Origin of the sequence: Nocardioides agariphilus, from assembly GCF_015352445.1 — a bacterium.
Classification (GTDB): Bacteria; Actinomycetota; Actinomycetes; order Propionibacteriales; family Nocardioidaceae; genus Nocardioides; species Nocardioides agariphilus.
This window is the reverse complement of the sequence record NZ_JADKPO010000033.1, coordinates 1-50,512: the sequence shown is the minus strand read 5'-3', so window position 1 is coordinate 50,512 and position 50,512 is coordinate 1. Positions and strand designations below refer to the sequence as shown.

51 protein-coding genes and 1 riboswitch are annotated in these 50,512 nt (G+C 70.7%); of the genes, 44 read left to right on the top strand and 7 right to left on the bottom strand.

From position 1 onward, the window contains the following. Positions 1-261 precede the first annotated feature (261 nt). Positions 262-1,638 carry a pyridoxal phosphate-dependent decarboxylase family protein gene (locus tag ISU10_RS19075; RefSeq protein ID WP_194698020.1) on the bottom strand — a complete coding sequence of 459 codons (1,377 nt, stop codon included), beginning with the start codon at positions 1,636-1,638 and terminating at the stop codon, positions 262-264. Between the two features lie 98 nt (positions 1,639-1,736). On the opposite strand from ISU10_RS19075, the gene carA reads away from it, so the two are divergent. The 17 genes from carA (at position 1,737) to rpe (ending at position 19,767) form a co-directional block, all read left to right on the top strand. After that, a complete protein-coding gene (carA, locus tag ISU10_RS19070) occupies positions 1,737-2,876 on the top strand; it encodes a glutamine-hydrolyzing carbamoyl-phosphate synthase small subunit (protein ID WP_194698019.1) in 1,140 nt (379 codons plus the stop codon). Beyond that, a complete protein-coding gene (gene carB / locus ISU10_RS19065; protein ID WP_194698018.1) occupies positions 2,876-6,229 on the top strand; it encodes a carbamoyl-phosphate synthase large subunit in 3,354 nt (1,117 codons plus the stop codon). Before carA ends, carB begins: the two co-directional genes overlap by 1 nt. Further along, a complete protein-coding gene (locus ISU10_RS19060; RefSeq protein ID WP_194698017.1) occupies positions 6,226-7,296 on the top strand; it encodes a quinone-dependent dihydroorotate dehydrogenase in 1,071 nt (356 codons plus the stop codon). Before carB ends, ISU10_RS19060 begins: the two co-directional genes overlap by 4 nt. Continuing rightward, on the top strand, positions 7,293-8,135 hold the full coding sequence (gene pyrF / locus ISU10_RS19055; RefSeq protein WP_194698016.1) for an orotidine-5'-phosphate decarboxylase: 843 nt from the start codon (positions 7,293-7,295) through the stop codon (positions 8,133-8,135). Before ISU10_RS19060 ends, pyrF begins: the two co-directional genes overlap by 4 nt. A gap of 13 nt (positions 8,136-8,148) precedes the next feature. Further along, positions 8,149-8,628, top strand: coding sequence for a hypothetical protein (locus tag ISU10_RS19050; RefSeq protein WP_194698015.1), 480 nt, complete (start codon positions 8,149-8,151; stop codon positions 8,626-8,628). A gap of 133 nt (positions 8,629-8,761) precedes the next feature. After that, positions 8,762-9,082 carry an integration host factor, actinobacterial type gene (mihF, locus tag ISU10_RS19045; protein ID WP_194698014.1) on the top strand — a complete coding sequence of 107 codons (321 nt, stop codon included), beginning with the start codon at positions 8,762-8,764 and terminating at the stop codon, positions 9,080-9,082. A gap of 5 nt (positions 9,083-9,087) precedes the next feature. Continuing rightward, positions 9,088-9,657, top strand: coding sequence for a guanylate kinase (gmk, locus tag ISU10_RS19040; RefSeq protein ID WP_370865698.1), 570 nt, complete (start codon positions 9,088-9,090; stop codon positions 9,655-9,657). A 47-nt stretch (positions 9,658-9,704) separates the two neighbouring features. Continuing rightward, positions 9,705-10,043 carry a DNA-directed RNA polymerase subunit omega gene (rpoZ, locus tag ISU10_RS19035; protein WP_370865696.1) on the top strand — a complete coding sequence of 113 codons (339 nt, stop codon included), beginning with the start codon at positions 9,705-9,707 and terminating at the stop codon, positions 10,041-10,043. 7 nt (positions 10,044-10,050) lie between these two features. After that, complete coding sequence (gene coaBC, locus ISU10_RS19030) at positions 10,051-11,313, top strand: bifunctional phosphopantothenoylcysteine decarboxylase/phosphopantothenate--cysteine ligase CoaBC (RefSeq protein ID WP_194698013.1); 1,263 nt, start codon at positions 10,051-10,053, stop codon at positions 11,311-11,313. Between the two features lie 86 nt (positions 11,314-11,399). Beyond that, a complete protein-coding gene (gene metK / locus ISU10_RS19025) occupies positions 11,400-12,590 on the top strand; it encodes a methionine adenosyltransferase (RefSeq protein ID WP_194698012.1) in 1,191 nt (396 codons plus the stop codon). Between the two features lie 46 nt (positions 12,591-12,636). Beyond that, on the top strand, positions 12,637-14,682 hold the full coding sequence (locus ISU10_RS19020) for a primosomal protein N' (protein ID WP_194698011.1): 2,046 nt from the start codon (positions 12,637-12,639) through the stop codon (positions 14,680-14,682). 10 nt (positions 14,683-14,692) lie between these two features. After that, positions 14,693-15,238: a peptide deformylase gene (gene def, locus ISU10_RS19015; RefSeq protein WP_194698010.1), complete on the top strand. Its 546-nt coding sequence runs from the start codon at positions 14,693-14,695 to the stop codon at positions 15,236-15,238. A gap of 3 nt (positions 15,239-15,241) precedes the next feature. After that, positions 15,242-16,162, top strand: coding sequence for a methionyl-tRNA formyltransferase (fmt, locus tag ISU10_RS19010; RefSeq protein WP_194698009.1), 921 nt, complete (start codon positions 15,242-15,244; stop codon positions 16,160-16,162). 10 nt (positions 16,163-16,172) lie between these two features. Then, the gene (locus tag ISU10_RS19005; RefSeq protein ID WP_194698008.1) at positions 16,173-16,601 is read left to right on the top strand and encodes an MmcQ/YjbR family DNA-binding protein; all 429 of its coding nucleotides are present in this window, start codon (positions 16,173-16,175) and stop codon (positions 16,599-16,601) included. Further along, a complete protein-coding gene (locus ISU10_RS19000; RefSeq protein ID WP_194698007.1) occupies positions 16,591-17,937 on the top strand; it encodes an RsmB/NOP family class I SAM-dependent RNA methyltransferase in 1,347 nt (448 codons plus the stop codon). The genes ISU10_RS19005 and ISU10_RS19000 overlap by 11 nt, the downstream gene beginning before the upstream one ends. Positions 17,938-18,023: 86 nt before the next feature. Further along, entirely contained in the window at positions 18,024-18,986 is a 963-nt protein-coding gene (ligD, locus tag ISU10_RS18995; RefSeq protein ID WP_194698006.1) for a non-homologous end-joining DNA ligase, read from the top strand. A gap of 115 nt (positions 18,987-19,101) precedes the next feature. Continuing rightward, positions 19,102-19,767, top strand: a complete 666-nt coding sequence (gene rpe, locus ISU10_RS18990; RefSeq protein ID WP_194698005.1) for a ribulose-phosphate 3-epimerase — start codon at positions 19,102-19,104, stop codon at positions 19,765-19,767. Between the two features lie 13 nt (positions 19,768-19,780). On the opposite strand, the gene ISU10_RS18985 is transcribed toward rpe, so the two are convergent. After that, the gene (locus ISU10_RS18985; RefSeq protein WP_194698004.1) at positions 19,781-20,731 is read right to left on the bottom strand and encodes a hypothetical protein; all 951 of its coding nucleotides are present in this window, start codon (positions 20,729-20,731) and stop codon (positions 19,781-19,783) included. Positions 20,732-20,889: 158 nt separating this feature from the next. After that, positions 20,890-21,018, top strand: a riboswitch (FMN riboswitch). A 96-nt stretch (positions 21,019-21,114) separates the two neighbouring features. On the opposite strand from ISU10_RS18985, the gene ribD reads away from it, so the two are divergent. From ribD to ISU10_RS18950, 7 genes are read left to right on the top strand one after another with little or no spacing between them, the layout of a single operon-like run. After that, positions 21,115-22,170 carry a bifunctional diaminohydroxyphosphoribosylaminopyrimidine deaminase/5-amino-6-(5-phosphoribosylamino)uracil reductase RibD gene (gene ribD / locus ISU10_RS18980; RefSeq protein WP_228501343.1) on the top strand — a complete coding sequence of 352 codons (1,056 nt, stop codon included), beginning with the start codon at positions 21,115-21,117 and terminating at the stop codon, positions 22,168-22,170. Beyond that, entirely contained in the window at positions 22,170-22,790 is a 621-nt protein-coding gene (locus ISU10_RS18975) for a riboflavin synthase (RefSeq protein ID WP_194698003.1), read from the top strand. The genes ribD and ISU10_RS18975 overlap by 1 nt, the downstream gene beginning before the upstream one ends. Further along, entirely contained in the window at positions 22,787-24,034 is a 1,248-nt protein-coding gene (locus ISU10_RS18970; RefSeq protein WP_194698002.1) for a bifunctional 3,4-dihydroxy-2-butanone-4-phosphate synthase/GTP cyclohydrolase II, read from the top strand. The genes ISU10_RS18975 and ISU10_RS18970 overlap by 4 nt, the downstream gene beginning before the upstream one ends. Position 24,035: 1 nt before the next feature. Further along, positions 24,036-24,524: a 6,7-dimethyl-8-ribityllumazine synthase gene (ribH, locus tag ISU10_RS18965; RefSeq protein ID WP_194698001.1), complete on the top strand. Its 489-nt coding sequence runs from the start codon at positions 24,036-24,038 to the stop codon at positions 24,522-24,524. 34 nt (positions 24,525-24,558) lie between these two features. After that, complete coding sequence (locus ISU10_RS18960; RefSeq protein ID WP_194698000.1) at positions 24,559-24,822, top strand: phosphoribosyl-ATP diphosphatase; 264 nt, start codon at positions 24,559-24,561, stop codon at positions 24,820-24,822. A 10-nt stretch (positions 24,823-24,832) separates the two neighbouring features. After that, a complete protein-coding gene (hisG, locus tag ISU10_RS18955) occupies positions 24,833-25,699 on the top strand; it encodes an ATP phosphoribosyltransferase (protein WP_194697999.1) in 867 nt (288 codons plus the stop codon). A gap of 52 nt (positions 25,700-25,751) precedes the next feature. Beyond that, a complete protein-coding gene (locus ISU10_RS18950) occupies positions 25,752-26,153 on the top strand; it encodes a PH domain-containing protein (protein ID WP_370865690.1) in 402 nt (133 codons plus the stop codon). A 74-nt stretch (positions 26,154-26,227) separates the two neighbouring features. Here the strand turns inward: ISU10_RS18950 and ISU10_RS18945 are convergent, their stop codons facing one another. The 4 genes from ISU10_RS18945 to ISU10_RS18930 form a co-directional block, all read right to left on the bottom strand. Further along, positions 26,228-27,151, bottom strand: a complete 924-nt coding sequence (locus tag ISU10_RS18945; RefSeq protein WP_194697998.1) for an aldose 1-epimerase family protein — start codon at positions 27,149-27,151, stop codon at positions 26,228-26,230. Between the two features lie 57 nt (positions 27,152-27,208). Further along, positions 27,209-27,748, bottom strand: a complete 540-nt coding sequence (gene abmR / locus ISU10_RS18940; protein ID WP_194697997.1) for an ATP-binding transcription factor AbmR — start codon at positions 27,746-27,748, stop codon at positions 27,209-27,211. A 31-nt stretch (positions 27,749-27,779) separates the two neighbouring features. After that, the gene (locus ISU10_RS18935) at positions 27,780-28,184 is read right to left on the bottom strand and encodes a nucleoside/nucleotide kinase family protein (RefSeq protein ID WP_228501341.1); all 405 of its coding nucleotides are present in this window, start codon (positions 28,182-28,184) and stop codon (positions 27,780-27,782) included. Positions 28,185-28,348: 164 nt separating this feature from the next. Next, a complete protein-coding gene (locus ISU10_RS18930; protein ID WP_194697996.1) occupies positions 28,349-28,789 on the bottom strand; it encodes a cellulose synthase in 441 nt (146 codons plus the stop codon). A 182-nt stretch (positions 28,790-28,971) separates the two neighbouring features. On the opposite strand from ISU10_RS18930, the gene ISU10_RS18925 reads away from it, so the two are divergent. The 10 genes from ISU10_RS18925 to pheT all read left to right on the top strand — a co-directional run bounded on the left by ISU10_RS18925 (position 28,972) and on the right by pheT (position 40,052). Beyond that, positions 28,972-29,481 (top strand): SseB family protein, encoded by a 510-nt coding sequence (locus ISU10_RS18925; protein WP_194697995.1) that lies wholly within the window; start codon positions 28,972-28,974, stop codon positions 29,479-29,481. Beyond that, complete coding sequence (gene infC / locus ISU10_RS18920) at positions 29,418-30,464, top strand: translation initiation factor IF-3 (RefSeq protein ID WP_267239193.1); 1,047 nt, start codon at positions 29,418-29,420, stop codon at positions 30,462-30,464. The genes ISU10_RS18925 and infC overlap by 64 nt, the downstream gene beginning before the upstream one ends. 81 nt (positions 30,465-30,545) lie before the next feature. Then, positions 30,546-30,740: a 50S ribosomal protein L35 gene (gene rpmI, locus ISU10_RS18915; RefSeq protein WP_194697994.1), complete on the top strand. Its 195-nt coding sequence runs from the start codon at positions 30,546-30,548 to the stop codon at positions 30,738-30,740. A 43-nt stretch (positions 30,741-30,783) separates the two neighbouring features. Continuing rightward, positions 30,784-31,179, top strand: a complete 396-nt coding sequence (gene rplT / locus ISU10_RS18910; protein WP_194697993.1) for a 50S ribosomal protein L20 — start codon at positions 30,784-30,786, stop codon at positions 31,177-31,179. Then, positions 31,176-31,988, top strand: a complete 813-nt coding sequence (locus tag ISU10_RS18905; RefSeq protein ID WP_194698022.1) for a TrmH family RNA methyltransferase — start codon at positions 31,176-31,178, stop codon at positions 31,986-31,988. Before rplT ends, ISU10_RS18905 begins: the two co-directional genes overlap by 4 nt. A 10-nt stretch (positions 31,989-31,998) precedes the next feature. After that, on the top strand, positions 31,999-33,063 hold the full coding sequence (locus ISU10_RS18900; protein ID WP_194697992.1) for an ATP-binding protein: 1,065 nt from the start codon (positions 31,999-32,001) through the stop codon (positions 33,061-33,063). 63 nt (positions 33,064-33,126) lie between these two features. Next, positions 33,127-33,831: a response regulator transcription factor gene (locus tag ISU10_RS24230; RefSeq protein ID WP_194697991.1), complete on the top strand. Its 705-nt coding sequence runs from the start codon at positions 33,127-33,129 to the stop codon at positions 33,829-33,831. Then, a complete protein-coding gene (locus ISU10_RS18890) occupies positions 33,828-36,422 on the top strand; it encodes a DUF4153 domain-containing protein (RefSeq protein WP_194697990.1) in 2,595 nt (864 codons plus the stop codon). The genes ISU10_RS24230 and ISU10_RS18890 overlap by 4 nt, the downstream gene beginning before the upstream one ends. 42 nt (positions 36,423-36,464) lie before the next feature. After that, complete coding sequence (gene pheS / locus ISU10_RS18885; protein ID WP_194697989.1) at positions 36,465-37,562, top strand: phenylalanine--tRNA ligase subunit alpha; 1,098 nt, start codon at positions 36,465-36,467, stop codon at positions 37,560-37,562. Positions 37,563-37,568: 6 nt separating this feature from the next. After that, on the top strand, positions 37,569-40,052 hold the full coding sequence (gene pheT, locus ISU10_RS18880) for a phenylalanine--tRNA ligase subunit beta (RefSeq protein ID WP_194697988.1): 2,484 nt from the start codon (positions 37,569-37,571) through the stop codon (positions 40,050-40,052). Positions 40,053-40,058: 6 nt separating this feature from the next. Here the strand turns inward: pheT and ISU10_RS18875 are convergent, their stop codons facing one another. Next, positions 40,059-40,853: a maleylpyruvate isomerase N-terminal domain-containing protein gene (locus ISU10_RS18875; RefSeq protein WP_194697987.1), complete on the bottom strand. Its 795-nt coding sequence runs from the start codon at positions 40,851-40,853 to the stop codon at positions 40,059-40,061. Positions 40,854-40,939: 86 nt separating this feature from the next. Here ISU10_RS18875 and argC point away from each other — a divergent pair, with 86 nt between their 5' ends. Genes argC through ISU10_RS18825 form a run of 10 tightly spaced genes read left to right on the top strand, consistent with a single transcriptional unit; the run spans position 40,940 to position 50,235 of the window. Further along, the gene (argC, locus tag ISU10_RS18870; RefSeq protein WP_194697986.1) at positions 40,940-41,953 is read left to right on the top strand and encodes an N-acetyl-gamma-glutamyl-phosphate reductase; all 1,014 of its coding nucleotides are present in this window, start codon (positions 40,940-40,942) and stop codon (positions 41,951-41,953) included. Further along, positions 41,950-43,101 carry a bifunctional glutamate N-acetyltransferase/amino-acid acetyltransferase ArgJ gene (argJ, locus tag ISU10_RS18865; RefSeq protein WP_194697985.1) on the top strand — a complete coding sequence of 384 codons (1,152 nt, stop codon included), beginning with the start codon at positions 41,950-41,952 and terminating at the stop codon, positions 43,099-43,101. The genes argC and argJ overlap by 4 nt, the downstream gene beginning before the upstream one ends. After that, the gene (gene argB, locus ISU10_RS18860; RefSeq protein WP_194697984.1) at positions 43,098-44,021 is read left to right on the top strand and encodes an acetylglutamate kinase; all 924 of its coding nucleotides are present in this window, start codon (positions 43,098-43,100) and stop codon (positions 44,019-44,021) included. Before argJ ends, argB begins: the two co-directional genes overlap by 4 nt. Beyond that, entirely contained in the window at positions 44,018-45,187 is a 1,170-nt protein-coding gene (locus ISU10_RS18855; RefSeq protein WP_194697983.1) for an acetylornithine transaminase, read from the top strand. The genes argB and ISU10_RS18855 overlap by 4 nt, the downstream gene beginning before the upstream one ends. Continuing rightward, the gene (gene argF, locus ISU10_RS18850) at positions 45,184-46,122 is read left to right on the top strand and encodes an ornithine carbamoyltransferase (protein WP_194697982.1); all 939 of its coding nucleotides are present in this window, start codon (positions 45,184-45,186) and stop codon (positions 46,120-46,122) included. The genes ISU10_RS18855 and argF overlap by 4 nt, the downstream gene beginning before the upstream one ends. Further along, positions 46,119-46,661, top strand: coding sequence for an arginine repressor (locus ISU10_RS18845; RefSeq protein WP_194697981.1), 543 nt, complete (start codon positions 46,119-46,121; stop codon positions 46,659-46,661). The genes argF and ISU10_RS18845 overlap by 4 nt, the downstream gene beginning before the upstream one ends. A gap of 2 nt (positions 46,662-46,663) precedes the next feature. Then, positions 46,664-48,097, top strand: a complete 1,434-nt coding sequence (gene argG / locus ISU10_RS18840) for an argininosuccinate synthase (RefSeq protein ID WP_194697980.1) — start codon at positions 46,664-46,666, stop codon at positions 48,095-48,097. Then, positions 48,094-48,252 carry a hypothetical protein gene (locus tag ISU10_RS18835; protein ID WP_194697979.1) on the top strand — a complete coding sequence of 53 codons (159 nt, stop codon included), beginning with the start codon at positions 48,094-48,096 and terminating at the stop codon, positions 48,250-48,252. The genes argG and ISU10_RS18835 overlap by 4 nt, the downstream gene beginning before the upstream one ends. After that, positions 48,249-49,664 carry an argininosuccinate lyase gene (argH, locus tag ISU10_RS18830; protein ID WP_194697978.1) on the top strand — a complete coding sequence of 472 codons (1,416 nt, stop codon included), beginning with the start codon at positions 48,249-48,251 and terminating at the stop codon, positions 49,662-49,664. The genes ISU10_RS18835 and argH overlap by 4 nt, the downstream gene beginning before the upstream one ends. After that, positions 49,648-50,235: a DNA-3-methyladenine glycosylase gene (locus tag ISU10_RS18825; RefSeq protein WP_194698021.1), complete on the top strand. Its 588-nt coding sequence runs from the start codon at positions 49,648-49,650 to the stop codon at positions 50,233-50,235. The genes argH and ISU10_RS18825 overlap by 17 nt, the downstream gene beginning before the upstream one ends. Positions 50,236-50,512: the final 277 nt, after the last annotated feature.

Here is a 50,512-nt window from a genome sequence, read left to right as displayed (position 1 = left end):
GCGTCCCTCCTCAACCGGCGGGGAGTCCAGCGCGCCTGCTCGCCACCGCTGGTTGAGGAAGGCGCGCTGGCGCCTGTCTCGAAACCAGATGAGCGGATCTTCGGCCTGTTCTGCGGTTTCGAGATGGGACTTCGTCCCTCCTCAACCGGCGGGGGAGTCTTCGGCCTGTTCTGCGGTTTCGAGACGGGACTGCGTCCCTCCTCAACCGGCGGGGGAGTCTTCGACCTGTTCTGCGGTTTCGAGACGGGACTTCGTCCCTCCTCAACCAGCGGGGAGTCCAGCGACCACGCGGCGTACGGCGTCGAGGGAGCGCTCGACGTCGGAGTCGGTGGTCGACCAGTTGGACACGGCGCAGCGCTGCACCGCGCGGCCGTGCCACACGGCGGGGGTGACGACACAGGTGCCGTCGGCGAGGATCCGGCGTCCGGCCTCCGAGGTGCGCTCATCGGTGGCCAGCCGGAACATCACCTGGGTGAACACCACGTCGTTGACGACCTCGACCTCCTCGATCGCCTCGAAGCCCTTGGCCAGCGCGGTCGCGTGGGAGCACAGCCGGTCGACCAGGGCGGCGAGCCCGTCGCGCCCGAGACTTCGCAGCGCCGCCCACACGGCGAAGCCGCGAGCCCGGCGGGAGAACTCCGGTGCGCGCGACATCGGGTCGCTGGCATCACCGATGAGGTAGTCGGTCTCGACGCCGAACCCGGCTGCCAGGCTCGCGGGGTCGCGGACGATGGCCAGGCCCGAGTCGTAGGGGACGTTGAGCGTCTTGTGCGCATCGGTGGCCCACGAGTCGGCCTCGGCCATTCCCCGGGTCAGGTGCCGGTACGACGGGCTGGCCGCGGCCCAGAGACCGAACGCGCCGTCCACGTGCACCCACGCATCGTGTCGCCGGCCGAGCGCCACGGCGGAGGCGAAGTCGTCGAACGCCCCGCTGTGGACCTCGCCCGCGCCGAGGCACAGGATCGTCGGGCCCTCGCCGTTGGCGAGGGTCTCCTCGAGCACGGGGATGCAGATGCGGCCCTCGCCGTCGGTCTCGACCTCGATGACGCAGTCCTGGCCGAGGCCCAGGTAGCGGACGGCAAGGTCGACCGTGTCATGGCGGCGACGCCCGACCACCACCCGCACCCTGGGCGCTCCGAACAGGCCGCGCGCACCGACGTCCCAGCCCGCACGGGCCAAGACGGAGTGACGGGCAGCCGACAGGCAGGAGTAGTTGGCCATCATCCCGCCGGTCACGAACCCCACCGCCGACTCGCGGGGCAGGTCGAGGGCCTCGACGATCCAGCGGCCGGACACGACCTCGACGGCGGCCGCCGCAGGCGTCAAGGAGTTCGCGCCCGCGTTCTGGTCCCAGATCCCGGTGAGCAGATCGGCACCGCGTGCGGCGGGCAGCGCGCCCCCGATGACGAACCCGAAGAACCGCGGACCTACGTTGCCCGACAGCCCCGCGTCGGCGGTCGCGGCCAGCTCCTCGATGACGGCGACCGGGTCGGCCCCCTCGTCGGGCAAGGGAGCGTCGAAGGCTGCGAGCATCTGCTCGAACGTCGCTCGCGGCCACACCGGTCGAGCGTCCAGCCCCGCCAGGAACTGCGCCGCCAGCTCGTGTGCGCGAGAGAGCACCCGTCCCGTGTCGTCCATGGCGTGACAGTAGACCGGGTCGGCGCTGGTAAGGTCCGTCGCGATCGACATCCTTTAACGATCCGTCCAGAGAGGCGGAGAAGGAGGTCCGGCAGTAGATGCCTGCCCCTGCCACACCAGCGATGCTCGTCCTCGAGGACGGCCGCACCTTCCGCGGTGACTCCTACGGAGCCCCGGGAGAGACCTTCGGCGAGGCGGTCTTCGCCACCGGCATGTCCGGCTACCAGGAGACTTTGACCGACCCGTCGTACCACCGTCAGGTCGTCGTCATGACCGCCCCTCACATCGGCAACACCGGCATGAACGACGAGGACCCGGAGTCCTCGAGGATCTGGGTCGCCGGATATGTCGTCCGCGACCCCGCTCGCCGGCCGTCGTCCTGGCGGTCGCAGCGGTCGCTCGACGACGCACTGCGCGACCAGGGCGTGGTCGGCATCAGCGGCATCGACACCCGCGCGCTGACCCGCCACCTGCGCGAGCGGGGTGCCATGCGGGTCGGGATCTCCTCGACCGAGACCTCCGTCGAGGCCCTCCTCGAACGAGTCCGGACGAGCGCCGAGATGTCCGGCGCGAACCTCTCCGACGAGGTGAGCACGAGCCAGGCCTACGTGGTCCCGGCGAGCTCGACCAGCCAGTCGCCACGGTTTCGCGTTGCGGCCCTCGACCTCGGGATCAAGGCCAACACGCCGCGGATGATGGCCGAGCGCGGCATCGAGACCCACGTACTTCCCGCCACCGCGACCCTCGACGACGTGCTGGCCACGCACCCCGACGGGTTGTTCTTCTCCAACGGCCCCGGTGACCCGGCCGCGACCACTGGCCAGATCGAGGTGCTGCAGGGCGCCCTCGAGCGCGGCCTTCCGTACTTCGGCATCTGCTTCGGCAACCAGCTCTTCGGCCGCGCGCTCGGGTTCGGGACCTACAAGCTGACCTACGGCCACCGCGGCATCAACCAGCCGGTCATGGACCGCACCACCGGCAAGGTCGAGGTCACCGCGCACAACCACGGCTTCGCGGTCGACGCGCCGCTGTCGGGCAGCACCGAGACGCCCTACGGCGCGGCCACCGTCTCGCACATCTGCCTCAACGACGACGTGGTCGAGGGCCTCGAGCTGAGGGACGACGCCGGCATGCTCAAGGCCTTCTCGGTCCAGTACCACCCGGAGGCAGCCGCCGGCCCGCACGACGCGGCGTACCTCTTCGACCGCTTCGTCGGCCTGATGGGCGGTGAGCTCTGATGCCGAAGCGCACCGACATCCACAGCGTCCTGGTGATCGGATCCGGTCCGATCGTGATCGGCCAGGCCTGCGAGTTCGACTACTCCGGCACCCAGGCCTGCCGCGTCCTGCGTGCCGAGGGCATCCGGGTGATCCTGGTGAACTCCAACCCGGCCACGATCATGACCGACCCCGAGTTCGCAGACGCGACGTACGTCGAGCCGATCACGCCCGACTTCGTCGAGCAGGTCATCGCCAAGGAGCGTCCCGACGCCCTGCTGGCCACCCTCGGCGGCCAGACCGCGCTCAACTGCGCGGTGGCGCTGGCCGAGCGCGGGATCCTCGAGAAGTACGGCGTGGAGCTGATCGGCGCCTCGATCGAGGCCATCGACCGCGGCGAGAACCGCCAGCAGTTCAAGCAGATCGTCGAGGGTCTCGGCGGTGAGGTCGCGAAGTCCGTCATCTGCCACACGCTGGAGGACTGCCTGGGCGCCGCCGACCAGCTCGGCTACCCGATGGTCGTCCGGCCGAGCTTCACGATGGGCGGCGTCGGGTCCGGGATGGCCTACGACGAGGAGGGACTGCGCCGCATCGCCGGCGCCGGTCTGGCCGCGAGCCCGACCACCGAGGTGCTCCTGGAGGAGTCGATCCTCGGCTGGAAGGAGTACGAGCTCGAGGTCATGCGCGATCGCAAGGACAACGTGGTCATCGTCTGCTCGATCGAGAACCTCGACCCGATGGGCGTGCACACCGGCGACTCGATCACGGTGGCACCGGCGATGACGCTCACCGACCGCGAGTACCAGCACCTGCGCGACCTCTCGATCGGCATCATCCGCGCGGTCGGGGTGGACACCGGCGGCTGCAACATCCAGTTCGCGGTCAACCCGCACGACGGCCGCGTCGTCGTCATCGAGATGAACCCGCGCGTCTCCCGTTCCAGCGCGCTGGCCTCCAAGGCGACCGGGTTCCCGATCGCCAAGATCGCGGCGAAGGTCGCGATCGGCTACACGCTCGACGAGATCCCCAACGACATCACCACCCGACCCGACGGGCAGAGCACACCGGCCAGCTTCGAGCCCACGCTCGACTACGTCGTGGTCAAGGTGCCGCGGTTCGCGTTCGAGAAGTTCCCGGCCGCCGACCCGGTGCTCACCACGCACATGAAGTCCGTCGGCGAGGCGATGGCGATCGGCCGCAACTTCACCGAGGCGCTGCAGAAGGCCCTGCGGTCGTTGGAGAGCAAGGACGCACCGTTCGACTGGCACCAGGAGTGGGTCGAGCTGGACAAGCAGTCGCTGCTCGACAAGGCCCGCGTCCCCCACGACGGCCGCCTCAAGGACGTGATGGACGCCATCCGCGCGGGAGCCACGGCCGAGGAGATCTTCGAGGCGACCGCCATCGACCCGTGGTTCGTCGACCAGCTGGTGCTGATCAACGAGGTGGCCGCCGAGGTCACCGCCGCCCCCGAGCTGACGCCGGAGCTGCTGCGGCTGGCCAAGCGGCACGGCTTCTCCGACCTCCAGATCGGCAAGATCCGCGGGATGACCGCCGACGTCGTGCGCGGCGTGCGCCACGCCCTCGGCATCCGGCCCGTCTACAAGACCGTCGACACCTGCGCGGCCGAGTTCGCCGCGCGCACGCCCTACCACTACTCGTCCTACGACGAGGAGACCGAGGTCGAGCCGCGCACCAAGCCGGCCGTGATCATCCTCGGCAGCGGTCCCAACCGGATCGGTCAGGGCATCGAGTTCGACTACTCGTGCGTGCACGCCTCGCTCGCGCTCAAAGACGTCAAAGGCGGCGCCGGCTCTGTCGATGGCGGCGAGGCCGCCTATGAGACCGTGATGGTCAACTGCAACCCCGAGACCGTCTCGACCGACTACGACACCTCCGACCGCCTGTACTTCGAGCCGCTGACGCTCGAGGACGTGCTCGAGGTCGTCCACGCCGAGCGGCAGGCCGGCCCGATCGCCGGTGTCATCTGCCAGCTGGGCGGCCAGACCCCACTCGGACTGGCGCAGGGTCTCGCCGACGCCGGCGTCCCGATCGTCGGCACCCCGCCCGAGGCGATCCACCTGGCCGAGGAGCGCGGCGCCTTCGGGCGGGTGCTGGCCGAGGCGGGCCTGAACGCGCCCAAGCACGGCATGGCGTCGTCCTACGACGAGGCAGCGACCATCGCGGCCGAGATCGGCTACCCGGTGCTCGTCCGTCCGTCCTACGTCCTCGGTGGTCGCGGCATGGAGATCGTCTACGACGACGAGGCGCTCGAGGGCTACATCGCGCGCGCCACCGCGATCAGCCCCGAGCATCCGGTCCTGGTCGACCGGTTCATCGACGACGCGGTCGAGATCGACGTCGACGCCCTGTTCGACGGGCAGGACCTGTTCCTCGGTGGGGTGATGGAGCACATCGAGGAGGCCGGCATCCACTCCGGCGACTCCGCGTGCGCCCTGCCGCCGATCACTCTGGGCGCGCGTGAGATCGACCGGATCCGCGAGGCCACCGAGGCGATCGCGCGCGGTGTCGGCGTACTCGGGCTGATCAACATCCAGTTCGCGCTGGGCGCCGACGTCCTCTACGTCCTCGAGGCCAACCCACGCGCCAGCCGGACGGTGCCGTTCGTCTCCAAGGCGACCGCCACCCCGCTGGCCAAGGCCGCGGCGCGGATCATGCTCGGCGACTCGATCAAGTCGCTGCGCGACGAGGGGCTGCTGCCCGCCGAGGGCGACGGCGGCACGCTGCCGGCGGACGCACCCATCGCGGTGAAGGAGGCGGTGATGCCGTTCAACCGGTTCCGTCGCCCCGACGGAAAGAGCGTCGACACGGTGCTGGGCCCGGAGATGCGCTCGACGGGGGAGGTGATGGGGCTCGACGCCGACTTCGGGCGTGCGTTCAGCAAGGCGCAGACCGCGGCGTTCGGGTCACTGCCCACCAGCGGCCGCGTCTTCGTCTCGATGGCCAACCGCGACAAGCGGTCGATGATCTTCCCGGTCAAGGTGCTGGCCGACCTGGGGTTCGAGATCCTCGCCACCCAGGGCACCGCCGAGGTGCTGCGCCGCAACGGCGTGCAGGCAAAGGTGGTGCGCAAGCACTTCGACGGGCCGGGACCCAACGGCGAGAAGACCACGGTGCAGCTGATCCAAGACGGGGAGATCGACCTGGTCATCAACACCCCACACGGCTCGTCCGGCGCTGGCGGATCGGTGCGCGTGGACGGCTACGAGATCCGCACGGCGTCCGTCGGGGCTGACATCCCCTGCATCACCACGGTCCAGGGCCTGGGCGCTGCCGTGCAGGGCATCGAGGCGCTGCTGCGCGGCGACATCGGGGTGCGCTCCCTCCAGGACTGGGCGCGCGGATCGGACCGATGACGACCTACGACGCCCTCTTCGACCACGTCCTGACCCGCGTCGACGCCGAGCAGGCCCACCACCTGGGCTTCGCCGGCATCCGGACTGCCCGGCCGGTGACCCGGCTGTTCCCGGGACCAGCGACCCGTCCGGTCAACTCGATGGGGCTGACCTTCCCGTCGGCGCTGGGCCTGGCAGCGGGCTTCGACAAGAACGCTGTCGGCGTCGACGCCCTTGCGGCCCTCGGGTTCGGGCACGTCGAGGTCGGCACCGTGACGGGGGAGGCGCAGCCGGGCAACCCCAAGCCGCGGCTGTTCCGGTTGCCCGCTGACCGGGCGATCGTCAACCGGATGGGCTTCAACAACGACGGGGCCGAGGTCGTTGCGCAACGCCTGGCTGATCGCGCGAAGGGCCGGGGGCGCGGCAGGTCCGACCGACGACAGGTCGTGCTCGGCGTCAACATCGGCAAGACCAAGGTCGTCCCGGAGGACGACGAGGCCGCTGTGCTCGCCGACTACACGAAGTCCGCGAGCCTGCTGGCTCCCTGGGCCGACTACCTCGTGGTCAACGTCTCCTCGCCCAACACTCCGGGACTGCGTAGCCTCCAGGCCGTGGAGCGGCTGGGGCCTCTCCTGGAGGGCGTACGCCGCGTGGCCGACGTACCCCTGCTGGTGAAGATCGCCCCCGACCTCGCCGACGACGACGTGGTCGACGTTGCCCGCCTGGCGCTCGAGCTGCGCCTGGAGGGCCTGATCGCGACCAACACCACGGTCTCGCGAGCCGGACTGCGCACCCCTGCAGCAGAGGTGGAGGCCATCGGCGCGGGGGGCCTGTCCGGCGCGCCCGTGGCCGAGCGCTCGCTGGAGGTGCTGCGCATCCTGCACAAGACCGTGGGCCCCGACCTCGCCCTCGTCTCGGTAGGCGGCATCTCGAGCGCCGATGATGCCCGCGCGCGCCTGGATGCCGGCGCCTCGCTCGTGCAGGCCTACACCGGGTTCGTGTACGGCGGTCCCTGGTGGCCGCGCCGGATCGCCCATGCCCTCGCCCATGTCCCCGCCCCCGCCGACGCCCCAGGAGTCTCGCCATGACCTTCGGATCACGCTTCCACGCCGCCGTGGCAGCCCGCGGCCCTCTCTGCGCCGGCATCGACCCGCATGCCGCCCTGCTGCACGCGTGGGGTCTGCCCGACAGCGTGGAGGGGCTGGAGTCGTTCGCGCTGACCGCCACCGAGGCGCTCGCCGCCGAGTGCGCGGTGGTCAAGCCGCAGTCGGCCTTCTACGAGCGGTTCGGCAGCCGCGGCGTCGCCGTGCTCGAGCGCGTCATCGCGGTAGCCCGCGAGGCTGGAGCCCTGGTCCTGCTCGACGTGAAGCGCGGCGACGTCGGGTCGACCAGTGAGGCCTACGCCGAGGCCTACCTCGACCCGGCCAGCCCGATCGCTGCCGACGCGATCACGGTCAGCCCGTTCCTCGGGTTCGGCTCCCTCGACCCCTTCGTCGATGCGGCTCGCAAGCACGATGCCGGCCTGTTCGTGCTCGCCCGCACCTCCAACAAGGAGGCGCCGGAGGTGCAGGCCGCGCATGTCGACGACGGCCGGACCGTGACCGCCACGATGCTCGACCACCTGCGGCACCTCAACGCCGGTGCCGACCCGCTGGGTTCCTTCGGCGCGGTCGTCGGCGCGACGATCGGCGACACGGGAGAGGACTTCGCGTTCAACGGGCCGATCCTGGCCCCGGGCTACGGCGCCCAGGGCGGCACCACCGCCGAGCTCCCGCGCATCTTCGGAGCTGCCCTGCCCAACGTGCTGCCCAGCTCCTCGCGCGAGCTGCTCCGCGTCGGTCCTTCGGCACCCGCCATGCGCGAGGCCGCTCGGCGCACCAACGACGAGCTGCGCACCCTGTTGTCGAGGACTGCCGGACAGCGGTGAGTGAGGGTTGGTCGTGTCGACGAGAGCCAACACCCACGCACCGCCCTCCCGTCGCAACCAGCACTCACTCACCCCCGCCCTGCTGCTCGTCGTGGCCCTGGCGTCAGCGTGCGGCGGTGCGGATGAGGACTACTGCGGGAGCGTCAAGGAGCACCAGGCCGAGCTCACCGACGTGACGGCATCCGGGGCGCCGTCTGCGCTGCTCGATGCGCTGCCGATCCTTCGCGACCTCTCGACGAGGGCGCCCGACGACATCAGCGACGAGTGGCAGGTCCTCCTCGACCCGTTGGAGCGACTTGACGAGGCGGTGCGAGCCGCCGACGTCGACCCGGCGTCCTACGACCCCCGACACCTGCCGGCGGGACTCACGGACGGCGAGCGACAGCGCATCGAGGACGCCGGGGCCGCGCTGGCAGACCCGGCGGTGGGGGCTGCGTTCGACGGGATCCAGCAGCAGGCCAAGGACGTCTGCCACACGCCTTTGAGCCTCTGAGGAGTGCCGAATCCCGCTCTGCTGTGGGGAATTCGACCTCACGCGGTGCTCCCGCGTTGCTGACCCGTCGCGAACGTGACTAGATTGGCCCGGTTCGTCCGTTCCGTGTGTTGGTCGTCCGAGAAGGTGAGACGTGGCGCTTCCTCCCCTGACCCCCGAGCAGCGACAGGCAGCGCTCGACAAGGCAGCTGCCTCGCGACGGGAGCGGGCCGAGGTGAAGAACCGGCTCAAGAACTCGGGCGCCTCGATCGTGGAGGTCCTCCACGCGGGCCAGCGCAACGAGGTGATCGGCAAGATGCGCGTGGTCGACCTGCTGCAGTCGATGCCGGGCCTGGGCAAGGTGCGCGCCCGCCAGATGATGGAGCGGCTCGGCATCGCCGAGAGCCGGCGCGTGCGCGGCCTGGGCGTCAACCAGGTGGCCGCGCTCGAGCGCGAGTTCGCACCCCACGACTGACGCTGGTGCCCCACTCCCGACTCACCGTCTTGGCCGGACCCACCGCTGTGGGCAAGGGCACCGTCGCGGCCGACGTACGCCTGCACCACCCCGAGATCTGGATCTCCGTCTCGGCGACCACCCGACGACCTCGGCCCGGAGAGCAGCACGGCGTGCACTACCTGTTCGTCTCCGAGGAGGAGTTCGACCGGATGGTCGAGGCCGACGAGCTGCTGGAGTGGGCGGTGGTCCACAAGGCCGCCCGCTACGGCACGCCGCGGGCTCCGGTGGAGGCGGCCCTGGACGAGGGACGCCCCGCTCTGCTCGAGATCGACCTGCAGGGCGCCCGGCAGGTCCGCGAGCGGATGCCCGAGGCGCGGTTCGTCTTCCTGATGCCGCCGTCGTGGGACGAGCTGGTGCGCCGGCTGGTCGGCAGGGGCACCGAGACCGAGGCCGAGCGCGAGCGCCGGCTCGAGACGGCACGCGATGAGCTGGCCGCCGAGTCGGAGTTCGACGCGACGGTCGTCAACCACGAAGTTCACGCTGCTGCCGAGGAGTTGGTAGCCTTGATGTGTTCTGAGGTCGCCGACCACTAGCCAGTGTGGCGAGTGATCTCTTCTCCTAGTTCCAGTGAGGCTCCTGCGTGTCTGCACCCGACATCGCCGCCGAGGGCGTGACCAACCCCTCGATCGACGACCTGCTTACCAAGACCGACAGCAAGTACAAGCTGGTCCTCTACAGCGCCAAGCGCGCCCGCCAGATCAACGCCTACTACTCCCAGCTCGGCGAGGGCCTGCTCGAGTACGTCGGCCCCCTGGTCGACACCCACGTCCAGGAGAAGCCCCTCTCGATCGCCCTGCGTGAGATCAACGAGGACCTGCTCACCTGCGAGGACATCGACCCCTCGGAGCTGGCAGCTGAGGAGCAGGCCCGCACCGCTGCGACGACCCTCGACGACGACTTCGGCGACAGCAACCGCTGAGGTCCGCATGACTACCGTGACGGCCGGGACCCCTGAGGAGGGGTCCCGGCCGCGCCTCGTCCTGGGGGTCTCCGGCGGCATCGCGGCCTACAAGGCGTGCGAGCTGCTGCGCCGGTTCACCGAGTCCGGCCATGACGTCACCGTCGTCCCGACCGCTGCGGCACTGCGGTTCGTGGGCGCCGACACCTGGGCCGCGCTCTCGGGCAAGCCGGTCTCGGCCGAGGTCTGGCACGACGTGCACCAGGTGCCTCACGTGCGGATCGGCCAGTCGGCCGACCTGGTCGTGGTCGCGCCGGCCACTGCCGACCTGCTGGCCAAGGCGGCCCACGGCCTGGCCGACGACCTGCTCACCAACACGCTGCTGACCGCACGCTGCCCCGTCGTGTTCGCTCCAGCGATGCACACCGAGATGTGGGAGCACGCGGCCACGATCGCCAACGTCGCCACCCTGCGCCAGCGTGGTGCGGTCGTGATCGAGCCCGCGGAGGGCCGGCTGACGGGCGATGACTCGGGCAAGGGACGTCTGCCCGACCCGCTGGAGATCTTCGAGATCTGCACCCAGATCCTGGCTCGTGGTGTCGACAGGCTCGACCAGCGATGGGCCGACCTGGCAGGTCGCTCGGTCGTGGTGAGCGCAGGCGGCACCCGCGAGTACCTCGACCCCGTGCGGTTCCTCGGCAACCGCTCCTCCGGGCTCCAGGGATACGCGCTGGCGCGCACGGCCGTGGCCCGCGGAGCCGAGGTCACCTTGGTGGCCGCCAACGTCTCCCTGCCCGATCCCGCCGGGGTCAAGGTCGTGCGCGTCGAGACCACCTCCGAGCTGCGCGACGCCGTGGTCTCCGCGGCTGCGGGCGCTGACGCGGTCGTGATGGCCGCGGCACCTGCCGACTTCCGACCGGTGTCGGCCAGCGACACCAAGCTCAAGAAGGCCGACGACGGCAGCGCTCCCACGATCGAGCTGTCGCAGAATCCCGACATCCTCAAGGAGATCGCCCACGACCGCCTCCGCGAGGGCCAGGTCGTGGTCGGGTTCGCAGCCGAGACCGGCGACGACACCGGCACCGTCCTCGAGCTCGGACGCGCCAAGCTGGCCCGCAAGGGCTGCGACCTGCTGGTGGTCAACGACGTCAGTGGGGGAGCGGTCTTCGGCGCGCCCGACAACCAGGCCGTGATCCTGGGCGCCGACGGTGCGGTGATCGACGTACCCCTCGGCTCCAAGGCGGCTCTGGCCCACGCGATCTGGGACCAAGTGCTGGCCCGGATGCCGTGACCGTCGCCGACCACGGCTAAGGTCTCGTCCGATCATTCCTTGGTCATTTGCTTGGCCAACCGCAGCAGCACAGGAGTAAGCACACCGTGGCCGGACGTCTCTTCACCTCAGAGTCGGTGACCGAGGGTCACCCCGACAAGATCGCCGACCAGATCAGCGACTCGGTTCTTGACGCCATGCTCGAGCAGGACGCCCACAGCCGCGTCGCCGTCGAGACCCTGCTGACGACCGGCCTCGTGGTGGTCGCCGGTGAGGTCACCACGACCGGTTACGTCGACATCAAGCAGAAGGTCCGCGACCGGATCCTCGAGATCGGCTACGACTCCTCCATCAAGGGCTTCGACGGTCACTCGTGCGGGGTGCTGGTGGCGATCGGTGGCCAGTCCGGCGACATCGCCCAGGGCGTCGACAGCGGTCACGAGAGCCGGTCCGGCTCCGTCGACGCGATGGACAAGCAGGGCGCCGGCGACCAGGGCCTGATGTTCGGCTACGCCTGCGACGACACCGACGTCCTGATGCCGCTGCCGATCGTCATCGCCCAGCGCCTCGCCGAGCGTCTGACCGCCGTGCGCAAGGACGGCACCCTCGACTACCTGCTGCCCGACGGCAAGACCCAGGTCACGATCGAGTACGACGCCGACAACCGTCCGGTGCGCGTCGACACGGTCGTCATCTCCTCCCAGCACGCCCACGACGTCGAGCTCGACACTCTCGAGAGCGACGTGAAGAAGCACGTCATCGACCACGTGCTCTCCGACTTCGACCTCCCCTCGGAGGGCTACCGCCTGCTGGTCAACCCGACCGGCCGCTTCGTGGTCGGTGGGCCGATGGGCGACGCGGGCCTGACCGGCCGCAAGATCATCGTCGACACCTACGGCGGCATGGCCCGTCACGGTGGTGGCGCATTCTCCGGCAAGGACCCCTCGAAGGTCGACCGCTCGGCGGCCTACGCCATGCGCTGGGTGGCCAAGAACATCGTGGCCGCCGGCCTGGCCCGACGCTGCGAGGTCCAGGTCGCCTACGCGATCGGCAAGGCCCAGCCGGTGGGTCTGTTCGTCGAGACCTTCGGCACCGGCGCGATCCCGGACGAGGCGATCCAGAAGGCCGTGCTCGAGGTCTTCGACCTGCGTCCGGCGGCCATCATCCAAGACCTCGACCTGTTGCGGCCCATCTACGCCAAGACCGCCGCCTACGGTCACTTCGGCCGCGAGCTGCCCGAGTTCACCTGGGAGCGCACCGACCGCGCCGCCGCTCTGAAGGCCGCCGCCGGCATCTGAGGACGACGGTCCTGCACCGGGGTCGGCCGCTGGTAGACATGCCCGCGTGAGCCAGGACCAGCGCGATGAGCCGGAGGCGCTGCCCGGGCTCCGCGAGGTGGTCAAGGCCTCACGTTCGAGTTCCAAGCGGCGCAGCGCTGCCGCGAGGGCGGCCGCAGAGCCAGCGGCCGTGAACCCTGTCGCGAGGGTGCTGGTCGACGTACCTCTGGCTCACCTCGACCGCACCTTCGACTACCTGGTCCCGGTCTCGATGGCCGAGCAGGCCGTGCCGGGCGCGCGGGTGAGGGTGCGATTCGCGGGCCAGGAGGTCGGCGGCTACCTGTTGTCGAGGCAGGCGACGTCCGATCACGCCGGCCGCCTGACGCCGTTGCGACGCGTCGTCAGCCCCGAGCCGGTCCTCAGTCCTGCCGTGGGCGCGCTCGCCGGCGACGTGGCGTCCCGCTACGCCGGCGCCCGCAGTGACGTCCTGAGACTGGCGGTGCCGCCGCGGCATGCGGCGACCGAGCAGGCCGAGCCGCTCGAGCCCGCACGTGCGGGGGCCTACGACGCCACCGCGGCCGCTGCTGCCTGGTCCGAGCACCCCGCAGCCGAGGCCTACCTGCGCCGGCTGGCCGCGCGGGAGTCACCGCGTGCGGTCTGGTCGACCCCGCCGGGTAGTGACTGGCCGTCGCTGGTCGCCCACGCCGCGGCGGCAACGTACGCCGGGTCCGGGCGCGGCGTGCTGGTCTGCGTGCCAGACGCCCGGGATGTCGAGCGCGTCTCGCAGGCACTGACGCTGGTGCTGGGGGAGGGACAACACGTCACACTCACCGCGCAACCGGGGCCGGCCCGCCGCTACCGCGACTTCCTGGCCGTCTCTCGCGGGGCGCGTCGCGTGGTCGTCGGCACGCGCGCGGCCGCCTTCGCGCCGGTCCGCGACCTCGGGCTGGTCGTCGTCTGGGACGACGGCGACGACCTCCATGCGGAGCAGCGGGCGCCCTACCCGCACACCCGCGAGACGTTGCTGATGCGTGCCGAGCGTGAGCACACCGGCGTACTTCTGGGCGGCTTCGCCAGATCCGTCGAGTCTGACCAGCTGCTGCGGTCCGGATGGGCCCACGAGCTCGGCGTGCCGCGACCACACCTGCGCAAGCTCGTGACGGTCACCGTTGCCGGGGCCAGCGACGCCGAGCTGGCGCGGGACCCCTTTGCCCGGGGCGCCCGGATTCCCAGTGCCGTCCACGAGGTCGTGGGCCAGGCGCTGGCGACCGGCCCGGTCCTGGTACAGACCCCCAGGCTCGGCTACGCCGCAGCGGTGGCATGCGAGAGGTGCCGCACGCCGGCCAGGTGCCAGGTGTGCCAGGGACCGTTGTCGATCCCCGGTCCGGCCGCGGCTCCCAGGTGCGGGTGGTGCGGCACCGACCACCCGGACTGGGCATGTGGTGTCTGCGGTCATCGAGGGCTCCGGGCGCCCGTGGTGGGTGACGTGCGCACGGCCGAGGAGCTCGGCCGCTCGTTCCCGTCCACGCCCGTGCGGTCCTCGTCCGGACAGTCGGTGGTGGCCGCCGTAGGGCCGGAGCCGGCCATCGTCGTGGCGACGCCCGGCGCGGAGCCCGTCGCTGCAGGAGGCTACGCCGCCGTCGTGCTGCTCGACACCTGGCTGATGCTGTCGCGGCCCGACCTTCGCACCGGCGAGGAGGCCGTACGCCGGTGGGCCAACGCGGTCGGGCTGGTGCGTCCCGGAGGGCGCGCGATCGCCGTCGGTGACCCGGCAACGCCGGGCCTGCAGGCGCTCGTGCGCTGGGACCCGGCCGGCTTTGCCGCACGCGAGGCGGCCGAGCGAGCCAGCGCCCACCTCCCGCCGGCCTCGCGGCTGGCCACGATCACCGGACCTCCCGGCGCGGTCGACGACGCCTTGACGCTGCTGGCGCCGCCCGAGGGCGCTGAGATCCTGGGCCCGGTCCCGTCGGGCCAGGACGAGGCGCGCGTGGTCGTCCGGGTGCCGCGCGCCCGCGGCACCGATCTCTCCCGGGCTCTGCTCGAGCTGCAGCAGCTGCGCTCCGCCCGCAAGCTGGACCCGGTGCGCATCCAGGTCGACCCACCCTCCCTCTAGGCTTTCGCGCGTGGCGATCCAACCCATCCGGCTCTTCGGCGACCCCGTGCTACGGCAGCGAGCCGACGAGGTCGTCGACTTCGACAAGGAGCTGCGTCGCCTGGTCGAGGACCTCACCGACACGATGCTCGACGCACCCGGTGCGGGCTTGGCGGCGCCCCAGATCGGCGTCGGGCTGCGGGTGTTCACCTGGCACGTGGATGGCGTCGTCGGTCACCTGGTCAACCCGGTGCTCGACCTGTCCGAGGAGACCCAGGATGGCAACGAGGGCTGCCTGTCGATCCCGGGCCTCTCGATCGACTGCCGCCGCGCCCTGTCGCTGGTGGCCAAGGGCTTCGACATGCACGGCGAGCCGGTCGTCATCGAGGGTTCCGAGCTGCTCGCCAGGGCGATCCAGCACGAGACCGACCACCTCGACGGCGTGCTGTTCGTCGACCGGCTCGACGCCGCCAACCGCAAGCTGGCGATGAAGGCGATCCGTGAGTCGGAGTGGTTCGGTCTGGAGCAGCCGACGGTCAAGGTCTCGCCCCACGACACCTTCGGGCTGGGGCTCTAGCCGATGCGCGTGGTCTTCGCGGGCACGCCGGAGCCGGCGCTGCCGGCACTCGAGGCCGTCGCCGCCTCTGCTCACGAGCTCGTCGGCGTGGTCACGCGGCCGGATGCGCCCTCCGGACGCGGACGTCGACTCGCAGCCTCGCCCGTCGGCGCGCGGGCCGAGGAGCTCGGCGTACCCGTCCTCAAGCCCGAGCATCCGCGAGACCTGGACTTCCAGGACCAGCTGCGTTCGCTCGCACCCGACTGCTGCCCCGTGGTTGCCTACGGCGCGCTGCTCCCGCAGTCGGTCCTCGACATCCCCACCTACGGCTGGGTCAACCTGCACTTCTCGGTACTGCCCGCGTGGCGCGGAGCTGCGCCGGTCCAGCGCGCCCTGATGGCTGGTGACGAGGTCACCGGGGCGACCACCTTCAGGATCGTCCGCGAGCTCGACGCCGGTCCGACCTACGGCCTGATGACCGAGCGCATCCGGTCGGGTGACACCGCCGGTAGCCTGCTCCACCGCCTTGCCGAGGGTGGTGCCGGCCTTCTCATCGCCACGCTCGACGGGATCGAGGACGGCTCGCTGGAGGCGCGTCCGCAGCCTGCCGACGGGGTGAGCCTGGCGCCCAAGATCACCGTGGAGGACGCCCGAGTCGACTGGACCGAGCCGGCGATGGTGGTCGAGCGCCGGATCCGGGCCTGCACTCCCGCACCCGGCGCCTGGACCACCTTCGAGGGAGAGCGGGTCAAGCTCGGGCCGCTCACCACGGCCGACGGGGCTCTGCCACCCGGCGAGCTGGTCGTGGGCAAGAACGCCGTCGCGGTCGGCACCGGCAGCGCTGCCCTCAAGTTGGGCCTGGTCAAGGCGTTCGGCAAGAAGGAGATGCCGGCCGCCGACTGGGCCCGCGGCGTCCGCATCGAGCCCGGTGCCAGGTTCGTCTAGGGTCGCGCCCATGGCCACGTCGTCAGGCTCCCGCAAGGCTCGTCCCGAGGACGTCGACGCGATCTGCGCCGAGCTCCCCGAGACCGAGCTCGGCATCTCGTGGGGCGACCGGCCGACCTGGAAGGTGCCGCGCGGCCCCAAGGGCAAGGGCTTCCTCCTGTACCGCGCCCCGGGCCCGACCGCGATCGACCCGGAGACCGGGCACCCCTACGACGACCTGATCGTGATCACCACGCCGACCGAGGTGGAGAAGAACGCCCTGGTCGAGGACCCCTCGACGCCGTTCTTCACGATCCCGCACTTCAACGGCTACAGCGCCGTACTCGTCCAGCTCTCACGGCTCGGCGAGCTGGGCCGTAACGAGCTGGCCGAGGTCATCACCGACGCCTGGGCAGCCAAGGCTCCCAAGAGGCTGGTGAACGAGCACCTTGGCGGCTGACCTGCCTCGCACGGCTGCGCTGGAGGTCCTGCGCGCCGTACGTTCCTCAGACGCCTACACGAACCTGGCGCTGCCCGCGGCTCTGCGCAGGCATGGCCTCTCGGGTCGGGACGCAGCCTTCGCCACCGAGCTGGCCTCCGGGACCATTCGACGCCAGGGCCTGTACGACGCGGTGCTGGCGGCCTGCATCGACCGTCCGCTCGCCAAGGTGCAGGCCAGGGTGCTCGACGCCCTGAGGCTGGGCACCCATCAGCTGCTGGCCATGCGCGTCCCACCACACGCGGCCATCGCCACCACGGTCTCGCTGGTGCGATCCGACGTCGGACCGGGGGCCGCCGGCTTCGCCAACGCCGTGCTGCGTCGGGTCACCGAGCACGACCTCGACGCGTGGGTCGAGCTGGTCGCGCCCGACCCGGCGGACGACCGACACGGCTATCTCTCGGTCGCGCACGCGCACCCGCGATGGGTGGTCGACGAGCTGGCTCGCGCCCTGGGCGAGCGCGCCGCCCCCGAGCTCGAGGCCTTGCTGGCCGCCGACAACGAGGCTCCGGGCGTCACGCTGGTGGCGCGACCCGGACGGTCCACGCGAGACGAGCTACCGGGCGAGCAGACCCGTTGGTCGCCCTACGGCGTCCACCTCGAGTCAGGTGACCCGGGCTCGGTGCCGGCGGTGGCCGACGGTCGCGCGGGGGTGCAGGACGAGGGCTCGCAGCTGGTCGCCCTCGCTCTGTCGGCCGCGTCCGTGGACGGTCGCGACGAGCGGTGGTTGGACCTGTGCGCCGGACCTGGCGGCAAGGCGGCACTGCTGGCAGCGATCGCCTCGGGTCGAGGCGCTGGGCTGGTGGCCAACGAGCGACAGGTCCATCGCGCTCGGCTGGTGGCGGGGGCACTGCGGGGGTCGTCCGGCGTGCTCGGACTCGTGGTGGCCGACGGCACCCGGCCGCCGTACCCCGCTGGTTCGTTCGACCGCGTCCTCGTCGACGCTCCGTGCACGGGCCTCGGGGCCCTGCGCCGACGTCCGGAGGCGCGTTGGCGACGGCAGCCCGGAGACCTGCGCACCCTGGTGCCGCTGCAGCGCGCGCTGCTGTCGTCGGCCCTCGACCTGGTCCGGGCCGGCGGGGTGGTGCTCTACGCGACCTGCTCGCCCGTCCTCGCCGAGACGGCTGAGGTGGTCTCGTCGGTGCTGGGCGAGCGCCACGACGTCACGCTCGAGGACGCCGCTGCCCTGCTGCCCGGCGTCCCCGACTGCGACGGACCGCTGCCGGGCACCTTCCAGCTGTGGCCGCACCGCCACAGGACCGATGCGATGTTCGGGGCCCTGCTGCGCCGTCAGTGACGAAAAGGTTGTCGACACGCCACTGCAGACAACCTTTTCGTCACGGACGGCGATCCACAGGCGAGCACGGCGGCTACGTTGGCCCGGTGGCCAGCCCTTTCGTGGAGATCGAGGTTGACGATCGCGTCGTGAAGGTCACCAACCCCGACCGCGTCTACTTCCCCGAGAGCGGCGCTACCAAGCTCGACCTGGTCGACTACTACCTGGCCGTCGGTCCCGGCATCGTCAACGCGCTGTTCGAGCGGCCGTGCATGCTGCACCGTTTCCCCAAGGGCCTGGCCGGCGACAAGGTGCACCAGAAGCGGCTCCCTGCCGGCGCGCCGCCGTGGGTCGACACCGTCCAGTTGCACTTCCCGCGCTGGAACCGCACCGCCGACGAGCTGTGTGTCACGGAGCTGGCCTCGGTGATCTGGGCCGTCCAGATGTCGACGGTCGAGTTCCACCCATGGAACAGCCGCCGTGACGATCCCGAGAAGCCCGACGAGTGGCGCATCGACCTGGACCCCGGGCCGTTGTCCGACTACGCGCAGGTACGCCGGGTGGCCCACGTCGTGCACGAGGTGCTCGACGAGCTGGGAGTCGTCGGCTTCCCCAAGACCACCGGCAGCAAGGGCATGCACGTCTACGTGCGGATCAAGCCGGACCACGGCCACAAAGTCGTACGACGTGCCGCGCTGGCCTTCGCGCGCGAGGTCGAGCGGCGTACGCCGGAGGACGTCACCACCCAGTGGTGGCGCAAGGACCGCGACCCTCACCACCTGTTCGTCGACTACAACCAGAACGCGCGCGACCACACGATCGCGGCGGCGTACTCGGTCCGGGGCCTGCCCGACGCGCGCGTGTCCACTCCCATCGGGTGGGACGAGGTCGACGATGCCGATCCGCACGACTTCACCATCTTCACCGTGCCCGAGCGCTTCGCCCGGCTCGGCGACCTGCACGCCGACATCGACGACCACGTGTGGGACATCGCCCCGCTGCTCGAGTGGGCCGACCGCGACGAGGCCGACGGCAGGCAGACCCCTGCCGAGCCGGAGGAGGAAGCATGAGCGACCAGTCCCCGGGCCAGGGCTTCATCTGCAACGACTGCGGGTTCATGCACGTCTTCACCCCCGACGCGCGGGCCCGCTGAGACCACGCCCGTCGCGCATCTACGATCAGGCCGTGGGCATCCAGATCACCCCGAGCATCCTGACCGCCGACTTCGCCGCGCTGGGGGCCGAGATCGCCCGGATCCCGGGCGCCGACTGGGTGCACGTCGACGTGATGGACAACCACTTCGTCCCCAACCTCACCTTCGGGCCGACCATGGTCGAGGCACTGGCACGCAGCAGCGAGCGACCGGTCGATGCCCATCTGATGATCACCGACGCCGACCGGCACGCACCGGCGTACGTCGAGGCAGGGGCCGGCAGCGTGACCTTCCACGTCGAGGCCACGGCTGCCCCGGTGCGGCTCGCGCGCGAGATCCGGGCCAAGGGCGCTCGGGCCAGCATGGCGCTCAAGCCGGCCACCCCGATCGAGCCCTACGAGGACCTCCTGGGCGAGCTCGACATGGTGCTGATCATGACCGTCGAGCCTGGTTTCGGCGGCCAGTCGTTCCTCGACCTGTGCCTGCCGAAGATCCGGGCGGCACGGGCGCTGCTCGACAAGCACGGCCTCGAGGCCTGGCTGCAGGTCGACGGCGGGATCTCGCTGGCGACCATCGAGCGCTGCGCCGAGGCGGGCGCCGATGTGTTCGTCGCCGGGTCGGCTGTCTTCTCGGCCGACGATCCCGACGCGATGGTGGCCTCGCTTCGTCAGCAGGCCGAGCGGGCAGCCGGCGCCTGACCCTGCTCGCCGATCAGTTGCTGTAGGCCAGCGGTCGCCAACCGTCCTTGATCAGCCCACGGGACACGATGTCGGCGCCACTGCCGTCGCTGCCGTTGCGGTCGGTCCACAGGTAGACGTCGCCGAACACGTCGACCCCGACGATGGCGTCGTAGGCCATGCCGCCCACCCCCACGCAGGAGGCCGTCCGACCGGTCGCTCGCATGTCGGCCCACCCGCCCTGGTCGAGCAGCGTGCTGTAGTAGGCGGTGGGGTTGCTCACCGGGATCGTGTACTCGAGCAGCTCGTCCTTGTCGGCATCCGTGGCCAGGAACACGTCGTACTTGCTGCCCAGGACGCTGAAGGTGCGGACGTACTCGAACGAGCCGAGCGTGCCGAAGCCGGTGCCGACGGTCTTGTCGAACCGCACCGTGGCGCTGCCGTTCTTGCCGCCGAACACGTATCGCTGCAGCTGGTCCTTGTTGTTGAGCACGTAGAGGTACTTGCGACCCTGACCGATCGACATCTGCCGGATGCCGCTCCAGTTCTTGCGCACCAGCCGGCTGCGGTAGTCGGCCGACAGCAGCTTGCCCGTGCCGTCGAGGCGGTCGACCTCGATGACCTCGCGCAGCTGCTGACCGGAGAGCGTGAACCAGTAGCTGCGCTTGGTGGTCACCAGGCTGGAGGCCCGCGCCGACGTGCGAGCCGTGGTGCGGGTGGTCGTCGTGGACCGGTGTGGCAGGGCCAGGTCGCGCGGCTGGTAGCCCAGCGCATCGGGTCCTCGTCGCTGGGCGAAGGCTCGCCCGTCGTCGTAGCGGAACGTCGTCGGCACACCACGAGCGGTGACACCCGGCACGCTCGCGTGGCAGGTGAGCTGCGCCATGGCGAAGGCGGGCGCGGTAGTGGGCCCGGGTGCTGCCAGCTGGACGACCACCGCGGCGGTGACCGCAGCAAGTCGACGCGTGACAAGCACTCGGGCGGGCATGGGGAAACTCCAGTTCAGGCGAGGGGGGCGCGCATGACTACGCCCGAGCATGCGCCACGGGTGGCCGGACGTAAAGCAGGCGTGCTGGTGTGGCGAACGCCTCGGTGAGCAGGGAGGGGAAGATGTGCCACACTGGGAAGCGTACGAGCGAACGCGCTCACGTGCTCTGGGGTCGGTGAAACTCCGAACCGGCGGTTAAAGTCCGCGACCCGGTGACAGCCAGTGACCGGTTGACCAGGTGGAACTCCTGGACCGACGGTCAAAGTCCGGATGGGAAGACGCACGAGGGTCGGTTTCGTTGGATCCACCGTGAGGTGGCCAACACAGGCTTCGGCCGTCGCCGACCGCACGCCCCGGGGTCCGTGGACCCGACCGGAGGCGTCATGACCAGCATCGACCGCGGCGACATCGAGACCGCTGCCATGCGGCGCGCTCTGGCGCTGGCCGCCTCGCCGGGGGTGCCGACCGGACCCAACCCGCGGGTCGGCTGCGTGCTGCTCGACGGCCAGGGCCGCACTATCGCGGAGGGCTGGCACCGGGGCGCGGGCTCACCGCACGCCGAGGTCGACGCGTTGCGACAGGCGGGCGAAGCGGCGCGCGGCGCCACGGCGGTGGTGACCCTCGAGCCCTGCAACCACACCGGTCGCACCGGTCCCTGCTCGCGGGCGTTGATGGCGTCCGGCGTGCGCCGCGTGGTCTTCGCCCAGCGCGACCCCAACCCGGTGGCAGCCGGAGGCGCCAGCGTGCTCCGCGCGGCCGGGATCGAGGTCGAGGGAGGGCTCCTCGAGGACGAGGCGCGGGTGGTCAACCGCGAGTGGACCTTCGCGATGGACCGCGGCCGCCCGTTCGTGACCTGGAAGTTCGCCACCACGCTCGACGGACGCAGTGCTGCTGCCGACGGGACCAGCCGCTGGGTCTCCTCGCGGGCCGCTCGCCTCGACACCCATCGCTTGCGGGCGCTGTGCGACACGATGCTGGTCGGGACCAACACTGTCGCCGTCGACGACCCGCTGCTGACCGTCCGAGATGCCGACGACCAGCCCCTGGCAACGCAGCCTCTGCGCGCGGTGATGGGTGAGCGCGAGCTCGATCCGGGCCGACGCGTCTTCGACTCCTCGGCGCCGAGCGTGCACTTGCGCACGCGCGACCCCCACGAGGCGCTCAAGGAGCTCTTCGAGCTCGACCGCCAGCACGTCTTCCTCGAGGGCGGCCCCACGCTGGCCGCCGCCTTCTGGCAGGCGGGACTGGTCGACGAGGTCGTGACCTACCTCGCCCCGATGCTGCTGGGCTCGGGGCGAGCCGCCGTCGCCGACCTGGGCATCGGCACCATCGCCGAGGCCGACCACCTGCTCGTCACCGACGTCACCGTCCTCGAGCCGCTCGAGCCCGGCGACGACACCAACGTCCGGATCACCATGACTCCCAAGGAGCCGCACTGATGTTCACCGGCATCGTCGAAGAGCTGGGCACGGTTGCCGCCGTGCTCGACCAGGGCGACGCGATCAGGCTGACCGTCCGAGCCGTCACCGCGCTCGACGGCACCCAGCTCGGCGACTCGATCTCGGTCAACGGCTGCTGTCTGACGGTGGCCGCGATCGACCACGACGACCTCGGGTCCACCTGGACGGCCGACGTCATGCAGGAGACGCTCGAGATGACCTCCCTGCTGGGCGTGCAGCCCGGCGATGGCGTCAACCTGGAGCGTGCGATGACCGCCGACAAGCGCCTGGGCGGTCACCTCGTGCAGGGTCATGTCGACGGCGTGGGCACCGTCGTACGCCGGTCTCCGAGCGAGCACTGGGACGTCGTGGAGGTCTCGCTGCCGCGCGAGCTGGCGAAGTACGTCGTGCCCAAGGGCTCGATCTGTGTCGACGGGGTCTCGCTGACCGTCGTGAACGTCGGGCCGGACTCCTTCACCGTGAGCCTGATCCCCGAGACCCTCACCCGCACGACGCTGGGCTCCCGCGCGCCCGGTGACCGGGTCAACCTCGAGACCGACGTGATCGCGCGGCACGTCGAGAAGCTCATCACCGCCTACCTACCTGGAGCGTCGGCATGAACGCCACCGTCCGTCAACCAGTCAGGCTCGACACCATCGAGCGCGCCGTCGCCGACATCGCCGCCGGCAGGGCGGTGGTCGTCGTCGACGACGAGGACCGTGAGAACGAGGGCGACCTCATCTTCGCGGCGTCCAAGGCGACTCCGGCGCTGATGGCCTTCACGATCCGCTACAGCAGCGGCGTGATCTGCGTGCCGATGCCGGCCGCGATGCTCGACCGGCTGGAGATCCCGCTGATGACGCCCCACAACCGCGACAAGATGCGCACCGCCTACACCGTCTCGGTGGACGCCCGCGACGGCGTCTCGACCGGCATCTCGGCCGCGGACCGGTCCCACACCGCCCGGGTGCTGGCCGACTCGGCCACCGAGCCGTGGGAGATCACGCGCCCCGGCCATGTGTTCCCGCTGCGCTACCGCGAGGGGGGCGTGCTGGTCAGGCGCGGCCACACCGAGGCCGCGGTCGACCTGGCGCGGATGGCCGGGCTGACCCCCGCCGGCGTGCTGGTCGAGATCGTCAACGACGACGGCACCATGAAACGTGGCCCCGAGCTACGGGAGTTCGCCGATGAGCACGGCTTGGCGATGATCTCGATCGAGGACCTCGTGCGTCACCGCCAGCGCACCGAGGTGCTGGTCGAGAGGGTCGCGGTGACGTCGCTGCCGACTGCTCACGGCGACTTCACGGCCTACGGCTACCGCATCGGGTTCGACGGCTCCGAGCACATCGCGCTGGTGCTGGGTGACGTCGCGGGCCACGACGCGGTGCTCACGCGCGTCCACTCCGAGTGCCTGACCGGCGATGTCTTCGGCAGCGAGCGCTGCGACTGCGGGCCGCAGCTCGACGAGGCACTGGCGCGCATCCGCGAGGAGGGTCGTGGCGTCGTGGTCTACCTGCGCGGTCACGAGGGGCGAGGCATCGGGCTGGTCGCCAAGCTGCAGGCCTACGCGCTGCAAGACGCCGGACGCGACACCGTCGACGCCAACCTCGACCTCGGCCTCCCCGCCGACGCCCGCCACTACGGTGCTGCCACGCAGGTGCTGCGCGACCTCGAGGTCGAGAGCGTGCGGCTGCTGACCAACAACCCCGACAAGACCCGAGCCCTCGAGGAGTACGGCGTGCCCGTCAAGGAGCAGGTGCCGTTGACGACCCGGCCCAACGACCACAACCTGGCCTACCTGCAGACCAAGCGAGACCGCATGGGCCACACGCTGCCGCAGCTCCTGCTGGGTGAGGAGTCCTGAGATGGCTGGACACGGTGCCCCCGAGCAGCGACCGGTGGACTGCCACGAGCTGCGGGTTGCAGTGGTCGCGGCGAGCTGGCACGAGCAGGTGATGGACGGCCTGATCGATGGTGCCCGCCGCGCGTTGAAGGACTACCGCGTCGAGGAGCCGAAGGTGGTTCGCGTCCCCGGTACCTTCGAGCTCGCCGTGGTGGCCGACGCCCTGGCCCGCAAGGGGTACGACGCGGTCGTCGCGCTCGGCGTCGTGATCCGGGGTGGCACGCCGCACTTCGACTACGTCTGCTCGGCCGCGACCGACGGCCTCAACCGCGTGGCGCTGGACCATCAGGTGGCCGTGGGCTTCGGCGTACTGACCTGCGACACCGAGGAGCAGGCCCTCGACCGGGCCGGTCTGGAGGAGTCCCGCGAGGACAAGGGCTACGAGGCCGCAGCGGCCGCGCTCGTCACCGCCCAGACCCTGAGATACGTCCGCCGCGCCTACCTCGACTGACGCTCCCCGGCCTCACGGCCTAGGCTTGGCGATCGTGAAGACGTTCGACGAGCTGTGGGCGGAGCTGGCCGAGAAGGCCCAGACCCGTCCTGCTGGGTCGGGCACCGTGGCACAGCTCGACGCCGGGGTCCATGCGACCGGCAAGAAGCTGGTCGAGGAGGCCGCCGAGTCCTGGATGGCGGCCGAGTACGAGGGACCCGAGAGGGCGGCCGAGGAGATCAGCCAGCTGCTCTACCACGCCCAGGTCCTGATGCTCGCGACCGGCATCACCCCCGACGACGTCTACGCACACCTCTAGGACCCCCGCCATGTCGCTGCAACCCAACGGGCAGACGCTTCGCATCGCCGTACCCAACAAGGGATCGCTGTCCCAAGCCGCCACCGAGATGCTGCGCGAGTCGGGTTACCGGCAGCGCCACGACGCCAGGGAGCTCTCCGTCGTCGACGCCGACAACGGCGTCGAGTTCTACTACCTGCGCCCACGCGACATCGCCATCTACGTCGGCGAGGGCACCCTCGACGTGGGGATCACCGGTCGCGACCTGCTGCTCGACTCCGGCGCCAAGGCCGAGGAGGTGCTCAGCCTGGGCTTCGGGCGGAGTCGCTTCCTGTTCGCCGGTCCGATCGGCGAGTTCAGCGACCTCTCGCAGCTGGCCGGCCACCGCATCGCCACGTCCTACGTCGGTGTCGTGCGTACCTTCCTCGAGGACCGTGGCATCGACGCCACGGTGGTCCGACTCGACGGGGCCGTCGAGACCAGCGTGCGTCTCGGTGTGGCCGACGCGATCGCCGACGTGGTGGAGACCGGGTCGACGTTGCGGCAGGCAGGGCTCGAGGTCTTCGGGGAGACGATCCTGGAGTCCGAGGCCGTGCTCGTGGCCCGCGGCGGCGATGTGCCTTCCGGGCTCGAGGTCTTCAAGCGGCGCCTCGAGGGCGTCCTGGTCGCGCGTACCTACGTGATGATGGACTACGACATCGAGTCGGCCAACGTGGAGGCTGCCGTCGAACTCACGCCCGGCATCGAGGGCCCGACCATCTCGCCCTTGCATCGCGAGGGCTGGGTCGCCGTCCGCGCGATGGTGCCGCGCGCCGGGGCCCAGCGACTGATGGACGAGCTGTTCGACATCGGAGCCCGAGGCATCCTGCTCACCGACATCCACGCCTGTCGGCTCTGAGGTCGCGGTGACCTCCTCGGTGTCCTTGCCCCACACCTGGCGCCCTCTGGGTGTGCGTATCGCGGCCTGCGGCCTGGGCTCGATGCTGGCGATCGTGGTGGGGTTCGCGTGGTTCTCGTTCGACGCCGACACCCGCGCCGCCTTCAACGCCTTCCAGATCGCCACCCTGATCCTGCTCGCCGGACTTGCTGCGTCCTTCGGCTACGCCCTGGCGCGTTCGCGTGTGGTCGCCGAGACCGACCGGCTCGTCGTCGTCAACGGCTACCGGCGTCGTGAGTTCGAGTACGCCGCCGTCGTCGAGGCGCACCTGCCCCCCGGCGCCCCCTGGGTCACCCTCGACCTCGACGACGGCACCACCGTCTCCGCCATGGGCATCCAAGGCTCAGACGGTGCGCGCGCCCAGGTCGCCCTGCGCGAGCTACGCCAGGTCCTGGCTGCCGCGAGCGCGAGGTAGTCCCGTGCGGTTGACGGGTCGATGAGGCCTGGGGACCCGTCAACCGCACGGGAGTACCCCCGGAACTGCGCGTCTCAGGCCAGCGAGCGGATGCCCCACGAACCGGAGAACTCGTCGCCATCGGTGCCGGCGGGGGAGAGGACGACGAGGTCGCGACCGGAGCGGAAGGCATCGGGGGGCGAGGTCATCGGCTCGACGGCCAGCGCCAGGCGCGGTGTGGGATCGAGCTCGGCGCTGAAGACCTGGATCCAGCGATGGGTGTCGTCCATCCACAGCGCGACGCCGTCGCCGGTCGCGGGGTCGCGCAGGGTCACGGTGGCGATCCCGCGCGGGTCGCGGTCGAGGTCGCCGAAGGCGTGGTCGAGCACCGTGTCGCGGACCGGGCGTGAGACGCGGAAGTCGTACGGCGTGCCGTCGACCTTCTCCTCGTCGACCGGGATCAGCCGGTCGTCGGTGATCAGCCGCACGGAGGCGGGCACGGTCAGCTCTGAGTGGTCGACAAGTCCCCGGCCGACGCGGACGTAGGGGTGGGCACCGCTGGCGAAGGGGGCGGCGGTCGGCGACAGGTTGGTGGCGGTCTGGGTGACGGTGAGCCCGTCGGCCGAGACGTCGTAGAGCACGTGCAGGTCGAGGGTCCAGGGGTACCCGGACTGGGCCATCAACCGGTAGGTCAGGGAGACCGACGCCGAGGAGTGCTCCTCCAAGGACCATGCCGCCCAGCGCACCAAACCGTGCGAGGCGTTGGACCGGGAGGGCTCGGTGAGGCCGAGTTGGAGGTCCTGGTGTCCCCCGAAGGAGTAGTGACCGTCGCGGATCCGGTTGGGCCACGGCATCAGCAGCTGTCCACGACCGACGGGTGGCATCGCGTCCTCGGCGAACCCGCTGACGATCTCCCGGCCATCGTGCTCGAGCAGTCGCAGGGTCGCGCCGCCCTCGGTGACCACGGCACGGTAGCCAGCACCGCTGATCTCGAACTGCTCTCCTGTCGGCGCTACCACGGCCGTGACTCTAGACCGCTCCGGGCCCGAGGCGGGTCGCGCCGACGAGAGGTCGGCTCAGGCAGCCGGACCCTTGGCCCTCACGTCGGCCACGGACTCCATGGCAGACCGCAGCTCAGCCAGCCAGTCGCCTTCGTGCTGACCGACCAGCCGGACGCACCAAGCGAGGGCATCTGCCCTCGACCGGGCCACCCCGGCGTCGACGAGGGTGTCGAGCACCAGCCGCTGCGGCTGACGCAGACGCGTCATCACGGGAGCCGACACGTGAGTGAACAGCGCGGTCTGGTCGGCGATGCCGGCCAGGCGAACCCCCCACGACACCTTGCGATCGAACCGGCGCTGCGCCTGGTCCGCGATCGACATCCGCTGGCGTCGGGTGTCCTCTCGGAAGGCGCTGACCAGACCGGCCCTCGCCTCGTCACGCTCGGCCTCGCTCGCGTCATCGGAGAGCGCGCCGTCACGGAGGTCGGCCACGGTCAGGACCACGGTGATCTCCTCGCGGTCGACCGTCACCTCAGGAGAGTCGGCCTGCCATTCCTCCGGCAGGCGTCCGACAAACCAGCCACGCACCCGCTCCAGGTCTTCGTTCGGCAACATGATTACATCATTACATGATTACAAAGCACGCTCAAGGGTAGGTCGACGAGCCGTGCGAGCCATCCAGTACGACGTCAGCCCGGGCTCGGGTGTCGTCGCGCGCGAAGTGCTCCGCCTCGGTCACCGACCAGGCGCGCAGGTGCTCATCGAGCTCCACACCGTCGCGTGCCAGGCCGCGCTCCAGGCGCAGGTCCGCCGCCACCTCCACCCAGGCCAGGACCGTGATCAGTTCCTCGTGGCTGCGAGATCCGGACCCGACGCCCTCGAGGACCAGCAGCCGCGCGGGCGGGACGACGACAACCTCGCCCCACCGGTCGGCGTACCAGTCCCAGCGGCGGTAGCTCCCCGGCCGGTTGTGCGACAACGGCCCCAGCAGACGGTCGAGCTGGGCCCCGACCCGTGGGAGACCACCCCACCCCTCGTAGAGGTTGTCCATGTGCACGACCGTCGCGCCGGTCGCGCCGGCGATCTCGGTCGCCAGCGTGGTCTTGCCCGAGCCCGCGGGGCCGTCGACGCAGATCAGCCTGCCCCGACCGAGGGTCGGCGGGCGGTCGTCGACCAGCTCGAGAACCCGCTCGAGAACCCGCTCGGCGTTGGTGGTCAGGAGATCCCGCGCCGTTTGAGGATGGCGGCGATCTCGTCGTCGAGGCCATCGTCACTCAGTGGACCCGGCTGGGCCTGGGGCCGGGCAACGGCCTTGGGCGCCGGCGCGTCGTCGGTGCCGCGCGGCCGACCGCCGCCGAGGCCGCGGTTGCGGAGGAAGCCGGAGACGAAGAAGAGCGCCACCGAGAGACCCGCCAGGATCACGCCGAGCCACACCTTGGGGCTGAACGCCAGGTGGATCGCCCAGTCGGAGACCGCGTCGGCGATCCGGGTGAACATCTGCAGCGTGCCGGTGAGCCACGCGGCTGCCGGGAGGAGGGTCAGGGCCAGGCCCCGCATCGCGGGCGTCGCACCGCGGTTGCGATAGGCCCACCACGTGTAGAACCCGCCGATCGCGGTCAGCGTGAAGGTGAGAGCGCCCCAGGTGACGTCATCCACGCCCCAAGCGTGGCACACCGGGCCAGCTCTGTTTCGTCGGCCCTGTTTCGTCGGCCCTGTTTCGTCGGCCCTGTTTCGTCGGCCTGTTTCGCCGGCTGTGTTCGCCGGCTGTGTTCGCCGGGCCGATCCCTGGTCCGCCCCCTGGTTGGCTGCCTGCTCGCAACTCCGGTTGACTCTCGTGGGTGACCGGCCGCGAGATCCCCGACCCCGGCTTCGCGGGTGACACCGGCGAGGCCGGGAGCGAGCTGCTCGCCGCACTCGCGGCGTACGCCGACGGGACCGGAAGCCAGGTCGACGCCCTGGCCGCGGTCCGGACGTCGAGGCTGTTGGTCCCGGTCGTGGCCGTGCTCGGCGAGGTCGAGGTCGACGGCGACGGGCTGGCCCACGACAAGTCCAGCGACATGGCGAGCGTGCTGCTGCGCGGAGCCGACGGACGGATGGCGCTGCTGGCCTTCAGCGGGCTGTCCGCCCTGCGCGCCTGGGACCCGACCGCGCGCCCGGTGCCGGTCACCGCACGGACGGCTGCGCAGGCGGCGCTGCAAGATGGCGCGGCGGCCCTCGTCGTGGACGTCGCAGGGCCGGCGAGCTTCGTCGTCGAGGGCCAAGACCTCCAGGGAGTCGCCCGAGGATGGGCTCTGGCCCGGGTCGGGGGGCGGTCTGCCTGGGTCGCGACGGACACCGATCAGGAATAGGCACAGTCCCGCGCGGGCTTGTACCCTGTGCAACGACCGATCCGGGGCGTCTGTCCGCACGACTGGGGCACAGGCTTCCGGGTCCGACAAGTGGAGGCTCACTCCCACCCGCACCGACCGCAGCAGCACCCAGTTCCACACCAGGTCGTCGGGTCCGGTCCGTGCCAGGTGGCGCGCCCTACGAGGGCGCATTTCCTGGGGCGAGTCCTCGAGCCTCCGCGTGTCGCGCGGGGGCTTGGTGTCATTTACTGACAAATCCGTCGAAGTCCCGGGGTCGCCCACCGAAAACAGGAGGACACATCAGCACCGAGCTGCGCATCAACGACCGGATCCGGGTTCCCGAGGTCCGGCTCGTCGGACCCAATGGCGAGACCGTCGGCATCGTCCCCACGGGCGAGGCCCTCAAGCTCGCGCAGGAGGCCGACCTCGACCTCGTCGAGGTGGCACCGATGGCACGTCCGCCGGTCTGCAAGCTCATGGACTACGGGAAGTTCAAGTACGAGAACGCCCAGAAGGCCCGTGAAGCGCGCCGCAACCAGACGAACGTGATCATCAAGGAGATGAAGCTGCGTCCGAAGATCGACGCGCACGACTACGAGACCAAGAAGGGTCACGTCGTGCGGTTCCTGAGGGCCGGCGACAAGGTCAAGATCACCATCATGTTCCGCGGTCGCGAGCAGCACCGTCCCGAGCTGGGCTTCCGGCTGCTCCAGCGGCTGGCCGAGGACGTCACGGAGCTGGGCTTCGTGGAGTCGGCCCCCAAGCAGGACGGCCGCAACATGATCATGGTGCTCGGACCGCACCGCAAGAAGGCCGAGGCCAAGGTCGAGCTCGCCGCCGAGAAGCAGACCCGGATGGCAGAGCGCGCGGCCGACGAGGCCGCGGAGCGCGAGGAGCGCACCGCCCACAACTCCGGCCACGCCGTCGCACAGAAGAAGGCCCGCGGGCGTTCGGAGAACCTCGACCCCGAGATCGAAGCCTGACCAACCGCCTCGAGGCGACCACAGACGTGGCCGCCCCCGACCTACGCGTCGAGGGCGGCACCAGCACGAAGGAGAGATGAGATGCCGAAGAACAAGACCCACTCGGGCGCGAGCAAGCGCTTCCGGGTGACGGGCTCGGGCAAGATCCTGCGCCAGAAGGCCGGCAAGCGGCACAACCTGGAGCACAAGGCCTCCAAGGTGACGCGGCGCATGGACGGGCTGAAGGAAGTCGCCGCCCCCGACGCCAAGCGCGTCAAGAAGCTGCTCGGCCGCTGACGCGGCAATTCCCCGACCTTTTGCACCTGTAAGGAGAACCACCATGGCACGCGTCAAGCGGGCAGTGAACGCCCACAAGAAGCGCCGGACCACCCTCGAGCGCGCCAGCGGCTACCGCGGTCAGCGCTCGCGCCTCTACCGCAAGGCCAAGGAGCAGGTCACCCACTCGCTGGTCTACAGCTACCGTGACCGCAAGGCGCGCAAGGGTGACTTCCGCAAGCTCTGGATCCAGCGCATCAACGCCGCGGCCCGCGCCAACGGGATGACCTACAACCGCTTCATCCAGGGACTCAACCTGGCCGGCATCGAGGTCGACCGCAAGATCCTGGCCGACCTGGCCGTCAACGACGCACCGGCGTTCACCGTGCTCGTCGAGGCCGCCAAGGCCGCCCTGCCCGCGGACGTCAACGCGCCCCGCGAGGACAAGGTCTCCGCCTGACCACTCCTTCGGCGCCCCTGACCGCGGGCAACGCCCGGGTCAAGCAGGCGCGGAAGCTCAGCCGTCGCTCGGAACGTTCCGAGCGGCGGCTGTTCCTTGCCGACGGTCCCAAGGCCGTCGAGGCAGCCCTCGACGTCGAGGGCTGCGTCGTCGAGGTCTTCGCGACCCTCGAGGCCACTCAGCGGTACTCCGAGTGGCACGGTTGCGTGCCGGCCTGGACGGTCGTGGAGGACCGGGCCCTGGCCTCCCTCTCCGACTCCGTCACCCCTGCGGGCGTCGTCGCCGTGTGCCGTTTCCTCGACGTGCCGCTCGCATCGGTGCTGGAGCATGTCGAGGCCACCAGCCGAGTCGACCTCATCGCGATCTGCGCCGATGTGCGAGACCCGGGCAACGCCGGCACCGTGATCCGCACGGCCGACGCCGCCGGCGCCGATGTGGTGGTCCTGGCGGGCAGCAGCGTCGACCTCTACAACCCCAAGACGGTGCGAGCGAGTGTGGGCAGTCTCTTCCACCTGCCAGTGGTCGTGGAGCCGGGCGTGCGCACCGCGATCGATGCCGCGCGCGCTGCGGGCCTGACGATCCTCGCCGCCGACGGGCACGGCGAGGTCTCCCTCGACGCGGCAGCCGACATCCTCAGTCGGCCGACCGCGTGGCTGTTCGGCAACGAGGCCCGGGGCCTGGCCCCGGAGATCGCCACCTTGGCCGACCATCGGGTGCGGATCCCGATCCACGGCCGGGCCGAGAGCCTCAACCTCGCCACGGCATCCGCGCTGTGCCTCTACGCCTCTGCCTCGGCCCATCGACGGTAACGTGCCCGTCGTGGGCCAGCATGCGGGCGAGGCGTCGGGCGACGCCGTCGACGCCTTGCCCGACGGGGTGGTCGTCTTCGACCGCGATGGGTCGGTGGTCCTGGTCAACCGCGCGGCCGAGCAACTGTTCGGGATCGACCGCGATGCTGTGGTCGGCCAGCAGTTCGCCGAGGCGATCTCGCTGACCAACAACGACGGGCGTTCGTGGGTCGACTACAACTGCCCCTTCGACGGCCCTCGCACCCGCACGGGCGTGCCGGAGCAGTCGTGGGTCCTCCCCAACGGCACCGAGGCGCTGGTCACGGCTCGCATCCGTCGCGACACGCCCCTGGGGCCGGCGACGGGCGTCGCGGTCTCGGTGCGCTCCGGGCGCGGCCGGGCCCGCCTCGACCGCGAGCGCTCGGACCTGGTGGCCGCGGTCGCCCATGAGCTCCGCTCCCCGCTCACGGGGGTCAAGGGCTTCGTGCAGGCCATGCTGAGCCGTTGGGGCAAGCTCAACGACGAGCAGAAGCTCCTGATGCTCACCACGGTCCATGCCGATGCCGACCGGCTCAGCCGCCTGATCACCGAGCTGCTCGACGTCGCACGTCTCGACACCGGGCGTCTCAGCCTGGCTCGCCGCGGGTCCGACGTACGCGTCCTGCTCGACCGCATCGTCAGCAACGTGCAGGCCGGCGCCCAGCACGACATCGTGCTCGACGCTCCTCATGAGCTGCCGGAGGTCTACATCGATCCCGACAAGTTCACCCAGGTGGTCACCAACGTCGTCGAGAACGCCATCCGCCACGGTGGAGGCACGGTTCGGGTGCGAGCGGAGCCGTGGTTCAACGAGGGCTGGACGGCCGACGGCGTACGCCTGACCGTCGACGACGAGGGGGAGGGCATCCCCATCGACATGCGACGCCGGGTGTTCACCAAGTTCTGGACCGGCCACGGCAACCGCGGCGGCACCGGCCTGGGCCTCTACCTCGTCAACGGCATCGCTCGTGCCCACGGCGGCCAGGTCGCCATCCTCGACGCACCGGGCGGTGGGGCGCGGATCGTCATGGACTGGCCCGGCCAGCCCGACTTCTGATCTGCACACAACCTTCACGCGTCACGCGCACATCGCGCCCCCACGGACTCATAGCCTCGAGACGTGGCTCAACAACGGGTACTCGTCGTCGAGGACGAGCGCGTCATCAACCAGGCCGTCGCCGACCGGCTGCGGGCCGAGGGCTTCGCGGTCGAACAGGCCTACGACGGCCCGGGGGCGGTCGACGCCCACGCCGCGACGCACCCGGACCTGGTCATCCTCGACGTGATGCTGCCCGGGTTCGACGGGCTGGAGGTGTGCCGACGCATCCAGGCCACACCGATGTCGCCCGTACCCGTGCCGGTCCTGATGCTCACGGCCCGCGACGACGAGGCCGACATCCTGGTCGGCCTCGCAGTGGGCGCCGACGACTACCTGACCAAGCCATTTCGGATGCGGGAGCTGGTGGCCCGCGTGCGAGCGCTGCTGCGACGCGTCGACCGGGCAGCCGAGCTGGCCGCTCGACCCGCGACCCGTCTCGTCGTCGACGACCTGGTCGTCGACACGGGTTCGCGCCGGGTCCTCGCATCGGGGCAGGAGGTGCACCTCACCCCGACCGAGTTCGACCTCCTGACACGGCTGGCCTCCTCGCCCGGGGAGGTGCTGACGCGGGAGCGACTGCTCGCCGACGTCTGGGACTGGGAGGCCGCGTCCGGAACCCGCACGGTGGACAGCCACGTGAAGGCGCTACGGGCCAAGATCGGCGCCGGACGGGTGCGCACCGTGCACGGAGTGGGCTACGCACTCGAGCCAGGGACCACGCCATGAGCTCGCCGCTGGCCTCCGTCAGCTCGATCAAGGTCAAGCTGGGCCTGCTCGTCGTGGCCAGCGTGCTGGTCGCGATGGTGATCAGCCTGGTCGGGCATGACGCCGGCGTCCCGCTGCTGCTCGCTGTCCCCGTCACGCTTGCCCTCGCACTGGGGGTCACCCAGCTGCTCGCGGTCGGCATGACCTCTCCGCTGCGCGAGATGACCGAGGCGGCACGCCGGATGGCCAGGGGCGACTATCGCGGCCGGGTCCGCACGGAGACCACCGACGAGGTCGGCGAGCTGGCTCGCGCCTTCAACCAGATGGCAGCCGAGCTCGACACGGTCGACCGCGAGCAGCGCGCTCTGGTCGCCACGGTCTCCCACGAGCTCCGGACCCCGCTCGCCGGACTGACCGCAGTGCTGGAGAACCTCTCCGACGGCGTCGTGCCTGCCGACGGGGAACACCTCGAAGCCGCAGTCGCTCAGGCCCGTCGACTCTCCGACCTTGTCAGCGACCTGCTGGAGCTGTCCCGGGTCGACGCCGGAGTGGCCCCGCTGCCTCTGGCCGATGTCGACGTCGAGGGTGTTCTCGACGAGACGGTCGCCGAGCTCGTGCCGACCGGCAGGGCGGTGAGCTTCGCCATCCAGGTCGCACCCGGGTTGCGAGTCCGCGCCGACCGGGCTCGTCTGCGTCAGCTGATCGTCAACCTGCTCGACAACGCCGTGCGACACGGACCCGACCGGGGCACCGTCACCGTTCGCGCCGATCAGCGTGGCGACCGCTGGCTGCTGGAGATCTCGGACGACGGTCCCGGCGTACCGCCGGCGATGAGGGAGCGTGCCTTCGAGCGGTTCGGCAGGTTGACCGACGACCCCAGCAGCGCCGCCGCCGGAGGCACCGGCCTCGGCCTGGCCATCGCCCGCTGGGTGGCGACCCTCCACGGCGGGACGGTGCGCTTCGTGGACCCACCGGAAGGTACGTCGGGTGCGGTGCTGCACGTCGACTTGCCGGTCGACCCGCCGGAGCGACTGGTGACCCGGCACGCCGTCGTACTCCCCGATGCCACACATCCGCACCACCTCACCTCGGAGCCCACCATGAACGCGACCGCGCCATCCATGCCGTCGCCGACGAGCACCGCCACCCCTGCGCTGGTCATGGACCCGGTCTTCGCCAAGCACTGGCCGGACGCCGTGCGGTCCGGGCGTCCGGTGGTGCTGGCTGCCGTCGTCGTCGGGTTCCTGGGCGGCGTGCTGCTGCCGGAGCACGATCAGGGTCTCGCGCTGTTCGTCGTGCTGGCCGCTGCAGGGGCAACCGTGGCGTGGGCGGCACGGCACCGTCGCGACCCGTTCACGCTCACCTGTCTGGTGCTGGCCGGCCTTTGCACCCTGCCGGTCGTGCTTCTCGACGCCGAGTGGATCGCGGTGCTGTGCGTCCTCGCTGGCGCGTCCGTCCTGATCGCCGGCGTCACGCGCGGGCGTCGGCTGCTCGAGTTCGTGGTGGCCGGCATCGCCTGGCCCCTGTCCGCCATCCGCGGTCTGCCGTGGCTCGGTCGCAGCCTGCGCGGCGTGCTCGGCACGGGCCGGGCACCACGGGTCGTGGCGACAGCGGCCTGGTCCTTGCTCGCCGTCCTCGTCTTCGGGCTGCTCTTCGTCTCGGCTGACGCGGTGATGGCCGACTGGGTCGACCAGGCCCTGCCCGACCTCACCCTCGACTCGTTCGTGCTGCGTTGCTTCGTCGGCTTGTTCGTCGGCGGGGTGACGCTGGCCGCGGCGTACCTCGCCCTCAACCCACCCAACCTCTCGGCCGTCCCCGGTGCCCGGTCGGCTGCCACCGCTCACCGCTTCGAGTGGCTGGTGCCGGTGCTGTTGGTCGATGCGGTGTTCGCGTTGTTCGTGGCCGCCCAGGCCAGCGTGCTGTTCGGCGGGCACGGCTACGTGCAGCGCACGACCGGCCTGACCTACGCCGACTACGTGCACCAGGGCTTCGGCCAGCTGGTCGTAGCGACCCTGCTGATGTTCATCGTCGTCTGGGGCGCCTCCCGTCGTGTCGGGCCGACCACCAGCGACCGGCTCTGGATGCGGGTCTCGCTCGGCCTGCTGTGTGCTCTGACGTTGGCGGTCGTGGTCTCCGCACTCCATCGGATCCAGCTGTACCAGCAGGCCTACGGCTTCACCCAGGAACGCCTGCTCGCCGTCGTCTTCGAGTCCTGGCTGGGCGTCGTGGTGGTCGCTGTCGCGGTGGCGGGGATCGTGCGCTGGCGGCAGTGGCTTGCGAGGTTCGCGCTGGTGAGTGGCGTGGTCGGGCTGCTCGGTCTGGCCGCGATCAATCCCGATGCCTGGATCGCCCGGCACAACATCGACCGCTACGAGGAGACCGGCAAGCTGGACCTGGGCTACCTGGGCTCGCTGTCCTCGGATGCGCTGCCGACCGCGTTGAGCCTGCCCGAGCCGTTGCGGGCCTGCATGCTCTCCCTCGAGAACGACGATCTCGGGCACGACGGCTTCTGGGAGTGGAACCTCGGGCGCCAGCGCGCCGAGGCCGCGGCTGACGACAAGACCTACCTCGACGTCGTGGGCGACTGCCCTGACGGTCTCGTCCTGGAGTAACCGGTTCGCCGGGTGAGACACCGCCTTCCTAGACTTCGGGTCATGTCCGGCCCCAACACGTCCTTCGACCCCGTCGAGGTCACCCCACTGCGGGCTGACCAGGTCGAGGAGATGCGCGAGCAGGCCTTTGCGGCCATCGCCGGGGCAACCGACCTGGCCGAGCTCAAGCAGGTGCGCCTCGACCACGCCGGAGACCGATCCCCCCTTGCGCTGGCCAACCGCGAGATCGGCGCGCTCCCGCCGCAGGCCCGCAAGGAGGCCGGTCAGCGGGTCGGTCAGGCCAGGGGAGCGGTCCAGGAGGCGCTCGTCGCGCGCCAGGCCGAGCTGGAGGCGCAGCACGAGGAGCGGATGCTGGTCGAGGAGGCCGTCGATGTCACCTTGCCCACCACGCGCCGCCGGGCTGGTTCGCGGCATCCCCTGACCACGCTGTCCGAGGACATCGCCGACGTGTTCATCGCGCTGGGCTGGGAGGTCGCCGAAGGTCCCGTCGTCGAGGCCGAGTGGCTCAACTTCGACGCCCTCAACCTCGGTCCCGACCACCCGGCGCGCACCATGCAGGACACGCTGTGGACCGAGCCGGCCGACCACCACGTGGTGCTGCGCACCCACACCTCACCCGTGCAGGCCCGCACCATGCTGACCCGCAAGCCGCCCATCCACGTGGTGTGCCCGGGGCGGGTCTACCGCACCGACCCCTACGACGCCACGCACTCGCCGATGTTCCACCAGGTCGAGGGGCTCGTGGTCGACGAGGGCATCACCATGGCCCACCTCAAGGGCACGCTCGACCACTTCGCCGCCGCGATGTTCGGCGACGGGATCACCACGCGGTTCCGCCCGTCGTACTTCCCGTTCACCGAGCCGAGCGCCGAGGTCGACCTGATCTGCTGGATCTGCCGCGGCGTCAACTCGGAGGAGTGCCGCACCTGCCGTGGCGAGGGCTGGGTCGAGTGGGGCGGCTGTGGCGTGGTCAACCCGCGGGTGCTCATCGCGTGCGGCGTCGACGCCGAGCGCTTCACGGGCTTCGCGTTCGGCATGGGCATCGACCGCACCCTGATGATGCGCTACGCCGTTGCCGACCTGCGCGACCTGTTCGAGGGTGACGTCCGGTTCTCCTCGGCCTTCGGAACGGAGCTCTGAGCCGCGATGCGCGCCGCAGTGTCCTGGATCCGTGCTGTCGTCCCCGGCCTGCCGGCTGACGTCACCACCGCCCAGCTCGCCGACCGTCTGACCGCACTGGGACTCAAGCTCGAGGCCATCGAGCGGCCCGGTCACGACATCACCGGACCGCTCGTCGTCGGGCGGGTGCTCTCGTTCGAGGACGAGCCGCAGAAGAACGGCAAGACCATCCGGTGGTGCTCGGTCGACGTCGGTGCGGCCAACGGGACGGGGGAGCCACAGGGCATCGTCTGCGGCGCCCACAACTTCGCCGTGGGCGACCTGGTGCCGGTGATCCTGCCCGGCGGGGTACTCCCCGGAAACTTCGAGATCGCAGCTCGCAAGACCTACGGCCACGTGTCTGCCGGGATGATCTGCTCGGCTCGCGAGCTCGGGCTCGGCGACGACCACGCCGGCATCATCGTTCTGCCTCCCGACGCCGGGGCGCCTGGCGACGACGTGTTCGACGTACTTCCGCTACGCGACGAGGTCATCGAGTTCGAGATCAACCCCGACCGCGCCTACGCCTTGTCGCTGCGCGGGGTCGGGCGCGAGGCCGCACTCGCCTACGGAGTGCCGTTCACCGACCCCGCTGACCGGCCAGCCCCCTCGTCCCCGTCGGCGGCCTACCCCGTCGAGGTCGAGGACCCGGTCGGCTGTCCGGTGTTCACCGGCCGCTCGGTGACGGGCTTCGACCCCTCGGCACCGACTCCCGACTGGATGGCTCGTCGCATCCAGCTGTCGGGCATGCGCCCGATCTCCTTGGCCGTCGACGTCACCAACTACGTGATGCTCGAGCTCGGGCAGCCCATCCACGGCTTCGACCGCGACAAGCTGGCCGGCCCGATCGTCGTACGCCGGGCCCGCGAGGGTGAGCGCCTGCGCACCCTCGACGGCGTCGACCGGAACCTCTCGGTCGAGGACCTGCTGATCACTGACGACAGCGGTCCGATCGGTCTGGCCGGCGTGATGGGCGGCGAGACGACCGAGCTGTGCGAGACCACGACCAACATCTTCATCGAGGCCGCCCACTGGGACCCCGTCGCGATCTTCCGCACCGAGCGCCGCCACAAGCTGCCCTCGGAGGCGTCCAAGCGGTTCGAGCGCGGCACCGACCCGACCATCCCGCTCATCGCGGCCGACCGCGTGGCCGAGCTGCTGACGACCTACGGCGGCGGCACCGTCGAGGACGGCGTGACCTCTGTGGGCGCAGCGCCTGCTCGCACGGCGATCCTCATCGACGCCGAACTGCCGGCCCGGGTGACCGGCATGGACATCCCGGCGGCGACCACGGTCGACAACCTCCGGGCCGTCGGCTGCTCGGTGGTGGAGGACGGATCGAGCCTGTCCGTGACGCCGCCGCCGTGGCGCGGCGACATCACCGATCCCTTCGACCTGGTCGAGGAGGTCGCCCGCATCGTCGGCTACGCCAACGTGCCGTCGGTGCTCCCACCCGCCGCGCACGGACGAGGCCTGACTCGTAGCCAGCGCCTGCGCCGTCGCATCGGTCGCACCCTCGCGGGCGAGGGTTACGTCGAGATCGTCAGCTTCCCGTTCATCGGCACCAAGGACCTCGACGCGCTCGGGCTCGAGGACAGCGACCCGCGGCGCACCGTGCTGCGGCTGGCCAACGCGCTCTCCTCGGAAGAGCCGTCGATGACGACCACCTTGCTGCCCGGCCTACTCAAGGCAGCGTCCCGCAACGCCGGTCGGGGTGCCTCGGACCTCGCACTCTTCGAGACCGCGACGGTGACGCTGCCCCGTGCGACCGGACCGGCTCCGATCTTCGGGGTCGACCAGCGGCCGAGCGATGCCCAGCTCGACGAGCTCGACAAGGCGTTGCCGGCCCAGCCGTTGCACCTCGGGCTCGTCGTCGCCGGGGAGCGCGAGCGGCCGGGCTGGTGGGGCGAGGGCCGGGCCGCGACCTGGGCCGACGCTGTCGAGGCTGTGCGCCGGGTCGCGGAGTCGGTCGGCGTGGAGGTGACCGTTCGAGCTGCCGCACGTGCGCCATGGCACCCCGGTCGCTGCGCCGAGGTCATGGTCGGCGACGCCGTCTTGGGCCACGCAGGCGAGCTGCACCCACGGGTGTGTACCGCCTACGGAGTACCCGGGCGAACCGCTGCAGCCGAACTCGACCTCAGCCGCCTGCTCGAGCACGCCGCCGCGATGGTCGAGGCCCCTGGCTTCTCCAACTTCCCGCTCGCCAAGGAGGACGTCGCGCTCGTCGTGGACGCGTCGGTGTCGGTTGCCGACGTGGAGGCCGCCCTGCGCGAAGGAGCCGGCGAGTACCTCGAGTCGATCCGCCTCTTCGACGTCTACACCGGCCCTCAGGTCGGTGAGGGCAAGAAGTCACTCGCCTTCGCGCTCCGCTTCCGCGCCCCCGACCGCACCCTCACCGAGGAAGAAGCCGGCGCCGCCCGCGACGTCGCGGTGAGGCTAGCCGCAGAACGGCTCGGCGCGGTGCAGCGGTAGACAGGATTAGTTGATCGGCTGGTGGATCACCCTGCGGAAGTGGTCGACGATGCCGAGGTCGCCGGCGAGGTGGATGGCGTCGCCGTCGCCGCGACGCCACAGGCGGGCGTCCATGACGCCGGCGGGGGAGCTGATCACGGCGTCGGCCTCGATGCCGGGGTCGGCGACGACGTGGATGTCGTCCTCCTCGTGCTCGATGCCATCGGGGTCGGTGCCGTGGAAGCGGCCGAGCTGGACCCACACGTCCTCGCCGGTGTCGGTGAGCTCGACGCGGATGTAGTGGGGGAGCGGGAAGAACTCACCCCACTCGGGGCAGCCGCCGTACATCACGTCGAGGACCTCATCGACTCCGTCGGCCGCGAGTGCGGCGTCGAGGTCGGTGAAGTGCCCGAGGGAGGTCAGCTCGGCGTCGAGCCGGTGGATGAGCGCTTCGTGCGCCTGGCGCCTGAGGATGAAGCCGACGCTCTGGTCGTCGGACCACGTCCAGGCGGGGTCGGCGGGGTCGGCCTCGCGCAACGCGGCGACGAGCGCCGCCGAGGCTTCGTCGAAGGCGGTGAGGGCCTCGGCGTAGGACGCGGCGCGTGGCGCCTCCGGACGATCGGTGGGGTCCTTGGGTCGGTTGGCCACGACCCAGGCCCAGTGGCCCTGGGTCTCGGCCAGGTGATGGAGCAGGTCGAAGGCGGTCCATGCGGGACAGGTCGGCACGGGGGCCCCGGGTTGCGCGTCTGCCAGTACTTCCCTGAAGCGGATCGACTCGGACTCGATGGCGGACAGGTACTGGGACGCGCTCAACCGGCTCATGATCCGACGTTAGTCCGGATCGCCGACATCGTCACCGGTGGACAGCGAGGTGCATGACTATGCGGCTTTATGTATAGTCATGCGTCATGACGAGGTGCCAGGTTGCCGTCGCCGGAGCGAGCGGGTACGCCGGTGGCGAGCTGCTGCGCCTCCTCCTGGGACACCCAGGGGTCGAGATCGGCGCGCTCACCGGCAGCAGCAACGCCGGGCAGTCACTCGGGTTGCTGCAGCCGCACCTGACGCCCTTGGCGGAGCGGGTGCTGGAGCCCACGACGACCGACGTGCTGGCAGGGCACGACGTCGTCTTCTTGGCCCTGCCTCACGGCACGTCGGCGGAGATCGCCGCCGGTCTGGGCGACGACGTCGTGGTCATCGACTGCGGCGCCGACTTCCGCCTTGCCGACGCCGATGCGTGGACCGCGTTCTACGGGTCCGCGCACGCCGGAACCTGGCCCTACGGCCTGCCCGAGCTGCCTGGCGCGCGCGAGGCACTTCGAGGTGCGACCAGGATCGCCGTGCCGGGTTGCTATCCGACCGTGTCCACCCTGGCCCTCGCCCCCGCGCTCGCCGCCGATCTCGTGGAGCCCGACGTGGTCGTCGTCGCTGCGTCCGGCACGAGCGGGGCCGGCAAGTCCCTCAAGCCGAACCTGCTCGGATCCGAGGTGATGGGCAACACCTCGGCCTACGGCGTCGGCGGCGTGCACCGGCACACACCCGAGATCGAGCAGAACCTCGGCGCGCGCGTCAGCTTCACCCCCGTCCTCGTCCCGATGTCGCGAGGAATCCTCGCGACCTGCTCGGCCCCCGTCAAGGCGGGCGTCACGGCGGACGACGCGCGGGCGGCCTACCTCAAGGCCTACGCCGACGAGCCGTTCGTCCACGTACTTCCGCCCGGCGAGTGGCCGCAGACGCAAGCCGTCCTCGGCTCGAACGCCGTACACCTCCAGGTCACCGTGGATGAGCGGGCCGGTCGCCTGGTGGCCGTCGGCGCGGTCGACAACCTCACCAAGGGCACCGCCGGCGCGGCCGTGCAGTGCATGAACCTCGCCCTGGGTCTCGACGAGACCACCGGCCTGACCACCGTAGGACTCGCGCCATGAGCGTCACCCATCCCCAAGGCTTCGGCGCCGCCGGGGTCGCGGCGGGCCTCAAGTCCAGTGGGGGCAAGGACGTCGCGCTCGTGGTCAACCAGGGTCCGCGCTACGACGCCGCGACGGTCTTCACCGCCAACCGGTGCAAGGCCAACCCCGTGCTCTGGAGCGAGCAGGTGGTCAAGGACGGCGTCGTGCGCGCGGTGTTCCTCAACTCCGGCGGAGCCAACTGCTACACCGGCCCCGAAGGCTTCCAGACCACGCACGCCGTCGCCGAGCGGGTCGCCGAGCACCTCGGTGCGGGCGCGGGCGACGTGGTCGTCTGCTCGACCGGGCTCATCGGCCTGGCCAACCCGCGCGAGAAGGTTCTTGCCGGCACCGACGCGGCCTACGCCGCCCTGTCGACGCAGGGCGGCGACGACGCCGCCCACGCGATCATGACCACCGACCACGTCAGCAAGCAGGTGGTCGTGGAGGGCGCAGGATGGTCGGTCGGTGGGATGGCCAAGGGTGCCGGCATGCTCGCGCCGCAGCTGGCCACCATGCTCGTCGTCCTCACGACCGACGCCGTCGCCTCGCCGCAAGATCTGGATGCGGCGCTCAGGGCCGCCACGAAGGTGTCCTTCGACCGGCTCGACTCCGACGGCTGCATGTCCACCAACGACACCGTCGCGCTGCTGGCCAGCGGCGCCTCCGGCGTCACGCCGTCGTTGCCCGACCTCACCGACGCGGTCACGCGCGCCTGCACCGACCTCGCGATGCAGCTGCTCGCCGACGCCGAGGGCTCCGACCACGAGATCGCCATCACCGTGCAGGGGGCGGCGACCGAGGACGACGCGATCGAGGTCGGCCGCAGCATCGCCCGCAGCAACCTGTTCAAGGCCGCGGTGTTCGGCAACGACCCCAACTGGGGCCGCGTACTCGCCTCCATCGGCACCACGAAAGCCGCCTTCGACCCGGCTGACCTCGACGTCGCGATGAACGGCGTCTGGGTCTGCCGGAAGTCCACGCCCGCCGAGGACCCCGCCAAGGTCGACCTCACGAGCCGCGAGGTCACCGTCACCGTCGACCTCAAGTCCGGCGAGGAGCGGGCGACGATCTGGACCAACGACCTGACGCACGCCTACGTCCACGAGAACAGCGCGTACTCCTCATGACGATCGACGACACGAGGCCCGCTGTCGAACCCGCCAAGGCCGCCGTCCTGGCGGCCGCACTCCCGTGGCTCAAGCGCTACCACGGCAAGATCGTGGTGGTGAAGTACGGCGGGAACGCGATGACCGACGAGAGCCTCAAGCGGGCCTTCGCCGAGGACATCGCCTTCTTGAGGTTCGCCGGTTTCAAGCCGGTGGTCGTCCACGGCGGTGGGCCCCAGATCTCCGCGATGCTCGACCGGCTCGGTATCGCCTCCGAGTTCAAGGGCGGCTTGCGGGTCACCACTCCGGAGGCGATGGACGTCGTGCGCATGGTGCTGGTCGGACAGGTGCAGCGCGAGCTCGTCGGACTCGTCAACGAGCACGGCCCGCTGGCCGTCGGGCTCTCCGGCGAGGACGCCGGCCTCTTCACCGCCCAGCGCACCAACACGGTCGTGGACGGCGAGGAGGTCGACCTCGGCCTGGTCGGCGAGGTGGCGAGCGTGCGACCCGAAGCCGTGCTCGACCTGGTCGAGGCCGGGCGCATCCCTGTCATCTCCAGCGTTGCTCCGGACGTCGACGGCACCGTGCACAACGTCAACGCCGACACGGCCGCGGCCGCGCTCGCGGTCGCCCTCGGCGCGGAGAAGCTGCTCGTCCTCACCGACGTGGAGGGCCTCTACCGCGACTGGCCCGACAGCGACGACGTGATCGGCGAGATCTCGCCGGAGGCGTTGGCCGACCTGATGCCCGCTCTCGCCAGCGGAATGGTGCCCAAGATGGCCGCCTGCCTGCAGGCGGTGCAAGGCGGGGTCGCCAGAGCCACCGTGGTCGACGGCCGCGAGGACCATGCGGTGTTGCTCGAGCTCTTCACCGACGAGGGCGTCGGCACGCAGGTGCTGCCCGGCGTCGCGACCAAGATCCGCAAGGCGAAGTCCTCATGAGCCAGCACTGGCAGGAGCGATACACCGCGTCGGTGATGAACACCTTCGGCCCACCCAAGCTGGTGCTGGCCAGGGGAGAGGGTGCGCACGTCTGGGACGCCGACGGCAAGGAGTATGTCGACCTCCTCGGCGGCATCGCCGTCAACGCCCTCGGCCACGCGCATCCTGCGCTCGTGGCCGCTGTCACCGACCAGCTCGGCCGGCTCGGTCACGTCTCGAACTTCTTCACCTCCCAGCCCCAGGTCGAGCTGGCCGAGCGGCTGCTCGGCCTGCTCGAGCGCGAGGGCAGGGTGTTCTTCACCAACTCCGGTACCGAGGCCAACGAGGCGGCCTTCAAGCTCACCCGACGCACGGGCCGCACCCATCTGGTCGCCGCCGAGGGCGCCTTCCACGGCCGCACCATGGGGGCGCTGGCTCTCACCGCCAAGGAGGCCTACCGCACGCCGTTCGAGCCGCTGCCCGGTGACGTCACGTTCGTGCCCTACGGCGACGAGGTCGCGCTGGCCCGCGCGGTCACCGACCAGACCGCCGCCGTGGTCCTCGAGCCCATCCAGGGCGAAGCAGGCGTCATCGTGCCGCCCGAGACCTACCTGGCAGCCGCGCGCGAGATCACCCGCGACAACGGCGCACTCCTCTGGCTCGACGAGATCCAGACCGGCATCGGCCGCACCGGACGCTGGTTCGCCGGCGACGCCGCCGACCCCGACGTCGTCACGGTCGCCAAGGGCCTGGGCGGCGGTATCCCGATCGGCGCCTGCATCGGTCTCGGTGACGCGGCCACGCTGCTCCAGCCCGGCAACCACGGCACGACGTTCGGCGGCAACCCAGTGGCCTGCGCTGCGGCGCTGGCCGTCCTGGACACCATCGAGAAGGAAGGCCTGCTCGACCACTCGACAGCCATCGGCCACCGGCTGCGCGACGGGTTGGCCGCCGACCCGCGGGTGACCGAGGTCCGCGGCAAAGGCCTCTTCGTGGGGCTGGACCTCTCCGCGCCGCTCTCCGCACACGTGGCCGCCGCCGCGTTGGCGCGCGGGTTCATCATCAACAACCCGACCCCTGACCGTGTCCGCCTCGCCCCGCCACTGGTGATCGGCGACGATGACGTCGACGCGTTCCTGGCCGCTTGGCCAGCGATCCTCGACGACGCCTACGGAGGCTCACAGTGACAACGACTGGGACCCGCTCGTTCCTCGCCGACGACGACCTCAGCCCGGCCGAGCAGGCCGCGGTGCTCGACCTGGCCGCCGAGCTCAAGCTCGCGCCGTACGACGCGAAGCCGCTCGCCGGTCCGCTCACCGTCGCGACGATCTACGACAAGCCGACGCTGCGCACCCAGGCATCCTTCGCGGCCGGCATCGCCGAGCTCGGCGGCCACCCGATGCTGGTGGACGGCACGCTGGCCGGCATCGGGAAGCGCGAGTCGGTCGCCGACGTCGCGCGGGTGCTCGGACGACAGGCGGCCGTCATCGTCTGGCGTACCTATGGCCAGGACGCGATCGAGGAGATGGCGACCTACTCCGGTGTGCCCGTCGTCAACGCGCTCACCGACGCCTACCACCCCTGCCAGCTGCTCGCCGACCTGCTGACGGTGAAGGAGCGCAAGGGCTCGCTCGCCGGGCTGACCGTGGCCTTCGTCGGTGATGGCGCCTGCAACATGGGCAACTCCTGGCTCCTTGCTGGTGCGACCGCCGGCATGCACGTGCGGATCAGCGCCCCCGAGGGCCAGAACCCTGAGCAGGCCGTCGTCGACCGCGCCAACGAGATCGGGGCGACGACCGGCGGCTCGGGGCTTCTCGAGCAAGACCCGGTCAAGGCGGTCGCCGGCGCCGACGTCGTGGTCACCGACACGTGGGTCTCGATGGGCAAGGAGAGCGAGGCCGAGGAGCGGTTGGTGAAGTTCGCCGACTACACCGTCACCGCCGAGCTGATGTCCCACGCGGACCCGGACGCCATCGTGATGCACTGCCTCCCGGCTTACCGCGGCAAGGAGATCGACGCCGACGTCCTCGACGGCCCGCAGAGCGTCATCTGGGACGAGGCCGAGAACCGTCGCCACGCCCAGAAGGCGATCATCACCTGGCTGCTGGAGCAGAGCGGATGACCAAGGCCGCTCTCAGGCCGGCCACCAAGAGCGCCCGGCACCAACAGATCGTCGACCTCGTCACCGCCCACGAGGTGCGGTCGCAGACCGAGCTCGCCGAGCTGCTCGCCGAGACCGGCGTGCACGTCACCCAGGGGACCCTGAGCCGCGACCTGGTCGAGCTGGACGCCGTACGCGTCCGGTCGATCTCGGGCGCTCTCGTCTACGCCGTTCCCGGCGAAGGCGGCGACCGGCGACCAGCGGCGCCGGGGGAGACCGCGTCGACCTCGCACCGTCTGGCCCGGCTCTGCTCGGAGCTCCTGGTCAGCGCCGAGGCCAGCGCCAACCTGGTGGTGCTCCGGACGCCTCCTGGTGCCGCCCAGTTCTTCGCCAGTGCCGTCGACAAGGCAGGGCTCGACAGCGTGCTCGGCACCATCGCCGGCGACGACACCGTCCTCGTCATCGCCCGTGACCCCAAGGGCGGCGATGCCGTTGCCCGCCGGTTCCTCGCACTGGCCGAGGAGCACCACCCCGCCCACGAGACCCCCGACGAAAGCTGAGCATGAGCAAGGTCCTCACCACCCTGCCCAAGGGGGAGCGCGTCGGCATCGCATTCTCCGGCGGGCTCGACACCTCCGTCGCCGTCGCCTGGATGCGCGACAAGGGCGCGATCCCGTGCACTTACACCGCCGACCTGGGCCAGTACGACGAGCCCGAGATCGACCAGGTCCCCGACCGAGCCAAGATGTACGGCGCCGAGATCGCCCGTGCCGTCGACTGCCGGTCCGCGCTGGTCGAGGAGGGCCTGGCAGCCCTGGCCTGTGGCGCCTTCCACGTCCGCAGCGCCGGCCGCGCGTACTTCAACACCACGCCGCTGGGACGAGCCGTCACCGGCACCATGCTCGTGCGCGCCATGCACGAGGACGGCGTGGACATCTGGGGCGACGGGTCGACGTTCAAGGGCAACGACATCGAGCGCTTCTACCGCTACGGGCTGCTCGCCAACCCCGACCTACGCATCTACAAGCCGTGGCTCGACGCCGACTTCGTCAGCGAGCTGGGCGGTCGCCACGAGATGAGCCAGTGGCTGGTCGAGCACGACCTGCCCTACCGCGACAGCGCGGAGAAGGCCTACTCCACCGACGCCAACATCTGGGGCGCCACCCACGAGGCAAAGACCCTCGAGCACCTCGACGTCTCCTTGGAGTCGGTCGAGCCGATCATGGGCGTCAAGCACTGGGAGCCCTCGGTCGCCATCGAGACCGAGGACGTCACCATCCAGTTCCACAAGGGCCGACCGGTCGCCATCAACGGCACGTCCTACCCCGACTCGGTCGCGCTGGTCCTCGAGGCCAACGCCATCGGCGGACGCCACGGCCTCGGCATGTCCGACCAGATCGAGAACCGCATCATCGAGGCCAAGTCCCGCGGCATCTACGAGGCCCCCGGCATGGCCTTGCTGTGGGTCGCCTACGAGCGGCTGCTCAACGCGATCCACAACGAGGACACCCTCGTGTCGTACCACGACCAGGGCCGGCGCCTGGGCCGCCTCCTCTACGAGGGCCGCTGGCTCGACCCGCAGGCGCTGATGATCCGCGAGGCCACCCAGCGGTGGGTCGGTTCCCTTGTCACGGGCGAGGTCACGCTGCGCCTGCGGCGGGGCGAGGACTACACGATCCTGCGCACCGACGGTCCGCACTTCTCCTACCACCCCGACAAGCTGTCGATGGAGCGTGTCGAGACGGCGGCGTTCGGCCCCACCGACCGGATCGGCCAGCTGACGATGCGCAACCTCGACATCGCCGACTCTCGCGCCAAGCTCGAGCTCTATGCCGACCAGCCGCTGGACGAGGGCCAGGTGCTGGTCGAGCACGGCATCCTGCTCGGTGAGCTGCCCGCCGGCGGGTACGACCGCATCGCCTCCAACCCGACCCTCGGCGACGACATCGATGACGAGGCACTGGACAATGCGGCCATGGAGGTGGGCACCGATTGAACGGGCTGATGGAGCCGATCCCGCGGGTCACCGCGCGCGTGCTGCCCGTCAACCCGGACGGCGAGGTGCTGCTGCTCCAGGACCTTGACCCGGCCGTTCCCGCCGAGGACCTGCCGGAGATCCTGGCCCTGGCCGTCGAGGCGGTGATCGGGTGAGCGGCACCAACACGGGTGCGCTCTGGGGCGGCCGGTTCGCGTCGGGACCGTCGCCCGAACTGCAGGCCCTGTCGCGGTCGACGCACTTCGACTGGCGGCTCACGCCCTACGACCTCGCCGGCTCCCGAGCCCATGCCAACGCATTGTTGTCTGCCGGCCTCCTGACCTCGGACGACCACGCGTCCCTGGTGTCCGGTCTCGACGCGCTAGGGGAGCGGTACGCCGCCGGCGACCTGCACCCGGACCCGTCCGACGAGGACGTCCACGGTGCGCTCGAACGCCTCCTGATCGCCGAGGTCGGGCAAGAGGTGGGCGGGCGGCTGCGCGCAGGTCGCTCGCGCAACGACCAGGTCGCCACGCTGTTCAAGATGTACCTGCGCGACCACGCCCACACCGTCGCAATGCTGCTCCTCGACCTGGTGTCGGCGATCGCCGACCAGGCCCGGGGTCACCTCGACGTGGTGATGCCGGGCCGTACGCACCTGCAGCACGCCCAGCCGGTGCTGTTGTCCCACCATCTGCTCGCCCACGCCTGGGCGCTCGTGCGCGACCTCGAGCGGCTTCGTGACTGGGACCGCCGGGTGGCGGCCGACTCGCCGTACGGGTCCGGGGCCCTGGCCGGGTCCAGCCTGGGGCTGGACCCGACGGCCGTGGCACGCGAGCTCGGCTTCGACGGCTCGACGCCCAACTCGATCGACGGCACCGCGTCTCGCGACTTCGTCGCCGAGCTCGCCTTCGTGGCGGCCCAGATCGGCGTCGACCTCTCGCGCCTGGCCGAGGAGGTGATCTTGTGGTCCACCAAGGAGTTCGGCTTCGTCACCTTGCACGACTCGTGGTCGACCGGGTCCTCGATCATGCCGCAGAAGAAGAACCCCGACATCGCCGAGCTCGCCCGAGGCAAGGCCGGCCGGCTGATCGGCAACCTCACGGGCCTCCTGGCCACGCTGAAGGCTCTCCCGCTGGCCTACAACCGGGACCTCCAGGAGGACAAGGAGCCGGTCTTCGACTCGGTCGACACTCTCGAGCTGCTCCTGCCGGCGATGACAGGGCTGGTCGCCACTCTCACCTTCGACAACGCCCGTCTCGCCGCCCTGGCTCCGCAGGGCTTCTCGCTGGCCACCGACATCGCCGAGTGGCTGGTCCGCGAGGGCGTACCGTTTCGGGTCGCGCACGAGCTGGCCGGGGCCTGTGTCCGCAGGTGCGAGGAGCTCGGTTGTGATCTGCCTGAGCTCAGCGACGCCGAGTACGCCTCGATCTCGCCGCTGTTGACGTCCGGCGTGCGTTCCGTGCTGAGCGTCGAAGGCTCGGTCGCGTCTCGCAACGGCCGGGGCGGCACCGCACCGGATCGGGTGCGCGAGCAGCTCGCGGAGCTCAGTGACCGCCTTGCCGGACACCGTGCCCGGCTTGCGTGAGGTCCTCGCCGGGACTGTCCTCGAGGTCGCACCGCGGCTCCTGGGCGCGGTCGTGACCCATGGCGAGGTCGCGGTGCGCCTGACCGAGGTGGAGGCCTACGACGGACCCGAGGACCCCGGTTCGCACGCCTACCGCGGGCGGACTTCCCGCAACGCCGTCATGTTCGGCCCACCCGGCCATCTCTACGTCTACTTCACCTACGGCATGCACCACTGCTGCAACGTCGTCTGCGGCCCGCCCGGCAACCCCAGCGCAGTCCTCCTGCGTGCCGGTGAGGTCATCCGAGGAGCGGAGATCGCCCGAGCGCGGCGCAACGGCAGCTCTGACCGCGACCTGGCCCGTGGCCCAGCCCGACTGTGCCAGGCGCTCGCCATCGACCTGGCCCACAACGGCGCCGACCTCACAGACGGATCTCTCTCCCTGGAGCTCACCGAGCCGGTCACCCACGTCTCCAGCGGCCCCCGCGTGGGGCTGCGCGGGGCCCCCGACCGACCCTGGCGGTTCTGGGAGACCGGCGCGCAGACCGTGTCGCCGTACCGTCCCGCCAAGCCTCGCCGACCCGGTTCCTGACCCCGATTTGGCACCCTCTCAACGGGTGTGTACGTTTCTGCCCGTCGCCTCCGGGCAGGGCCAGAAGGCCCCCGGGAGCGCGGCACGCGAGGAGCTCTACCGAGTTGCGCTGAAGGTGCCACTCCGGTAAGTTTTCTCAGGTTGCCCCCAGCACGGCCCGAGAGGGCACGACTGGAGCGCGTCTGATTTTTGAGAACTCAACAGTGTGTCATTTAGTCGACGGATTAGTTTGTCATGCCCTGATCTTTTTGGTTTGGGTTTGATGTTGTTTTTTACG

Coding starts and splice junctions, on each gene's coding strand:
- ISU10_RS19075 (WP_194698020.1), bottom strand. CDS start 1,638: ATGGACGACACGGGACGGGTGCTCTCTCGCGCACACGAGCTGGCGGCG.
- carA (WP_194698019.1), top strand. CDS start 1,737: ATGCCTGCCCCTGCCACACCAGCGATGCTCGTCCTCGAGGACGGCCGC.
- carB (WP_194698018.1), top strand. CDS start 2,876: ATGCCGAAGCGCACCGACATCCACAGCGTCCTGGTGATCGGATCCGGT.
- ISU10_RS19060 (WP_194698017.1), top strand. CDS start 6,226: ATGACGACCTACGACGCCCTCTTCGACCACGTCCTGACCCGCGTCGAC.
- pyrF (WP_194698016.1), top strand. CDS start 7,293: ATGACCTTCGGATCACGCTTCCACGCCGCCGTGGCAGCCCGCGGCCCT.
- coaBC (WP_194698013.1), top strand. CDS start 10,051: ATGACTACCGTGACGGCCGGGACCCCTGAGGAGGGGTCCCGGCCGCGC.
- fmt (WP_194698009.1), top strand. CDS start 15,242: ATGCGCGTGGTCTTCGCGGGCACGCCGGAGCCGGCGCTGCCGGCACTC.
- ISU10_RS19005 (WP_194698008.1), top strand. CDS start 16,173: ATGGCCACGTCGTCAGGCTCCCGCAAGGCTCGTCCCGAGGACGTCGAC.
- ISU10_RS18985 (WP_194698004.1), bottom strand. CDS start 20,731: ATGCCCGCCCGAGTGCTTGTCACGCGTCGACTTGCTGCGGTCACCGCC.
- ribD (WP_228501343.1), top strand. CDS start 21,115: ATGACCAGCATCGACCGCGGCGACATCGAGACCGCTGCCATGCGGCGC.
- ISU10_RS18975 (WP_194698003.1), top strand. CDS start 22,170: ATGTTCACCGGCATCGTCGAAGAGCTGGGCACGGTTGCCGCCGTGCTC.
- ISU10_RS18970 (WP_194698002.1), top strand. CDS start 22,787: ATGAACGCCACCGTCCGTCAACCAGTCAGGCTCGACACCATCGAGCGC.
- ribH (WP_194698001.1), top strand. CDS start 24,036: ATGGCTGGACACGGTGCCCCCGAGCAGCGACCGGTGGACTGCCACGAG.
- hisG (WP_194697999.1), top strand. CDS start 24,833: ATGTCGCTGCAACCCAACGGGCAGACGCTTCGCATCGCCGTACCCAAC.
- abmR (WP_194697997.1), bottom strand. CDS start 27,748: ATGTTGCCGAACGAAGACCTGGAGCGGGTGCGTGGCTGGTTTGTCGGA.
- ISU10_RS18935 (WP_228501341.1), bottom strand. CDS start 28,184: ATGGACAACCTCTACGAGGGGTGGGGTGGTCTCCCACGGGTCGGGGCC.
- infC (WP_267239193.1), top strand. CDS start 29,418: ATGGGCTCTGGCCCGGGTCGGGGGGCGGTCTGCCTGGGTCGCGACGGA.
- rpmI (WP_194697994.1), top strand. CDS start 30,546: ATGCCGAAGAACAAGACCCACTCGGGCGCGAGCAAGCGCTTCCGGGTG.
- rplT (WP_194697993.1), top strand. CDS start 30,784: ATGGCACGCGTCAAGCGGGCAGTGAACGCCCACAAGAAGCGCCGGACC.
- ISU10_RS18890 (WP_194697990.1), top strand. CDS start 33,828: ATGAGCTCGCCGCTGGCCTCCGTCAGCTCGATCAAGGTCAAGCTGGGC.
- pheS (WP_194697989.1), top strand. CDS start 36,465: ATGTCCGGCCCCAACACGTCCTTCGACCCCGTCGAGGTCACCCCACTG.
- pheT (WP_194697988.1), top strand. CDS start 37,569: ATGCGCGCCGCAGTGTCCTGGATCCGTGCTGTCGTCCCCGGCCTGCCG.
- ISU10_RS18875 (WP_194697987.1), bottom strand. CDS start 40,853: ATGAGCCGGTTGAGCGCGTCCCAGTACCTGTCCGCCATCGAGTCCGAG.
- argC (WP_194697986.1), top strand. CDS start 40,940: ATGACGAGGTGCCAGGTTGCCGTCGCCGGAGCGAGCGGGTACGCCGGT.
- argJ (WP_194697985.1), top strand. CDS start 41,950: ATGAGCGTCACCCATCCCCAAGGCTTCGGCGCCGCCGGGGTCGCGGCG.
- argB (WP_194697984.1), top strand. CDS start 43,098: ATGACGATCGACGACACGAGGCCCGCTGTCGAACCCGCCAAGGCCGCC.
- ISU10_RS18855 (WP_194697983.1), top strand. CDS start 44,018: ATGAGCCAGCACTGGCAGGAGCGATACACCGCGTCGGTGATGAACACC.
- ISU10_RS18845 (WP_194697981.1), top strand. CDS start 46,119: ATGACCAAGGCCGCTCTCAGGCCGGCCACCAAGAGCGCCCGGCACCAA.
- argG (WP_194697980.1), top strand. CDS start 46,664: ATGAGCAAGGTCCTCACCACCCTGCCCAAGGGGGAGCGCGTCGGCATC.